General features: G+C 38.3%; 59 protein-coding genes and 2 pseudogenes (1 of these 61 only partly in view). 15 read left to right on the top strand and 46 right to left on the bottom strand.

Annotated features, from left to right (window positions below):
- The 8 genes from ETP43_RS16490 to ETP43_RS16520 form a co-directional block, all read right to left on the bottom strand.
- A protein-coding gene (locus tag ETP43_RS16490) for an Ig-like domain repeat protein (protein WP_129259693.1) crosses the window boundary here: on the bottom strand, positions 1-8351 show its 5' portion. Its footprint begins 1426 nt before the window's first position; the window shows 8351 of its 9777 coding nt (coding positions 1-8351); the start codon lies at positions 8349-8351; the stop codon falls past the left edge of the window.
- A 3-nt stretch (positions 8352-8354) separates the two neighbouring features.
- Positions 8355-8795, bottom strand: coding sequence for a DUF3899 domain-containing protein (locus ETP43_RS16495; protein ID WP_129259694.1), 441 nt, complete (start codon positions 8793-8795; stop codon positions 8355-8357).
- Positions 8796-8797: 2 nt separating this feature from the next.
- Positions 8798-10492 carry a serine/threonine protein kinase gene (locus tag ETP43_RS16500; protein WP_129259695.1) on the bottom strand — a complete coding sequence of 565 codons (1695 nt, stop codon included), beginning with the start codon at positions 10490-10492 and terminating at the stop codon, positions 8798-8800.
- Between the two features lie 31 nt (positions 10493-10523).
- The gene (locus ETP43_RS16505) at positions 10524-11315 is read right to left on the bottom strand and encodes a PP2C family protein-serine/threonine phosphatase (RefSeq protein ID WP_129259696.1); all 792 of its coding nucleotides are present in this window, start codon (positions 11313-11315) and stop codon (positions 10524-10526) included.
- A 9-nt stretch (positions 11316-11324) separates the two neighbouring features.
- Positions 11325-11498 carry a hypothetical protein gene (locus ETP43_RS17220; RefSeq protein WP_164979792.1) on the bottom strand — a complete coding sequence of 58 codons (174 nt, stop codon included), beginning with the start codon at positions 11496-11498 and terminating at the stop codon, positions 11325-11327.
- Positions 11499-11513: 15 nt separating this feature from the next.
- Positions 11514-13226 carry an FHA domain-containing protein gene (locus ETP43_RS16510; protein ID WP_129259697.1) on the bottom strand — a complete coding sequence of 571 codons (1713 nt, stop codon included), beginning with the start codon at positions 13224-13226 and terminating at the stop codon, positions 11514-11516.
- A gap of 112 nt (positions 13227-13338) precedes the next feature.
- On the bottom strand, positions 13339-13797 hold the full coding sequence (locus ETP43_RS16515; RefSeq protein ID WP_129259698.1) for a hypothetical protein: 459 nt from the start codon (positions 13795-13797) through the stop codon (positions 13339-13341).
- Between the two features lie 245 nt (positions 13798-14042).
- Positions 14043-15011, bottom strand: coding sequence for a hypothetical protein (locus ETP43_RS16520; RefSeq protein ID WP_129259699.1), 969 nt, complete (start codon positions 15009-15011; stop codon positions 14043-14045).
- 241 nt (positions 15012-15252) lie between these two features.
- On the opposite strand from ETP43_RS16520, the gene ETP43_RS16525 reads away from it, so the two are divergent.
- A complete protein-coding gene (locus tag ETP43_RS16525) occupies positions 15253-15453 on the top strand; it encodes a hypothetical protein (protein ID WP_129259700.1) in 201 nt (66 codons plus the stop codon).
- Entirely contained in the window at positions 15450-15794 is a 345-nt protein-coding gene (locus tag ETP43_RS16530) for a hypothetical protein (RefSeq protein WP_129259701.1), read from the top strand. Before ETP43_RS16525 ends, ETP43_RS16530 begins: the two co-directional genes overlap by 4 nt.
- A gap of 30 nt (positions 15795-15824) precedes the next feature.
- Here ETP43_RS16530 and ETP43_RS16535 read toward each other — a convergent pair whose 3' ends face one another.
- From ETP43_RS16535 to ETP43_RS16570, 8 genes and pseudogenes are all read right to left on the bottom strand, one after another.
- A complete protein-coding gene (locus tag ETP43_RS16535) occupies positions 15825-16883 on the bottom strand; it encodes a DNA primase (protein ID WP_164979794.1) in 1059 nt (352 codons plus the stop codon).
- Between the two features lie 121 nt (positions 16884-17004).
- Complete coding sequence (locus tag ETP43_RS16540; protein WP_129259703.1) at positions 17005-18093, bottom strand: hypothetical protein; 1089 nt, start codon at positions 18091-18093, stop codon at positions 17005-17007.
- Positions 18090-20024, bottom strand: a complete 1935-nt coding sequence (locus ETP43_RS16545) for a hypothetical protein (protein ID WP_129259704.1) — start codon at positions 20022-20024, stop codon at positions 18090-18092. Before ETP43_RS16545 ends, ETP43_RS16540 begins: the two co-directional genes overlap by 4 nt.
- 239 nt (positions 20025-20263) lie before the next feature.
- Positions 20264-20539 (bottom strand): annotated as a pseudogene (locus tag ETP43_RS16550) (transposase); the annotation flags it as partial.
- 62 nt (positions 20540-20601) lie between these two features.
- A complete protein-coding gene (locus tag ETP43_RS16555) occupies positions 20602-22623 on the bottom strand; it encodes a hypothetical protein (protein ID WP_129259705.1) in 2022 nt (673 codons plus the stop codon).
- 42 nt (positions 22624-22665) lie between these two features.
- On the bottom strand, positions 22666-22866 hold the full coding sequence (locus ETP43_RS16560; RefSeq protein ID WP_129259706.1) for a hypothetical protein: 201 nt from the start codon (positions 22864-22866) through the stop codon (positions 22666-22668).
- Positions 22867-22989: 123 nt separating this feature from the next.
- The gene (locus ETP43_RS16565; RefSeq protein ID WP_129259707.1) at positions 22990-23550 is read right to left on the bottom strand and encodes a hypothetical protein; all 561 of its coding nucleotides are present in this window, start codon (positions 23548-23550) and stop codon (positions 22990-22992) included.
- A gap of 168 nt (positions 23551-23718) precedes the next feature.
- Positions 23719-24132 (bottom strand): hypothetical protein, encoded by a 414-nt coding sequence (locus tag ETP43_RS16570; RefSeq protein WP_129259708.1) that lies wholly within the window; start codon positions 24130-24132, stop codon positions 23719-23721.
- Between the two features lie 79 nt (positions 24133-24211).
- Between ETP43_RS16570 and ETP43_RS16575 the strand changes: the two genes are divergently transcribed.
- A complete protein-coding gene (locus ETP43_RS16575) occupies positions 24212-24466 on the top strand; it encodes a DUF1292 domain-containing protein (RefSeq protein ID WP_129259709.1) in 255 nt (84 codons plus the stop codon).
- Here ETP43_RS16575 and ETP43_RS16580 read toward each other — a convergent pair.
- Genes ETP43_RS16580 through ETP43_RS16585 form a run of 3 tightly spaced genes read right to left on the bottom strand, consistent with a single transcriptional unit; the run spans position 24461 to position 26387 of the window.
- A complete protein-coding gene (locus tag ETP43_RS16580; protein WP_129259710.1) occupies positions 24461-24760 on the bottom strand; it encodes a hypothetical protein in 300 nt (99 codons plus the stop codon). The genes ETP43_RS16575 and ETP43_RS16580 overlap by 6 nt on opposite strands.
- A gap of 14 nt (positions 24761-24774) precedes the next feature.
- Positions 24775-24951 (bottom strand): hypothetical protein, encoded by a 177-nt coding sequence (locus tag ETP43_RS17225; protein ID WP_164979796.1) that lies wholly within the window; start codon positions 24949-24951, stop codon positions 24775-24777.
- The gene (locus ETP43_RS16585) at positions 24948-26387 is read right to left on the bottom strand and encodes a hypothetical protein (RefSeq protein WP_129259711.1); all 1440 of its coding nucleotides are present in this window, start codon (positions 26385-26387) and stop codon (positions 24948-24950) included. Before ETP43_RS16585 ends, ETP43_RS17225 begins: the two co-directional genes overlap by 4 nt.
- Before the next feature lie 173 nt (positions 26388-26560).
- On the opposite strand from ETP43_RS16585, the gene ETP43_RS16590 reads away from it, so the two are divergent.
- Entirely contained in the window at positions 26561-27973 is a 1413-nt protein-coding gene (locus ETP43_RS16590) for a hypothetical protein (RefSeq protein ID WP_129259712.1), read from the top strand.
- A gap of 194 nt (positions 27974-28167) precedes the next feature.
- Here ETP43_RS16590 and ETP43_RS16595 read toward each other — a convergent pair whose 3' ends face one another.
- From ETP43_RS16595 to ETP43_RS16650, 12 genes are all read right to left on the bottom strand, one after another.
- Entirely contained in the window at positions 28168-28485 is a 318-nt protein-coding gene (locus ETP43_RS16595) for a type II toxin-antitoxin system RelE/ParE family toxin (RefSeq protein WP_129259713.1), read from the bottom strand.
- Between the two features lie 3 nt (positions 28486-28488).
- A complete protein-coding gene (locus tag ETP43_RS16600; RefSeq protein ID WP_129259714.1) occupies positions 28489-28755 on the bottom strand; it encodes a type II toxin-antitoxin system Phd/YefM family antitoxin in 267 nt (88 codons plus the stop codon).
- A 74-nt stretch (positions 28756-28829) separates the two neighbouring features.
- Positions 28830-29078, bottom strand: coding sequence for a hypothetical protein (locus ETP43_RS16605; RefSeq protein WP_164979798.1), 249 nt, complete (start codon positions 29076-29078; stop codon positions 28830-28832).
- Positions 29079-29310: 232 nt separating this feature from the next.
- On the bottom strand, positions 29311-30471 hold the full coding sequence (locus ETP43_RS16610; protein WP_129259716.1) for an RNA-guided endonuclease InsQ/TnpB family protein: 1161 nt from the start codon (positions 30469-30471) through the stop codon (positions 29311-29313).
- Complete coding sequence (locus ETP43_RS16615) at positions 30404-31057, bottom strand: IS607 family transposase (RefSeq protein WP_164979807.1); 654 nt, start codon at positions 31055-31057, stop codon at positions 30404-30406. The genes ETP43_RS16610 and ETP43_RS16615 overlap by 68 nt, the downstream gene beginning before the upstream one ends.
- A gap of 318 nt (positions 31058-31375) precedes the next feature.
- A complete protein-coding gene (locus tag ETP43_RS16620; protein WP_129259718.1) occupies positions 31376-31900 on the bottom strand; it encodes a hypothetical protein in 525 nt (174 codons plus the stop codon).
- Between the two features lie 53 nt (positions 31901-31953).
- Positions 31954-32349: a hypothetical protein gene (locus ETP43_RS16625; RefSeq protein WP_129259719.1), complete on the bottom strand. Its 396-nt coding sequence runs from the start codon at positions 32347-32349 to the stop codon at positions 31954-31956.
- A 138-nt stretch (positions 32350-32487) separates the two neighbouring features.
- Positions 32488-32934, bottom strand: a complete 447-nt coding sequence (locus tag ETP43_RS16630; RefSeq protein ID WP_164979799.1) for a hypothetical protein — start codon at positions 32932-32934, stop codon at positions 32488-32490.
- Positions 32915-33385, bottom strand: a complete 471-nt coding sequence (locus ETP43_RS16635) for a JAB domain-containing protein (protein WP_129259721.1) — start codon at positions 33383-33385, stop codon at positions 32915-32917. The genes ETP43_RS16630 and ETP43_RS16635 overlap by 20 nt, the downstream gene beginning before the upstream one ends.
- A gap of 674 nt (positions 33386-34059) precedes the next feature.
- Positions 34060-35058 carry a HipA domain-containing protein gene (locus ETP43_RS16640; RefSeq protein WP_129259722.1) on the bottom strand — a complete coding sequence of 333 codons (999 nt, stop codon included), beginning with the start codon at positions 35056-35058 and terminating at the stop codon, positions 34060-34062.
- 2 nt (positions 35059-35060) lie between these two features.
- A complete protein-coding gene (locus ETP43_RS16645) occupies positions 35061-35264 on the bottom strand; it encodes a hypothetical protein (protein WP_129259723.1) in 204 nt (67 codons plus the stop codon).
- A gap of 46 nt (positions 35265-35310) precedes the next feature.
- Positions 35311-35610, bottom strand: coding sequence for a hypothetical protein (locus ETP43_RS16650; RefSeq protein ID WP_129259724.1), 300 nt, complete (start codon positions 35608-35610; stop codon positions 35311-35313).
- Between the two features lie 857 nt (positions 35611-36467).
- Here ETP43_RS16650 and ETP43_RS16655 point away from each other — a divergent pair.
- From ETP43_RS16655 to ETP43_RS18720, 7 genes and pseudogenes are all read left to right on the top strand, one after another.
- The gene (locus tag ETP43_RS16655) at positions 36468-37973 is read left to right on the top strand and encodes a nuclease-related domain-containing protein (RefSeq protein ID WP_129259725.1); all 1506 of its coding nucleotides are present in this window, start codon (positions 36468-36470) and stop codon (positions 37971-37973) included.
- Positions 37974-38183: 210 nt separating this feature from the next.
- On the top strand, positions 38184-38816 hold the full coding sequence (locus tag ETP43_RS16660) for a hypothetical protein (protein WP_129259726.1): 633 nt from the start codon (positions 38184-38186) through the stop codon (positions 38814-38816).
- A gap of 18 nt (positions 38817-38834) precedes the next feature.
- Complete coding sequence (locus tag ETP43_RS16665) at positions 38835-39947, top strand: plasmid recombination protein (protein WP_129259727.1); 1113 nt, start codon at positions 38835-38837, stop codon at positions 39945-39947.
- 525 nt (positions 39948-40472) lie between these two features.
- A complete protein-coding gene (locus tag ETP43_RS16670; protein ID WP_164979807.1) occupies positions 40473-41126 on the top strand; it encodes an IS607 family transposase in 654 nt (217 codons plus the stop codon).
- Entirely contained in the window at positions 41059-42219 is a 1161-nt protein-coding gene (locus ETP43_RS16675) for an RNA-guided endonuclease InsQ/TnpB family protein (protein ID WP_129259716.1), read from the top strand. The genes ETP43_RS16670 and ETP43_RS16675 overlap by 68 nt, the downstream gene beginning before the upstream one ends.
- Before the next feature lie 180 nt (positions 42220-42399).
- Positions 42400-42831 (top strand): DUF6560 family protein, encoded by a 432-nt coding sequence (locus ETP43_RS18860; RefSeq protein WP_129259728.1) that lies wholly within the window; start codon positions 42400-42402, stop codon positions 42829-42831.
- A gap of 66 nt (positions 42832-42897) precedes the next feature.
- Positions 42898-43140: pseudogene (locus tag ETP43_RS18720) on the top strand (IS110 family transposase); the annotation flags it as partial.
- Positions 43141-43209: 69 nt separating this feature from the next.
- Here the strand turns inward: ETP43_RS18720 and ETP43_RS16690 are convergent.
- The 10 genes from ETP43_RS16690 to ETP43_RS16730 form a co-directional block, all read right to left on the bottom strand.
- Positions 43210-43557 (bottom strand): hypothetical protein, encoded by a 348-nt coding sequence (locus ETP43_RS16690; protein ID WP_129259729.1) that lies wholly within the window; start codon positions 43555-43557, stop codon positions 43210-43212.
- 288 nt (positions 43558-43845) lie between these two features.
- Entirely contained in the window at positions 43846-44436 is a 591-nt protein-coding gene (locus ETP43_RS16695; protein WP_129259730.1) for a 3'-5' exonuclease, read from the bottom strand.
- Complete coding sequence (locus ETP43_RS16700) at positions 44423-45001, bottom strand: hypothetical protein (protein ID WP_129259731.1); 579 nt, start codon at positions 44999-45001, stop codon at positions 44423-44425. The genes ETP43_RS16695 and ETP43_RS16700 overlap by 14 nt, the downstream gene beginning before the upstream one ends.
- 254 nt (positions 45002-45255) lie before the next feature.
- The gene (locus tag ETP43_RS16705) at positions 45256-45669 is read right to left on the bottom strand and encodes a hypothetical protein (protein WP_129259732.1); all 414 of its coding nucleotides are present in this window, start codon (positions 45667-45669) and stop codon (positions 45256-45258) included.
- A gap of 63 nt (positions 45670-45732) precedes the next feature.
- Positions 45733-46698, bottom strand: a complete 966-nt coding sequence (locus ETP43_RS16710) for a hypothetical protein (RefSeq protein ID WP_129259733.1) — start codon at positions 46696-46698, stop codon at positions 45733-45735.
- Positions 46699-46796: 98 nt separating this feature from the next.
- Complete coding sequence (locus tag ETP43_RS17235; RefSeq protein WP_164979801.1) at positions 46797-46955, bottom strand: hypothetical protein; 159 nt, start codon at positions 46953-46955, stop codon at positions 46797-46799.
- Positions 46956-46971: 16 nt separating this feature from the next.
- Positions 46972-47166, bottom strand: a complete 195-nt coding sequence (locus tag ETP43_RS16715; RefSeq protein ID WP_129259734.1) for a hypothetical protein — start codon at positions 47164-47166, stop codon at positions 46972-46974.
- Positions 47167-47272: 106 nt separating this feature from the next.
- Positions 47273-47989 carry a metallophosphoesterase family protein gene (locus ETP43_RS16720; RefSeq protein WP_129259735.1) on the bottom strand — a complete coding sequence of 239 codons (717 nt, stop codon included), beginning with the start codon at positions 47987-47989 and terminating at the stop codon, positions 47273-47275.
- Between the two features lie 51 nt (positions 47990-48040).
- Positions 48041-49864, bottom strand: a complete 1824-nt coding sequence (locus ETP43_RS16725) for an ATPase, T2SS/T4P/T4SS family (protein ID WP_129259736.1) — start codon at positions 49862-49864, stop codon at positions 48041-48043.
- Between the two features lie 24 nt (positions 49865-49888).
- Entirely contained in the window at positions 49889-51034 is a 1146-nt protein-coding gene (locus ETP43_RS16730) for a hypothetical protein (RefSeq protein WP_207668933.1), read from the bottom strand.
- Between the two features lie 397 nt (positions 51035-51431).
- On the opposite strand from ETP43_RS16730, the gene ETP43_RS16735 reads away from it, so the two are divergent.
- The 4 genes from ETP43_RS16735 (at position 51432) to ETP43_RS16750 (ending at position 54445) form a co-directional block, all read left to right on the top strand.
- Positions 51432-51803 (top strand): transposase, encoded by a 372-nt coding sequence (locus ETP43_RS16735; protein ID WP_129259738.1) that lies wholly within the window; start codon positions 51432-51434, stop codon positions 51801-51803.
- A 38-nt stretch (positions 51804-51841) separates the two neighbouring features.
- Positions 51842-52645 carry a ParA family protein gene (locus ETP43_RS16740; RefSeq protein WP_129259739.1) on the top strand — a complete coding sequence of 268 codons (804 nt, stop codon included), beginning with the start codon at positions 51842-51844 and terminating at the stop codon, positions 52643-52645.
- Positions 52638-53567, top strand: coding sequence for a ParB N-terminal domain-containing protein (locus tag ETP43_RS16745; RefSeq protein ID WP_129259740.1), 930 nt, complete (start codon positions 52638-52640; stop codon positions 53565-53567). The genes ETP43_RS16740 and ETP43_RS16745 overlap by 8 nt, the downstream gene beginning before the upstream one ends.
- Before the next feature lie 608 nt (positions 53568-54175).
- Complete coding sequence (locus ETP43_RS16750; protein ID WP_129259741.1) at positions 54176-54445, top strand: hypothetical protein; 270 nt, start codon at positions 54176-54178, stop codon at positions 54443-54445.
- Between the two features lie 142 nt (positions 54446-54587).
- Here ETP43_RS16750 and ETP43_RS16755 read toward each other — a convergent pair whose 3' ends face one another.
- The 5 genes from ETP43_RS16755 to ETP43_RS16775 are packed head-to-tail and all read right to left on the bottom strand — an operon-like array spanning position 54588 to position 57650.
- Positions 54588-54872: a hypothetical protein gene (locus tag ETP43_RS16755; protein ID WP_129259742.1), complete on the bottom strand. Its 285-nt coding sequence runs from the start codon at positions 54870-54872 to the stop codon at positions 54588-54590.
- A gap of 21 nt (positions 54873-54893) precedes the next feature.
- Entirely contained in the window at positions 54894-55637 is a 744-nt protein-coding gene (locus tag ETP43_RS16760) for a hypothetical protein (RefSeq protein WP_129259743.1), read from the bottom strand.
- Between the two features lie 8 nt (positions 55638-55645).
- Complete coding sequence (locus ETP43_RS16765; RefSeq protein ID WP_129259744.1) at positions 55646-56800, bottom strand: ParM/StbA family protein; 1155 nt, start codon at positions 56798-56800, stop codon at positions 55646-55648.
- A gap of 20 nt (positions 56801-56820) precedes the next feature.
- On the bottom strand, positions 56821-57354 hold the full coding sequence (lepB, locus tag ETP43_RS16770; RefSeq protein ID WP_129259745.1) for a signal peptidase I: 534 nt from the start codon (positions 57352-57354) through the stop codon (positions 56821-56823).
- Positions 57351-57650 carry a hypothetical protein gene (locus ETP43_RS16775; protein WP_164979802.1) on the bottom strand — a complete coding sequence of 100 codons (300 nt, stop codon included), beginning with the start codon at positions 57648-57650 and terminating at the stop codon, positions 57351-57353. The genes lepB and ETP43_RS16775 overlap by 4 nt, the downstream gene beginning before the upstream one ends.
- Positions 57651-57671: the final 21 nt, after the last annotated feature.

A 57671-nucleotide genomic window follows, 5' to 3' on the forward strand; every position in this document is an offset into this window, starting at 1 on the left:
CCTGCCAAGTCTTTCATAGAGGCTGTTACCGTATAGGTATCATCCTGCGCAAAGACAACCGTGGCTGTTGATACTGCTTCATCACTCTCTCCCATGTTTGACGCCAGGGACCACCCACGGATAGTGGCGGTATTTCCCAAAGCACTCTTTACATCGAAAGTAAAGTCCGCCGGATCAAAGTTTCGCTCATACACACGGATGGTTGCCGTCCTGTCTCCATTGTAATATGAATTCTCTGTGGTCTTATCGTAAGAGAGCTCTATTTTCGGAGCTGTGATATCGATTTTTAACTGTTTTTCCGCTGATACTATATTTCCTGCCTGATCAACTGCAGTCACACGGATTGTCACATGATTGCTGTTGTTTCTTGCAGCGATCACGGTCTCATTATGACTGGCCGCCTTTACCCTGGAAGCTTTCGAATCAAAACGGTACGTGTTACTCTGCGTTACGATTCCATCTTTTATTACTTCACATGTTACTGTCTGCAGTCCTGCATAGGTGCCTCCAGAAACAGGATCCGTAACAGAGAAAGAAAACGGAACATCACCGGAAAATACAGTGTTTTCATTTCCAGTCTGTAAAGTAATCACGGGTTTTTCCGGAGCAGTTTTGTCAACGATCACTCCGTCCCTGGAATTAATATAGGTAATATTTCCGGCTTTATCTGTAACTTTTAAGTAGATGATACTCTGGCTTTCGTTATCCAGATAAATACTGTCACTCCAATTTCTCCAGGCATCTGTGCCAAAAGAGCCGGCATCAGGAATCTCGAATTCCCCATGTGCATCTTCGGAAGGCGTGTATATATAATATTGTACACTCTGAACACCGGAGGTAACATCTGTCACAGTACGGTCAATAGTTACTCTATGTTTCACAACGTGCTGGAAACTTGCCGTTTTGGAAGTTCCTGTGTAAGTACCACTTGTCTCCTGTGCCTGAATGGAAATGTTTCCAGTTGGTGCTGTCTGGTCAACAGTGAATCTCTTGTTGTTTATGGCTGTAACATTTCCAGCTTTATCTGTCATTTTCAAGGATACCAGATAGTTTGCATCATTTGTAAAGTTTGGAAGATCATATACACCATGAACTTCCTGCTGCTCTAATCGTCTATCACTTAAGATATTTCGTAATGCTGTCTGATCATATGCGGCCACTGTATTTCCATTCGCATCCATCTGCACGACTTCTACTTCTACTCCAGCTGCATCATAATTTCTCTCTCTAATGCTAATTGATGCCATTACCTGCTGATTGAGATATCGTTCCTGATTGGATATGGAAATATCTTCGCCATCTGCAGTCTTAAACATTAACTCAGCCTGAATCGGGATCATGTCAACCGTAAATGTAGCACCTGCCTTTGTGCCTGTCACAAAGCTTACGGGGTCGGAATAGTTTCCGGCTTTATCCTTAAGAGAAACATCCAGTGTGTAATCCTGGTCTTTTGCTGTCTCGTCTCCAAAAGAAAGCCGATAGATGATCCCTTCTTCTGTTTCCTTCTTATCAAAAAGTGTTACACCGGCAACGTTTCCTTTCTGGAGTTCAGAAACAGAATAATCCTTCTCTTTTCCATTAATACCAACTGTAAATGCCAGAAGGTCTTCCTGATAGGAACGTTCTGTGATCTGCACGGTTGCTGTTCTTGCCTTGTTAAAGTATACGGCATTTTTTACATCGTTATTATCATAAGCTATCGAAACTTTCGGATTGTCGATATCGATCTTCAGATTCTTTTCCGCCGTTGATACATGACCTGCGTAATCCACTGCTGTTACACGGATCGTTACCTTGTCACTGTTATTCCTTTTTGCAAGAATCGTTTCACAATAGCTGACTGAACCTACTCTCTCAGCTTTGTCTTCAAACCGGTAGGTTCCGGTCTGTGTGACAATTCCATTGTTTAACACTTCAAAAGTGACGGATTTTAGTCCTGCATACGTTCCATTGGATGCTGGATCCGTTACGGCAAAGGTAAATGGCACATCCTGGTTGAAAATCGTATCCTCTGTGCCAATATCCAGAGTGATTGACGGTTTTTTTGGAGCTGTTTTGTCAATGATGATTCCGTCATTGGCATTAATATAGGTGATGTTTCCGGCTTTATCCGTGATTTTTAAGTAAACGATGTACTGTCCTTCCGGATCCAGGGTAAGCTTTCCTTGCCATTCTTTCCATTTGCTTTTCCTGATTGTTTCTGCATTTGGAATCTCAAATTCTCCATGGGCATCCTCTTTTGGTGTATACAGATAATATTCCACACTTTCGACTCCGGAAGTCACATCTGCCGCTTCCCGGTCAATGCTAACCTCATGGCTGACAATATGCTGGAAGCTCGCTGTCCCACTGTTTCCCATATAGACACCATTGCTCTCTCCTGCCTTGATCATAACGTTTCCGGTTGGAGCTGTCCGGTCAACTGTGAACCGTTTATTCTCTATAGTCGTAACATTTCCGGCTTTATCCGTCATTTTCAGGGACACCAGATAGTTTGCATCGTTTGCAAAGGCTGGAAGTTCAAAGTTTCCATCTACTTTTTCCTGTTCTAACTGTTTGCCTGTAAGCACCTGAAGCAGGGCATTTTTATCGTAGGCAGCTACAGTATTTCCCCTTCCATCTGTCTGCACGACTTCTGCTTTTATACCAGAAGCATCATAGTTTCTCTCGTTGACATATACAGATGCCAGGACTTGCTGATTCAGATATAGATCGTCGTCAGAGACTGACAGCTTCTTTCCATCTGCTGTTTTAAAATCCAGTCCTGCCTGGATCGGAACCATGTCTATGGTAAATGCCTCCCCGGCTTTTGTTCCGGATGCAAATGCTACCGGCTCCGATGGATTCCCAGCTTTATCGGTAAGCGAAACGTCAAAGGTATAATCATGGTCAATGGCCAGTTTTTCGGCAAATGCAATGCGATAAGTTATGGTGTCTTCCCCATCGTTCCGGCCTAAGAATGTCACACCGAAAATCTTTGCTTTTCCCTTTTTCAGATCGGACACTGAATACTCCTGGACTTTTCCATCAACACCGACAGAGAATACCAACAATTCTTCATCATAAGAATGTTCCGTGATCTGTACCGTGGCAGTTCTCTGCTTGTTAAAGTAGCTTCCATTTCTGACTGCATTGTTGTCATAAGAAACCTGAACTTTCGGTGCATCAATATCGATCTTCAGTTTTTTTTCTGCCATCGTGTGATTGCCCGCATAATCAATCGCTGAAACGCGTACTGTTACCTGGTCACCGTTGTTTATTTTTGATAGAACCGTTTCGCTGCGACTGGTTGACTGTACTCTTGCTGTTTTATCCTCGAACCGGTATGTCTCGCTTTGTGTCACTTCATTGTTATTTAAGATTTCACAAGTAACAGACTTTAATCCGGCATAAGTGCCATTAGATACCGGATCCGTCACCGTGAAGGTAAATGGTACATCCTGGTTAAAGATCGTATCATCTGTTCCGGTATCCAGCGTGATCTCTGGTTTATCTGTAGCAGTCTTATCAATGATAATGCCGTCTTTCGCATAAATATAAGTACTGTTTTTTGCCTTGTCTGTGATCTTTAAATAAACGATGCACTGTCCTTCTGGATCCAGGGTAAGCTTTCCTGGCCACTCTTTCCACACATCTGCATCAAAGGATTCTCCCTGCGGAACCTGAAAGTAACCGTGAGCATCTGTTTTGGGCTGGTACAAGTAATATTCCACACTTTCTACTCCGGAAGTCACATCTGCTGCTTCCCGATCGATTACTACATCATGGTTGACAATATGCCAGAAATTCGCCGACGTATTATTCTTTGTATACGTGCCGCTGGTCTCCCCTGCCTGGATAGAAATACTTCCAGTTGGTGCTGTCTGATCCACGGTGAAACGTTTCTTCTCAACGGTTGTCACGTTTCCTGCTTTATCTGTCAACTGGATAGATAAAAGATAATTTGCATCCTGGGTAAAGATAGGCAGGTCATATGTTTTATCTATGTCCTGTGGTTTGTCTGTAAGGATTTTTAACAATGCTGCCTTATCATATGCTGCCACCGGATTGTTGCTTCCATCTGTCTGGATGAGTTCTACTGATGCACGGACACCATCATAATTTCTCTCTTTGATACTTATTGACGCCAATACCTGCTGGTTTACATACAGTTCCTGATCAGATATCGCAAGTTTTTTTCCATCTTCTGTCTGAAATTGTAAAGACGCCTGGACTGGTACCATATCAATCGTGAACGCTGCACCTGCTTTCGTATCATCTGAAAAATCAACTGGTAGGGATACATTTCCAGCCTTGTCCGTAAGAGATACATCGAATGTATAATCATGATCTATAGTATCACCATCCCCAAAAACAATACGGTAAGTGATGGTATCACCATCTGTGTTTTCTTCAAGGAACGTCACATCTGATACTTTTCCATCTTTCAGATCCGATAATGCATACTCCTGTACTTCTCCGTCAATGCCAATAGAGAGTACCAGCAATTTTTCCTCGTAGGAATGCTCGGTAATCTGTACTGTGGCAGTTCTCTTCCTGTTAAAGTAGCTTCCGTTTTTTACATCATTATTGTCATAGGAAACCAGAACTTTTGGTGCATCGGTATCAATCTTCAGATTTTTTTCTACTGAAGAAGTATTTCCGGCGTAGTCAGTAGCTGTCACACGTATGGTAACATGATCGCTGTGATTCAAAGCTGCACTTACTGTCGCACTTTTGCTTGTCGATTTCACCCTTGCTGTTTTATCCTCAAACCGGTATGTCTCGCTTTGTGTTACCTCTTCGTCTTTTACTACTTCATAAGTGACTTCCTTAAGTCCGGCATAGGTGCCATTAGAGACCATATCTGTAACCGTAAAAGTAAATGCTACATCACTGTTAAAAAGTGCATCCGTTTTTTCAGTATCCAGCATGATCTCTGGTTTTTCGGTAGCTGTCTTATCAATGATGATACCGTCATTGGCGTTGATATAGGTACTATTTCCGGCTTTATCCGTAATCTTTAAATAAACAATACTCTGACTTTCGCTATCGATCCATAAACTTCCTGGCCATTTTTTCCATACATCTAAAGCAAAAGTTTCTGCATCCGGGATTTCAAACTCTCCATGTGCATCTATATCCGGAACATACAGATAGTATGCTACGGTATCGATTCCGGAAGTTGTATCTACTGCTGCCTGGTCGACTGTCACCTTATCTTTTCCAATGTACTGAAAACTGGCAGTCGTATTTTTTTTCGTATAGTTGCTGCTTGTCTTACCATTCTGTATCAGAAGACTTCCGGTTGGAGCAGTCTGATCCACCGTAAAACGCTTATCCGCTACGGTCGTCATATTTCCAGCTTTATCTGTCATTTTTATGGATACCAGATAATTTGCGTCTCCGGTAAAAACCGGAAGGTTATAGCTTCCATTTACTTTCTGCTGGTTAAGTCCTTCTTCCGTTAGCACTTTTTGGAGTTCTTTGACATCGTAAGCTTCTACGACATTACCAGCTGCATCTGTCTGGGATACTTCCACTTCTACACCGGCAGTATCATAATTTCTCTCTTCAATGTTTATCGACGCCTGCACCTGCTGGTTTATATACAGTTCCTGATCGGATACTGCAAGTTCTTTTCCATCTGCTGTCTGGAAGGTTAATGAAGCTTTTACTGGAACCTTATCAATTGTAAAAGCTGCACCGGCTCTGGTTTCTTCGGTAAAGTTCACCGGACGGGAAGGATTTCCTGCTGTATCAGTAAGCGATACATCAAAGGTGTAATCATGATCGGTCGTCTTTTTTTCTCCAAATCTTAATACATAAGTGTCCTTCTTCCGGTCTTTCTTTACAAGTGTCACGCCATCTGCCAGATTTTTTTCAATATCGGAAATGGTGTAGTTCTGCACGATCCCATCGATACCGATGCAAAAACTGAGATTCCTTTCTTCGTAAGAACGTTCCGTGATTTGAACGGTCGCGGTTCTTTCTTTATTAAAATAGCTTTCGTTTTTTACATTGTTGTTATCATAGGACACAAGGACTTGGGGTGCATCTGTATCGATATGGATCTGATACTCTTGAAAAGCCTGGTTGCCTATCCGGTCTTGTGCCTGTATCCTTACCTTTACACCGGAAACATTCCAATCTTTTGAAATACGGCATGGCAGGATAACAGACTTTCCAAGTTCCTCCCGGTTTGAAGGATTTACATTGTCTGTCCCTACAAGTGCATTGATCTCTTCTTGCGTTAACTGAAAGGAGTCTGTGTAAACGGTACTTTCCGTTTCTTTTGGATCCTGTGTTTTACCATCTGCAGTTACTGAAACTATGATCTGTGACAGACCACTTACGGCCTTTGAAAGATCGGATACCTCCAGTTCATAGTCAACATCTGTAGCATAAGATTCGCCTTCGCTAAGACCACGGACTGCAATGTTCGGTGCTTGTGTATCCTTGACAAATCCCCAGGCATGATAGGAAGTATTTCCCACTCGGTCTTGTGCCTTTGCCAGTACCACATAATAGCCGTCGTCTTGTACCTTGTCTAAATCGAAAGCTTCCCCACTCTTCCATTCTGTGGTAGCAAGTTCCTCGGCTTTTTCTTTTAATGTTTTTCCGTCTTCTTGTGCATCATATGCAAGAACGGTATAAAAGGACTGGCCCATTCCGCTAACGATATCCTCGTAAGTTCCTGCCATGGACGGATTTTCAGATCCGACCAGCGTTGTAAAGTTAAGATCTTCTCCTGTTTGTTCTCCAAGAGGACTACTCTCCTCTCCATTCATCTTTACTGTCGGTCCATCTGCATCGACTGCCAGTACATCTTTAGGAATAACGTTATCCTGTTCTCCCTCCTCTTTCGGGTCTGCATCCGTTCTTGTTTTCGGATCTTTGCTATTATACAAGTAGAAAGTTCCAGTAAGGGAGCCACTGTTTTCCGTGCCTGTTACGGTATCGGAATACTCTCCATTGATCTTAATGGCTACAGAATCATACGGACCATCCTCTTTTACCTGATAGGTCACATAACCGTCCCTGGAAAGATAGGTTGTGTTTTTATCTGTATAACTTCCACTTTTACTTTTTTCTTTGATCTCAATTTTATCCCAGAGCGCAGCATCGTCGGTTGTCGTTTCCGTGGTGATGCTTAAAGACGGATCCGTGCCTGTCTGAAACTGGAAATTTCCACTTAAATCCGGATTAAAAGAAAGATGAATCATTCCTTCATAAGTTCCTACGGTATAGGAAGTATCTGTGATTTTTTCATCATCCACCTGTATCTTTGCAGCATTCAACATAGATGCAGTGACTTCCTTCTGTGTAGATTCCGGAAGGTTGCTTTCTGCGTGCAGAAGTTCTTTTAATCGCTCCTTACTAAAGAAAGTGTCATAGGAACCTCTTTTTAACTTGTACCAGTCCAAGGAACCATACACAACGGATACCTTATCAAAAGTTACATTTACCGGACACGTCTGGATATCCATTTTTACAGTTGCGCCACTTTCCTCAAAGGAGGCGGTATATTTCTCATTATCTAGCATCTGGATACCTGTTACTGCAGCATCGTAGGAACCAGTATCGGCAGCGGGTGCAGTGGCCAGAGCCGTCACGGAAAGGGTGTCTCCTTTCTCCAAAAGCTTTGAAGTGACACAGCCGTTAACTGTTCTTTGTGTTGTTCCATCATAGGTAAATGCTACCGGTTCAAATACAACGTCCTCTTTTGTCAATGTCCCAAGGTCTTTCTTTTCAACAATTACCTGGATATCCCCTTCTATTCCCACATATGTATCGGTTTCCGGAAGTGTCACATGGACCATGGCTGTTCCAGCTTTTAAAGGAGCGAGCTGATCATCCACCAGAGAGAGTACGGATTCTCCTTCTGATATATAATAGGTAGGAACTCCTTCATAATCTTCCGGAAGTACTAGATATTCCTTCAGACTCATTGCTACATCTCCATAAGTAAGCGTTAATGGTGCTGAATCCAAATCCGGCAGTTTATCTTTTGTAGTCAGCTGCACAGTGAGCGCATGCTCAACACCGTCAAAAGTTCCAGTATATTTTTTGTATCCAGATTCCTGAAGGGTATAGTAATAAGTTGTACCCTCCATTATTCCTGTTTCTGGCGTAAATACCAACGTATTTTCCTTTGCAGTGACCGCTCCGTTCAGGATGCTCTTTCCATCTGGATCTGTACTGATCGTGAGTTCATATGATTCCGGTATTACCTTGTTTCCTCCATCCTCGGTCAGGATAAAGGTAATACCTGTATTCGGCATCGCCCATACAAAGTTTTGTACCGGCACAATGGTAAAAACCATCAGGATACTTAAAAACATGGCGAGCATTCGTTTGATACGTTCCAAACTTTATTCCTCCTTTGTTTTTTCATCATGTGTATACAGAATTATTTCTATAATCGTAAACTGTTTCTGCTTCACGGGATTTTTTAAGGCCGTTGTTTCATCTCCGTCGGTTCCCTTTTCAGTCTGATCATGTTCATCTAAGACGGCTTCCTTTTCTTTCTTTGTTTTTGCCGTTAATGGCTGTGTATGGGATTCCCCAGCTTTTTCTGTACTCTTCTGTCGCTTTTTATGATCAGCTTTTTGCTTTCTTTCGGATCTCTTTTCTCCTGCGTTTCCTTTTACCCCCAGGTTTTGTCGTCTTTTTCTCCATACTTCCCTGACGCCGGAAAACCCGCCGTTTGCACTAATCAATAGCAAGATTGCTACAATGACCAGCAAGATTCCCAGTACGGCCAGCACCAAAGAGATATTCTGTAAAAGCTGAGCTTTCTGCGCATCTGACATATTCATCCCTCCTGTCCTTCGTAGGCAATCTTTATGGATTCTGTTGCACCATCCATATTTGTCTGGATCGCATCGATTATAGACTGATACGTTTCCTGGTCCTGGATTGTAAAATCGTTGGCAAGATGTGTTGTGATCTCATCCATTTTTTCTAACAACTGCTGCTTCTCGATCCCGGCTTTTTTAAAGTCTATCGCATGCATCCGGATCTGATAGCTAAGCTCTTGGTAGGTAACGCAGGCTGTCTTGGCATTATCTATGGCAACGATATCATCTTGGGTTAATGCATCCAGATCATTCCAGTAGTCAGCATAGGATACTACCGTATCCCCGGCCAGATTGGCTTTTCCTAACTGATTATAATATCCGGCGATCTTTGCCAGGCGTTTTGCACGCTCTTTCTGTTCCTTCGAAAGATTTTTGCTTTCTGCCGCTGTTTCCAACCAGGAATGCGACATGGCTTTATTTCCTGTACCTTCATAATAATAGTAATAAGCGATACCTGCTTCATAAGAAAAAATATCATACTCTGGCCTTGTCTGAAGCACCTGTTCATTCATCGTCTTGCCATTTCCGTAAGTGTTCAGGATTTTCGTCAGCGCATCTGCCTCCTCTTTTCCCAGAACATCATCCTTTAAAAAAACTTTTTCTAAAACCTCCTGGTAAGCCTCCAGTCTTTCCGGCTGCAGATTGATCGCCTGCTCATACATCTCGATTTGTTTTTCATCAGATGTTGCCAACTGTGCGTTTCGGATCATCATCTCATAACCGGAATTGCGTTTTCGAACAGCCTCCCGGTTCACGAATAAACTCCCCAGAAGGAAAAACAGCCCGATTGCCAGAAAAATCACACCGGTTGTCATTTTTTTCTTTTTTGCCTGTTTCCGATCTTCATCCAGTTCCCGGTAATGTTCTAATGCATATTTCAGGTCACTTGCGTTCTGGTATCGTTTCTGCGGATTGGCCTGTGTGCAGGTAAGGATGATCTGTTCCAGTCCGGAAGACAAGGATGCATTCCAGTGTCGGATCGGATAAATATCATAGGGCGGCTGTCCGGGGTTGTGCCCGGTAAGTAGATGATACATGGTCACACCCAGGTTATAGATGTCAGTGCGTTCGTCGGTCTGTCCAAGGACACCTTCATACTGTTCCGGAGCTGCATATCCCCTAGAACCAAGAGCTGTGGTATCGTTTTCCTGGTTTGGTTTGTATTCTCTTGCTGATCCGAAGTCGATCAGCGCGATATCTCCATTCGGCTTCAGCATGATATTTGCCGGCTTCGTGTCTCTGTAAATGATCTTTGGTGTCAGGCTATGAAGATAGATAAACACATCACATAGCTGAAGTGCCCACTTTACCACATCTTCCTGGGACTGTGGCCCTTGTGTGAGGATCACTTCTTTCAGTGTCACGCCTTCCACATAATCCATAAGAATGTAGTACATGTCATTTTCTTCCAGGACGTCTACGATACTTGGTATATTTGGATGATGCAGCTTCTTTAGCATCTCAGCATCCGCGATCAATCCGTTTTTATATGCTCCTTGTTTGCCTTCTCCTTTTTTAGGGATTTCCTTTGCAGCCCACTGCTTACCGGCCCGCTCGTTAAGCACTAGGTACACATGACCGCTCCCACCCCTTCCAACGTCATGCAGGACGCGATACCGATCCCCCAGTAAGGAACCTATTTTTAACATTTCTTTCTCCTCTGTTTCCTCAAAAAACTATCTATGAAAACCTGCTTTGTTTTTCCACCTGTATTAAGAGCGAGGAAATATTATCCCGTTCTTTTCGTGTTTTTAAAAGACTGGTTAATCGTATCAGTTCCTTTTCCATCTGCTGCTTGGTCATTGTCTGTTCCCTGCAGCATACTTCCCGTAACTCTGTTATGCTGACCTTATGTCTGAAACCATCACTGCACAATAAGAACCTGTCTCCATCTGTATAGGTTCCATGTCCATATACCGGTATGATATGATCGGTAGCACCCACGCATTGCAGAAGCACACTTCTTTGTGGATGAGTTTCCATTTCCTCCTTCGTGATCTTTCCAGCTTCATACTGCATCTGTACAACGGTCTGATCTTTGGTGAGCTGCAAAAGCTGATTATTTTGAGTTTTATAGATTCTCGAATCGCCTACGTTAGCGGTATAATATGTCCCACCTGCACAAAGAAGTGCGCAGATTGTTGTGCCACTTTCTGCCACGGCTTCCTTTGCAATCTTTTTTCCCGTCTGTCTGATCATGAAATCATACTGTACACGGAAGGTATCAAAAGATATCATGCTCCCACTTTTACAGATGGATGCAGCCAGTGAATTTTCAAACCACTCTCCGATTGCCCGCGTCATTATGGCACTGGCGATTTCTCCCTGGGAAAGTCCTCCCATTCCATCACAAACTGCTGCAAGAAGAATCTGTCCGATATCTGTTTCGGCAATCTCTATAAGAAGGGAATCCTGGTTAATCTTTTTTACAACTCCCACATCCGTGTGGGCTGCGACTGTGTATTTATGCATGTTTCCCTCTTACTCCTCTTTTTTTTCAGTGGCTCCAGAAATACCATTTTTCGTGCGATACTGTCCACTATCTGTCCATCCAGTTTTTCGATCTGAAATCTTCCTTGCTGATATACAGCATGTCAAAACCACCCCTGCTACTAAACCAATAATAAGTGCCATAAGAACGATAAACCAATTCATATATTTTTCTGCCTCCTACTCATTGATATGTATCATGAATTTAACATCTGAAATCTGGATCCAGTCCTGATCTGAAATCCTGGTCGGAACATTTGCTTCCAGTCTTATTCCATTGACCAGGGTTCCGTTTAACGAACCTAGATCCATAACATAGAAATCTGTGCCGTCATATTGAATCTTACAGTGTCTGCGGCTTACGGTTGAATTTCCAGTGATACAGAAGGCAACTTTTTTTCGTTCTTTTCCTATAACAAAATCCGTTCTGCTGATATCAATCCGTTCTCCCTGTTCGTCTTCCAGGTAAGCCTCTGGTAGTTCCTGTTTTAATACAGCCGTTTCATCAGCCCCGGCATTACCTAAAACAGACGTTCCTTCTTCCCCGTCATCGTCTTGTCCTGCTGCACTTTGTCTTGCCAGTTCTCCGCCATACCCTGCAACCGGAATTCCTTCGCTCTCTTTATCTTGTTTGGTTTTTCGTTTTTCCTTCTTTGGTTTCTTTTCCTTCACCTTTCTTTTTTTATCTTCATTCTGTTCTGCCCTACTTTTCTTTCCTGTGGCAAACAGTGCGCTGATACCCACTAGCACTACTACAAAGACAGCAACGCCACCATACTGTATAATCTGCTTTTTCGTAGGCGCACTTCTCTTTATCTGTTCGACTTCTTTTAATCCGTCTTTTGCTTCATTCAATGCATTTCCGGCATTTGTGATATCACCATAAGTTGCGTTAACATCTGAAAGCACTTGCTCTGCATTAACAATTGCATGCTGAAATGTCCCTACACTTTCCTCTGAATATCCTGACGTATCAATGTTTCTAGCTCTCGTTACTGCCAATTCCAGTTTGTCCAGAGCATCTGTCAGTTTTTCGTTATCTTCTTCCTTTTCTGGTCCATACGTTACAAAGTTCTGGATCTGGTTCCCGCTGACTACGGTGGCTTCCATTTCCTCTACCTGCAGTACCATGCCACAGATCTTGCCGGAACTTCCATATATGGTTCCGCCTACATATCCAAGGTCTAACATCTCCGTTCCATGATACACATTATCTGTTATGGCTTCTTTAGATAAATCCTGTTTGATTCCTTCCGCCTTGGTTCCGGATGCCTCCCCGTTTAAAAGACTTAGTTCGGTGCTCTCCAGTTCATCCGAGGAGAACCCAGTGAGTGTCATACTGCTTTCGTATCCATCGGAAAATTCTGCGCTTCCTGCATTCAGGCTTTCCTGCGAATTTAATAGGGTAAGACCGATTGCTTCATCTGTATAGGAATAAGCGCATTCCTTATATGCACCATCCGAAGTGACTGCATACAATACAAAAGATTTTTTTACCGTTTCATAATTATTCAGATCCACACCGACACGGGAATACACGGATTTCTTTCCCTTTGCCAGATTTTCATATGTGGAGTCATCGGTTGCCAATCCCAGGCTTGCCGGAATGATGATTGTTTTATCATCCACGATCAATCCACTTCCAGATTGCCATACATCCAACGAACCATCTGAAAATCGGTACGCCAAAAAAATTCTGACGTTTTGCTGCTCACTTCCTACCTGTTTTTCCTCTTTCTTTTCACTATCTTTTTGCTGCGTTTCTTCTATATTAGTAGTGTCCTCAAGATCAACTGCCTGTTCTTGGTTTTGTGCTTTTATTATTACCGGGGTTCCTGCTTGTATGATACAGGCAGCAGCCACAGCGATAACTAAATATTTTTTGACTTTCATAAGATGTCCTTCCTAAAAAAATTGTAACTGTCCGTCATATAATAGTATGCCAAAGTATATAGCGGTTTTCTGCGTAAAATAACGATATTTCACAATTTTTTGACAGCATTTTTTATCGTCCGAACTCCGCAGCTCCCTTTTCTACTTCTCGTGTTACTCTTCTCATGAAATTTTTTGGAGCATTGATGGTTCCTTGTACTATATTTCGTTTCAAGATTGCTGCAATTCCATTCGGACTTGTCTGCTTTCCATTCATATAATAGTTTGCCAGTTCATCCTTATCATTCTTTGCATTTGCTTCTGCCGTATCAAGCGTTGCAGGTACAATTTTTATCTCCTGCCTCTCTCCATTCTTATCCGTCCACGAAAGAACAGTTGTCTCGTTCTTCTCTACGGCCTCATCACGTAGTTTTTTTACCGCCTCTTCTGTGATTTTTGCCAGTTGCTTATCTGTCATGTGCGCCAGCTCACGTTCTGATTTTCCAGTGGCCTCGGACAGAGTATATTCGTTCACTTTTCTATTTGCTTTTTCCATCAAGTCATCTAATGATGTTCTTTCTTCAACTGCCATTTGTTATTCCTCTTTTCGTTACGAATTACTTTCTTTGATATACTTCGTTTAGTATTTCCAATTCTTCCGATGTAAAAGTGTGTTCGAATCCTTTCATGAAATTATTATCTGTAACTTCGTATATATCTCCAGATACAATCACTACAGGATTTGTATTCTGCTCCAAAACTGTTTTGTCATTCGTGCAACCAAAAAACTGCTCATAGTCAGACAGACAAGACTAGTTGACAATATCATTTGTCCTTTCATAATTGCATTTGCCTCTCTTCACCACCATGCTGTTTTTGATCAGCTTTTTTCTTCGTATTTACTTTTGCATGCGTTGCTATATACACATCCACCTGCTGCTTGATCTGTCCAGGATGCTTGGCAAGATATTCTGCCATTTCTCGGTCTCCCACATACTCACCATTGATTTTCATGATTGTCCTCTCTTTTCCATCTTTTGTCTGGAATTTTGAAAACTCTATCATATCTGCCTTTGTTCCTTGCATGATATAAAAATTCGCATTCACTTTAGGCGCGCTATCAAATAAGCGATCCTGGGCATATCGCATTTCTTGCCGTCCCTGATCCAGTGCCGCCTTCTTTAACATTTCATCCAGGTCTTGTGCCTTATGCTGTTCTTCTTGCGTTGCAGTCCTAGTTACAGATGAACCTACAGTTCCTGTCATGTTAATTTCGGATATGATATGCTCCTTTTCTTCAAGCTTCAGACCCTTTTCCTGGATAATAACTAACTCCGCCATGTTTGGAAAAAGATTATTACATGCGGCAACGAATTCTTTTTTGTGTTCCTCTATAAACTCACAAAATTCCTGCGCCACAACCTGTCTTCCGTTGATATAAACATTGATCCCATCCATATTGTCTTCAACACTATTCGGATCAATTCTTCCATGATAACGTTCCTCATTATCAATCTCTTCACGTATTCCCTCTACCTGGATTCTTTCTTCTCCATCTTTTATATCGAAGATAACAGGTTCCTTGCTATTTTCCACCCCGAGTTTGAAATAATATAACAATTCCTCTTTCGACATTTCTTCTGAAAAAAAGGCTTTTGTCTTATCCTTACTTTTCAGTATTTCTTCCAGATATTCCTCCGATAAGGGCGGTGCATCTCCTTCTCTTTCCGGACCGGCAAAAGCAATTTGGGTACTTGGTGTTGCTGCTTTTTGCATTAATTCATCGAGACTTGGTCTTTCGCTCATCTTAATTTCCTCACTTTCTGATTGCTTTCAAAATATATGTAATTATGGAAGTGTGATTTCTAATTATAAGTATGCCTTTTTTGTAAAAAATACAAAAATAGCAAACACTATCCAGCCGAAAAAATGCAAAATTTTGTTTAGCTTATATAAGAATTCGGTGTTTCTCATTTCAGTGGCATACTTATAATATAAAAACACAACATGTACATTGTTTAATATTTCATAATGAGGAGGGATATGTATGTTTGGTTATTTAGAAGGTTTTTCAGAAAATGAGGAGATACTTTATTGTTCCCATTGTGCAAGTCCTATTTCAATCCGGTACAACGATGGTACCGTTCTTTGTGAAAAATGTGGGCTTCATTTTGGTATGATTGAAATTGCAGCAGCTTCTTTGGTTGAATCTATCATGAGCGATGAGGAAGGAGATGTGTTTGAATGATGAATAATTACAAAATCGAAAATGAGCAAAAAATGTCCGGAATGGAGTGCGTTACAGATTCAAATTGCGCTATTATGGGTGGAGCATCTCTTGTAGATACCGTTTCACCGGATTCTCAACCGAATCTTGCGTCCATGTTCTCGCCCACAATGTTTGAAAATGAACTCTATTCCACTCAGGGCCGTAAAGGGCACAAGCTTAAAAGGATCAATATGGCTTTTAGTGATCCTGTTTATGCATATATTAAATATGAATCCAGAAGAAGGGGGCTGTCAGCAACACATCTCGTGAACAGCATTATTTCTGAATACATGAATTCTCCACAAGGCCATATCGGCTAATCTTTGGATACAAAAAACGCAACAGCAGAATTACTGCCCGTTGCGTTTTTTTTCTACCAGTTTTTTTAATTTTTCCGGCTCATAATTTTTTAGCAGTATATTACTGATCTCATTATAATCCGGGGCTCCATCCTCGTTTACTGCTAACTGGACCATATATTCCAGATCCGTGATAGCAGCTTTTATTTTCTTCCTAATTGCGTCTTTTCCATACGTTTTAAGAAATTCATCCGGGTCTTTGCATGGTGCTGTGTTTGCAATAAATACTTCAACTCCAGTATTCTGAAAAAGTTCAATAGCTTTTTTCGTTGCTTTCTCACCCGCCTGGTCTCCATCATATAAAAGAACGACGCATTTCGTAAAATTACGTATCATTCTTACCTGGACCTCTGTCAGTGCTGTACCCAATGTGGCAACTGCATTTGTGAACCCTGCCTGATGCATAGCTATAACATCCATCTGACCTTCACAGAGTATGATGTATTTTTTTTCGGAATGAATAGCCTGATCAAATCCATACAGATTATTTCTTTTCCGAAAAAATTCGGTTTCCGGTGAATTTTTATATTTTGGTTCACCACCATCCATCACTCTTCCGGAAAAGCCGATCACTCTGCCTTTAACATCACGTATTTCAAACATGACACGGCCAGAAAATCGAAACCATAGGGAACCATCTTCATTTCTCTTAAAGATTCCTGAAGCTATCAGTTCTTCTTCTGAAAAACCCATCTTTTCCAATTCTACTCTTGCATGTTTCCCATTGGATGCATACCCAAGACCAAATCTCCATATTATTTCATCTGTGATTCCTCTTTTTTTCAGATATTCCAACGCTGTGTTCCCATACTTTGTGTATAACGTCTCTGTAAATATCTTTCCTACAGCAGCGTTAAGTTCGTGAATTTTAGAATCTGCAGGTAAATATTTTTGTATATCCGTCTGCCTTTTTGTTGATCCTAGAAATCCACACGCCATACAGGTAAATACCCCCGTATTGACATCTAGCACCATAGTTCTTGCTTCCTCTTTACACCGTGGGCATACACCATACCGGTATTTGCCTCCTTCTACATTATAAAATTTCATATTTCTTCCTCCTTCTATAATCTCCGATTTTTTCATAGCTGTATAAAGTATGCCTTTCCTAAAATATTTTTAAAATAATAGTCAAAGATGGCCAGTTTTAGCTGGCCATCTTTGACTATTATTACTCCTCCGGTTTCTTAAAACGTGAATGTCCAAAGAAATCTATATCAAACTCTTCAAGATCATCATCTTCTTCAAAATCTTCTATAGTCTGTGCCATATCATCCTCTGCTCCCTGCATCGGTTCCGGGACGATTTCCTCTTCTTCATCTGCGTACTCTTCTCTCGCTTCTTCCCATTCAGCTCTGATCTTAGCAATTTCTTCTTCTGGAGTTAATGGTCTTATGATTTCTTCTTTAGAAGTTGTTTCTTTTACTGTTTTATTTTCCCCCTTATCTTTAGAAGAAAAAATCTTTTTAATCAAAACAAATACTGCCGCTACTACCACTAAAAATCCAAACAATACTATCGGATTGGTACCCTTTTTTTCCTTGACATTCGCATTCGCTTCTGCAGTTTCTTCGGTTTGTACCCCTTCTGTCGGCTCAAAGGATTCTGTTTGTTGATCATCAGCGTAATCAGAGGCTTCAAATACTACTCTTGTATCAGTTTCAACTTGCCAGACCCCCTCCGCCGCTGACGTCACATTTAATTGGATGTAATTACTGGTTCTTACAATGTCAATATTACATTCGTCATTTGATAAAATTGATTCGTTAACCCCAACAATATATTTTTCATTACTCGGAGAAATGAAATATATTTCCGGAACATCCATATTGCCATCCCCATCGGCATCTACGATCAGTCTTAATGTCAATGTTAACTGTTTTGTATAGTTGGATATGCGGAAATTGTATTCTGTACCATTTTTTTGTTTTTGTGTGTCTTCGTATGCTCCTCCGGTTTGTTCATCCGCCAGGTATTTTTCCTTTGCATTTTGTAGATCATCATAATTTTCCACCTGGAGTTTTTGTGCAGTCGTCAAGGCCTCATACGCATTCTCTGCCTTTTCAACATCATCTCTGGTTGTATTTTCCCCTTTTAATCCATCAATCATCGTCATGACCTGTTCAACTGTAACGCCTTCTGATTCGGCTGATTCCGTTACAGTAGGTTCTTCACTTACCGTTTCAGCTGCCTTTACCGTATATGGGCCAATCATTGCCAATAATATTGTACTGGCTAATACAATCTTCCTCTTTTTCATTTTATATCACCAACCTTGAAAACTATTTTTCTTTCTACCGTACAACGCCATGCTATGTATTCCGCAGCTGATTCCACGTTCCTTGGCAAGATATTATTGTGAATCCAGTCAGCAAGCTGCTCTTTTGAAGCATTCTTCATGCTTCTTTTTAATGATTCCGGAAGTAGGTGATAAACCTTTTGGTAAACCTCCTGCACATCAGGTTTGTTACCGTAAAGCATGCACTTCGTATACATCTCTTGTATTATAGGAGAGGCGTCCAACAAAGATTCCACATCTGCTTTATCTCCACATAACAAGACAAAACATCCGGTAGCAAATATTTCAAGAATTTCCGGCACCTTTTTCGTTCTTATATCATTTACAATATACAATATATTTTGATCAAATTTTTCTGGAAGCTTGTTCAATTCTACCATTTCCCATCCTGAAACGGCTCCTCGTGTTTTCAGTGCTCTTAAAATATCATTCACTGCACTCAGATCGCTATTGTCTGTATATTGGTAAATTCCGTAAAAAGAACGACATTCCGGATCATTAGCACAGCGATAAGCATACGTCTGTTGAGTACCCTTGTATTCATCTTTTCCTAAGTCAAACCCAACATAACTAAAATTAGTGTGGTTACTTTCTGTTTTTTTCTCCTGTGTTTTCACAGGCTTTACCTTTATTTTTGAATCCTTTATTTCTGAACTCTTGACTTCTTTTATGTTGCTTGATTTTTTATTAAAAAAATCATTCCACATCCCATTTGTTACGAGATATACAGCGTATAGGGCATATATCCACTCCTCATTTACGATATTGCCATTTACGTCCTTAATCTGATCAGGCGGATTGTTGTTTACGTCTTCTATAGATATTTCATTCTCATTGACCTGCGCGGCCGTCTCTAATCTTCCATCAATATAAGATATACGAATGACATTATCCTTTTGTATTATGAAAAATTTTCCAGAATCCACTAAGCTCAATCCGCTTTTCACTTTCTCTTTTTCTGCATTTTTCGAGATCTGTATCTTACATTTAAGACGATTTAGTCCTTTTGCATCAATAGCAAAACGATTTTTTTTGTATTGGTCTCTCTGTCTTTTTAATTCTTCCGGGTGAAAATCCTTTAAAAAACGTATATAAGCTGCGATAAAGTAAGGGCAACAGCCGAAGATACACCCCTTGCTTTGTCCCATCATACAGGTTGTAAGAATTGTTTTTTTCTTTGTAGTGGTTTTGTAATGTCTCTTACGATCATAACCCGTATGAAGCTTTACGAGCAATTCGCTCCACGGGTTACAAATCATTTCCTGGTCTTTTTCCAAACAAAAATCAGGATATTCATATCGTATTACATTAGGTGCATCCATTGGAAGAAACTTAATATATTCTGCTATTTGTTCTGCTATTGTATATAGCATTTCCGGAATATCAGACAGATTCTTTTCCGGATTCCATCGAACTTGATCTATTATATAATTTTTCCGGACAGGGTTTTCATCCTTCATTATATTGGAGAGATCCTTATATAATATTTTGTAATCATTAGAAACTGCACCAATAATTGTATTCATATATTTCGTATATCGTTCCTGGATATCCGACAACGGTACTCCTTCTATCAAACTTTGTCTGATCCCATCCATCAATCCATACACTTGATCATTAAATTCTTCCGAAGCATTCTTTCCTTGCAACATAATTTTTGAGAAATTTGTTTTCTTACAGATACGTGAAGTTTTCATTTGACCATTTTCTATATCCATTGTTATACATACTTGTGGGCATTCTTTTTCAGAATCATCAAACTCGATTGAAAATGCTGCAAGATATATCTTATTATCCTCACTTCTTAAAACCGGATAGGATATATACGCCGGTTTCTGTGATATTTTTGATGCATTTATTATTTGTTCCATGATTTTTCTTGTGGCCTGCATGATTCAATTCCTTTCCATCGTTTTCTTAATAAAGTATGCCAAACGAATACCATTTTTTTAAAAAAAGGGCTGTCAGTTAATACTGCATTTCGGCATCTCCGGTAGCAATTGAAAGGATTCCTGCAAGGACAAGGTTTGTTAGCCTTCTACCTTATGAGGGATCCTTTTTTCTATGAAAGATGAAATTTATTTTTGGCCGCAAAAATCCCTTATCTGGATTTTTACAGCTGCACTTTTGATCAGGCTGTTTTTTCTGTTGTTTTTCCCTCAAATTTCTTTAGTTTTTCATTGAGAAAACGACAGTATTTATTTATATTCCTTCCGATCGCATACAACATGAATTCTTTGTACACCTTATCTGCAGAACGGTAATTAAAACGGCGGAAGTTTTCGTTTTCTTTGATATCACCGAAATGTCCTTCTGTCTGGATTGAACGTGTCTGCCGGTTCAGGATCCCGCGCTCCCTTTGGATGTTTGCATGGGATTTTTCACGCAGTTCTTCCCACTGTTCATTGTCTGATATCCATAGAATCCGCAAAACACGTAAAAACAAAATGAGGAGCCGCATCCCCTCTCTTACGCCTTATATTTGCATTTCTCGCATTTGCTCATCAACCGTTTTCCGTTTCCATAAGAATAATGGTACGCTCCCGGACAGGATCCGTCCTGGTCTTCTCTGAAACATACCGGAGGGATGTCTTTCCAAAATTCGTTCTTTTTTACCCCTGCCTCTTCGCAAAGGACCAGATATTCCTTTTTGGAAAGCAGGATGTTGATCTCAAATCGCATCTTGTTAAAAGGGTCTGAAACATGCCATAACAATGGATCAATGCGTTCCAGGATCGGATTTCCATAATATTCCTCTTCCGTGTGCCAGTGCTGCAACTCTACCGGAAGTTCTTCCTTTTTGCAGTCACAGACACGCAGTAAGGCATCCATAGTACTTGGTATGATCCGGATCACAACTCCCGGTTTCTTTCCGGAAAAGTAGCAACGCATGTCTGCCTTGTTGCTGATGCCATCGTATCCATAGCGAAAATAAACATTGGAGGAAGTATAAGCGTTGTTTAATTCGTGCCAATGGTCGAAAGTATATTGTTGACTGAAATCCTCTTTCCTGTTTTCTGTAACCTTTTCAAAAGGATCCCAAACCGACCATGCTGTGACTAATTTCCCCTGCAAGTGTTCCAGACAAAGATTGCGGAGTTTCCTTGTAACCATCTCCTGCACGTTGTCTGCCACTTTTTGCCGCTTTTTCTGATAATCCTCATTCACCAGCCGCTGGATCTGGACGGAGTAATTATACCGTTCCACGTATTCCTGGTTCTGTTCGATCTCCTGTTTTGTACCACACTGGTTCAGATTAAAGGCCAGAAGTAGATGTTGTTTCTCATGGAAAAAATCCCTTTCTTTCGTATACCTGCCATCTGCCAAGGCGAACCGGTCCGTACCAGCGATCAGATTGAATGCATCCGGATCGATCCGGTCTTTGTACCGGCTGATCAGATAATCTTTGCTCCATGGACGCGCTTCTCCCTCTTCCATATCGTTCTGTATGGGAAGATCCTGCAGTTCCAAGGTCGGAAAATAGTTTCGGATTGCCAGGGTATGATTCTGTTCGATCTGCGGAGTTTCGATCATAGCACCTGCATAACTGATCTCGTAATGCGGCACTGTTTTGTAAAACCGGTCACGAATCATGGAGATCATCAAAACCGTCCAGAATGCTTCCTGCTGATCCATATCACGAAACGTACCGAGCTTTGTGCAATCCTCCAAAAGATCTTTGCCGGAGACTCCATGTCTTCCGGAATCCCAGAGATCGCTGGTGTCTATTTTGGCAACGGTCTGATAGGGAAAATAATTGCAGTCAATACGATTTGCCATGGTACGTCCTGGACAACGGGTCATGTGATTCTGTCCGGGATGCTCATATTTTGGCATATCCGTCAGCAGATACAGGTTTTCGCCATTCTTAATGACAAAGGCAAAACAGCTGTCGGTCGCCTGATTCTCATTAGGCAGATAAACCAAAGATACGCCATCCATCCGGTTGCTGGCTGCTGCATACAGCAGGGCATTCATGTCCCGGAAACAGAAGATATCCTGGCTCATCTGGAACCCTTTCTGGGACGGTTCTCCGGAAGCGAACTGCAAAACCCGCAGTTTTCCGTTCATACACCGATCCGCAGAAGTCCGAAGTTCTGCAATGGTAAACACATCCAGCTGATCACTTGGCAAGTGGTAAAAATCCATGGCTTTCCTGGCATCTTCCATGATCGTTTCTGCTGCATGGCTCTCCTGTAACGCTACATACAATGTACGTAAATCCTGGATATATGAGGAAAGTTCCGGTTTCGTTACCAGATCCAGCAAAGAGGTCTCCCGCTTCTCCAAAAAAGTCTGGAAAAATTTTTGCAGATAGGCTTCTGCGAACATCCCGGTATCATCATAAGTCAGTGCCTCCTTGAGCTGGTTATTCATACGCTTAATATCGTATTCGGATAAAGCCCCGGATATGGAAATGGTTGTTTTGGATTCATCTGGGTTTACTCCGGTCAGTTTAACCCAAAGATTTAATTTTTCTTCGATCGTCATATGCAAAATTGGCAGCAGATGAAAACCTGCTGCCGCTCCTTTCTAGGCTAAAAAATATCCTTTGTCCACTGCTTGGTTCCATTCGGATTCCCGGAAGTAGTGAACTTGTCGTTTCACTCTTCCATAGCAGTTATAAGTAAGGTCTACAGCAAGGATCCGTTCAGACGGTTCCTTCTTTTTAAATTTGTTTGTTACATCTTCCACCGCATGTACGGTGACGATGAAATGTTCCACCAGATTCATCATTTTCCTCCTTATTACAGTCCCACCAGGTCATAATCATCGGCCTGATCTTTTGTCAAGATATAAGAGCGGGGATTCTCGGCCATTCAATGACCGAGAGGAAAGCGACCTGACAGCTTATTCTCACGCCTGCTTTTCCTCCCCGTCTTTTCTGTTATATACTGCCCAGTTATTGCTATGTGCATGGACGTGCAGATCCCTGACCGGGATCAGTTTATAGTTTTTTCCATGGACGGTCAGATACCGGCCATTCCTGTCTCTGACGTAGACACTGCTGCTCCCACTGAACCCACTGACCCAGCCCGTCTGCCCATAGACCTTTACCTTGTCGTTCAGGTAGCTATTCCCGACATGGCTGGTGTTCTTCTTATTCCGTTTTGCGTCACGGTTCGGTTCCCGGATCCCTTTCCGCGGGGTCGCCTCATGGAGGGAACGCTTCTGTTTCCGCAGCTGCCGGTAATATGTGGTATCAGCTGTAGTGGACACCTGCCCCAGTCCATGGGCAGCAATCGCCACAGCATCGTTTGCATGGCTTTTCTCCAGTTTCAGGATCTTCCGGTCCGCCGCGGTGATGTTTCCATATGTAAATACTGCTTCCGGGAACGCTGCTTTAAGACGCTTCCGCAGGATGTTCATCGTTGTCGCGTCACGGTATCCCCTGGAAAACTTTTTTCCGTCAAGCATCCAGCCATACAGGGTACCGCCGGGCTGATGTGATGCCGGGGTATGGCACCGGTCACATACACTTGCCAGCCTTCTGGGATTATCCGATGCCCCCTGGTGATGTAAAGTTCTTTCACTTATATTTTTCTGATTCCTATCAGCAGTTTTTCGGCATTGAATTGCCCCACATTAACACGCAATGCTGACTATTCCCCTTCGATCAAGAACACATATCTCATTTTCGCTAAGCCCTTGTGTTAAGATCTCCCAGGAAACATCACATTTCTCAAATTCTTTGTCTTGAGAGATAATCTCGATTTCTTCTCGAATTCTTTTTAATATAATCCCTCCAGATTGCTTGAATTCCTCCTCTGTATACTCTCCTACTTTTGAATATTTCGAATAATCACTTTCTTCCTCTGGTCCATCCAGGGCTATCAATACAGGCTTCCCATTTTCGAGTGTAAATGCAAACATTAAAAATGACATTACTTCCTGTTGATTATTTTCTTTTGCTCTGGGATCTTGAATGTACATTTCGTATTCTCCCTTGGTTGATTTGTTCAAAAAACCGCAGCGATACATTTCCTTATTTTCTTCCATCTTTTTTTCTCCTTTAGTATTTTTAAGTATCAAATTTCCATATCTCTCTGGCATACTTTTTATAAGGAGGTATGCAAATATGATAACTGTAGATTTAACTCTTCCATCTGGTGATGTCACCCGTAACGCTCTTCTCATGTTATTTTCAGTTAATGATAATTCCTATGCCGCTACCATACGAATAGATGAGAATAATGTGCCGTATCCCGTAGACGTCGCTCTCTATATCGCAGATATCCACAGCGACGGGACTTTCGATTTATATGATATCCTTGATCAAAAAGAATATCTTTCTGCTTCTAATGCTTTCTCAAAACTGCTTGATTATCTATGATAACTGCGCACCGACCAATGGTAACATTGGAATTTTTTTATCATGGCAGTAAATATAGCGAAGAGCCTGCAGTTCATCTTCGAATACTGTCGTATGTTTGTGATAAGTACCACGCCGTGCAGTTCCGGCAATTCGATAATTTTCGTGCTGCAGTCTCCAGCCTTGCCTGCATTGATTGATTACCCAGTGTCCGCCAAATAAGGTTTTTACAAAAATGCTTCCACCTGCTTTTACTTCTGCAGTTAGTCCCATTTTTTTTGCTTCTTCTTCAATATAATCTTCTTCTATACGCATTTTTTATCCTCCCTCTATTTCTCCAGTTGAGCCCGAATCCTTGCTGTTAGTACCTGTAAAAGCTGTCTTTCCTCATAATCTCCAGTTTTACTATATACAGATTCAACCGTTTCCAGCCAGACACTCTCTGGCAAAAGTTTTGTTCCATCGCATAATTGTATTCTTTTTCCGTGCATTATTATTTGTATCATCTTTTTTCTCCTTCACCTTTTTTCTTGAAAAGCCGATTTTTCGTTTCTTCTGGATACTTTTCCATGATTTCAAACCAGTCCAGCTTGAGTTCATTACAAAGTTTTTGCATGCATTCTCTGCATAACATATCTACTGCCTCATTATTCTCGCTTTGTCCATCCTTATTGGCGTCCCTGTAACGCTCCTGGTATTCTTCTATAATGTTTATCAATGCTTTACAATATTCAGGTGTAAATAAATGTTCCGTCCCTGGTGCTTTAAACATTGCTTTTATGCTGTCCTCGCTCTCCGTCCAGTTTCGCAAAGATTGAATAAGTGAGTACTCGCTATCATATCTATTATTAAATATGTCACAATCATTCGTTATCAGGCATAACAGGCTCTCTATTGAGTTTTCCGCAATATAATACGAATCGGCAACTTCCCTTAATGTACTTATCCTTTTTTTCTCTCTTTCACTCTCAGTTTTTTTGTACTTCCAAATGCGTTCAAATCCATCATCTCTGGATCTCATTGCCTCATCCACAAAATTCCAGATAAAATCCAGATACATAATCGTATCTTCCTCTATGATTCTCAAATCCTGCAATCGGTCAAGCTTCCCCTCCGCTTCCATGATCTTGCTATTCATGCTCATTTCTGAAACTTTGACCGAATAGAATACTTCTTTACAGTAATAATTCATATTACCGTATTTTTTATCTGAAATGTCCCATATGCTTTTTGATAATTTTTCATATTCCTCCTTATTACCAAACCCCGGCTGTTGCCACATAGCCTTTGTAAAATAATCCGGAGAGAGTATTTTCAAAGATTCAATATCTATTTCATATAAGCGATACAGTTCAAGTTCGATTTCGCTTGCTATGGCGCCCTTTTTCTTATTGTATTCCTTTTCACTGATTTCTCTGTTTAAATACGCATCATAAGCTTCACGGTGTCTGGGAACATAGTCAATTATCAATTCCGCTATCATTTTAAACTGATTTAATGTATCCAATGACATAGGACAAGTGAATTTACATATTTTCCATATTTCTTTATATGTATAAAAAAATCTATAAAACTTGACGAGTCTTTCACACGTATAAGTAAATATATCTTCCGTTACACCGTAGGTTTCCCTAAGTGCATCCATTCCATACGTTGCATGATCTAAATAAAGTAAGATAAAAATATCTGTCATATTAAGGGTCATTCCCAGTGTGAACGTAAGGTCTACTTTCGCAATTTTCTCATAATCATGGTCGACGAATATTTCTGGCATTTCCAATTGAATTGTCTGTAACCTTGTCATCTCCTTACATATAGCATCCAGATGAGTTAATCCAAGTAGGGTCACTTCTATATCTGCTTGAATTTTGCTGCTCTTTCCCTTTTTTATAAGTTCAAATTTTTCGCAGCGTGATTTTCTTCTTTTTTTTATTCCAAACATATCTTCACCCCTCTCTTTTCTGTTCTTTCTGTATAAAGTATGCCAAATAAAAACCGGACTTATTATTCATATATAAGCAAAACGATTTTTTATTTTTATTTTTCTTTTGGCAGGTATACTTATAATGTAATATTAAATTCATGATTCTTATAGTAACGGGAAGGAGCACTCATATGGCATTTAAAGAACTCGAAGCAGAAACTGTTTATCGTGACCCGGAAGGGGAAAATATCGAAAACAATTTATTCGATGATTTATCTATTGGTCTTATCCATGATGTGACAGAAAACGCTGAAATTTCTATGGATAATCCGCAGTACTTTACAACCATACTGCCTGAACAGTCAAGTTCGCAACAATCAACACAAACCCCAAAAGATTTAGACACATTATTAGAAGAAAGTTCTTTTAATATCCCCCAAATAATTACTTCACAAAACTGTAAAGAAGTGTATCAGACATTAAACGCTAATCTTAACCCAACATTCAGTTTGACCCCAGACTTAGCGAAAGATGCATTATCAAGCGAAATCGCATTAACAAGGGAAGCAGCGGCAGAAACTTCGAAAGAAATCATATTAAGCATGAAAAATATTCTTACTCTTAAACAGGACATTAAACCAAAAATGAATTCTTTAGAAAAACCTGTAGAAGAAGTAAAAAAGTATGTAGAGGAATATCATAATTTAACAAATCAACAAAACAAGCTGAATAATCTGAATGAATATCTGAAAACCCTGCACGAGCAAAAAGAGGAAATAGTTAAAAATTGTCAGGATCAGTCACAGAAAGAATTCGATAAAAATTCTGTAAAGTTGGGCATGACCTTACTTGCAGGTGCAAAGGCCATAATGCAGAATCTCAGAAAAGGCATTACAGAAATCGGTGATTTTCTCCACGAACGCAATCAAAAGTTCAAGGATGGTGTTAAGGATGTATACCATGATGTCGGAGATAAAGCTGAATTATTATATGAGAAGTTACTCTTACAGCAGCGTATCATTGGACGATGGTTCCAGGACAAAATAGCAACAGTCGAAAAGCAGCAGGATAAAATGACATTAAATATTAAAAATCAAGCTGATAAAGTTGTTTCAAAAGCACAGCTTGGCACAGACCATGTTAAAAATGCCATTACTAGAGAATCCCTAAATACACTTCTTACAAAAGCCAAACTGGGAACCGGAGTAATGACACGAACGGAAGGCGAAGGAAAAGGAATTGTCGAGAACCTCTTGTATAATTTAGCTTTGGATAACTGTCGACGTGATCTAAATAATATATCTAACCTTTTAGACTCCAGGATCAATGAAATGGAAATCAAACAATTAGAAGGTAAAACTATAGATAAAAATGAATTAACTTATTTTAAGGGATTAAAAGATATCGCTGATGGTAAACCAATGTCAGCTGAGAAAGCCATCGAATTTTCCGGTTCCATGAAAAAATGTTCGAAATTTCAAGCCGTAGATCGAGAAGCCTTAGCAAATGCATTGGATAAATTTCAGACTTATATCGAAGGAAAAAACGGTCAGTTATTCAGCAAAAACCCGCAAGCAAAGGATGATCTTTTTGATCGTACTTAAAACTGTACAGTGTTTTTCTGTTCTTGCCAAATAAAATGCTGTGTGTGCCGTGTCAGCCAACCGAACGAAATCATAAAATGGTGGATAACGCTATAAATTATAAAAGAAAAAACAGAGCTCTGTATTTTTTTACATTGCTCTGTTTTTTATAAAAATTTCATATTTTTCGTTGTGCTTTGTGTAGCGAAAATATTTTAACGCTCTAACAGCCAACTATAATCCTTGCGGCAATCAAGAATATAATCTACATATACCATATTGTCTTTGATCTGGAAAAGAATTAGATACCATTTTTCAACAAACATCTTATGATATTTATTTGAAAGTATAAAGGGTTCTTCAAAAAATGGATAACGCTGTGGCATATATTCCAAGGATTTAAGTGCCCTTATGATTTCTTTCTTTTTTGCAGATGCTGCATTTTTATTGACCTGAGCCATGAACTGGATGTGTGTCCCCAACATTCTCTTTGCTCTGTCTGAAACAATTACTTCGTATTTTTTATCAGACATACATCACACCTCTGCAATTACAGTATCAAGGTAATCATCGAGTTCGTCTAGCATACATCCATTTCTTCCAGCCAGCCTCTCCTCCTCAACAGCAAGGAGCTCTTCCCTTAATTTCAGCATCTTTTCCCGACGATTATATGTTTCTATATCCATGACAACTAAATCGCCTTCACCATTTTTAGTTAAGAAAATCGGTTCCTCTGTTTTGCGACACATTTCAGCAATTTCATTATAATTTTGACGAATTGCTGCTGAAGGACGAATTATCATTTTGCTACCTCCTTTACCATCATAATAGTAATATTATGATTATATTGTACTTGTTTTCTGCAATATTTTCAATACTACGAAACAGAACTTATATCTATTTTTGCGCTTAGATTATCTGCCTCTTCTTTTGCCTTTTGGAGAAGTTTTTCTGCTTTCTTCTTCTCATCTCTTTCTTTTCTCATTTTTTCGACATCTTCAGGTGAAAAGTGCTGTCCTACACACTCATATGCTGCTTCAAGAAACTGATTGTATGTGTATTCACCTCTTTTGCCGTGACTCACAAATTGACCTGTGATGATTAACTCATCTCGGGCTCTTGTCATTGACACAAATAACAATCGTTTCCGCTCTTCCACCATCATCCGTGACTGCCACTCAAAATGTGTTGAAATATACTCAAACACATCGAGAAATTGAAGCCCTTGCGGATACTTCTTACTGCTTCGATGTGTATGCTTTGGCGATTGTAAACAATACGCTACTCACAAGTTCGTGTACACTCCACAGTCGTAAATTCCTGCGATAGCCCGCAGTACATACTTACGTTTGCGTTCATTATGCAACTTCGTAAGTTAAAGCATCTCTTAGATTAAGAGCAGCATTGAAATCCCTATCCTCGACATAGCCACAATTACAACGGTATATTCTATCTGAAAGCTTCAAATCTTTCTTGATAGCACCACAGCAATGACATATTTTGGATGATGGATACCATCTGTCTACGACTCTTAATTCAATACCATTTTCATCACACTTAGCTTTGAGCTTAGTTCTAAATTCATAGAACTTTTGTGACGCAACGGCTTTTGATAGATGTCTGTTCTTCATCATTCCTGATACATTCAAATCTTCAATAGTTATATAAGATGGCTTGGTTTTCACTATCTCTGCTATTGATTTATTGATATAATCCGTACGGATATTATCTATTTTATGATGAAGTCTTTGTACTTTGAGCTTTTGCTTTTGTATATTCTTTTGAGTGGACTCTCCTTTCTTTAAATTTTCATACTTGCGTGAGAGACATCTTTGTTCTCTACGCAGTTTCTTTTCCAATTTTTTAATTCTTGCTGACTTATTGATATTTTTATAAGTTTTACCATTGGAAACAATCGCCAAGTCTTTCAAACCCAGGTCAATTCCTATACCACCATTGCTATTATTAGCAATTTTAGCGTCAGGAATTTCTACAAGAACTGACACATAGTATCTGCCTGCTTTGATGGATACTGTACCGCTTTTGATTTTCCATCCCTCTTTAGTTGTTGGTATATAACCTTTTTCTTTAATGCGTACCCAACCTAAAGTGGGTATGTTCAACCTATGTCTCTCGCATCTACAATCTTTAGGATTATTCTTTACGAAATACATTTTTACATCAGACTTACCTTTCCTTTTGAAATTAGGAAAAGCACTTTGATGTTTAAAAAATCTTGTAAATGCAATACATCCATCTTCAATGGACTTTTTTACAGCTTTTGAATACACTTCTTTCATCCATACTTTATCAGGATTATTAGGAATGTACTCATTATTGAGCCATACGCTGAAACTCTTGCCAGTCATAAACTTTTCACCGTTATCGTATAAAGCTTTGTTGTGACTGAGATAAAAGTTGTAAACGTACCTACAAGTGCCGATAGTCTTGTTAATCTTGATTTTTTGCTCGACTGTCGGATTTATTTCCGTTTTGAAGCTCTTTAGCAATTTCCTCATCCCTTTCTATTTGTTTTTTATACTTACGAAGTCCATACAACCTGCAAGAGAACACATGGAGTATAGAAACAATATCCTGTACGAGTTCTTCCTGTGGTGATAGTTCTTCATTATTCACTACCACTATGTTTGTATTAAACTTCATACAGAATTTTTCAAACCAATCATAGCCAAATCTGACAAATCTATCTTTATGTGTAACTATAATAGTTTTGATTTTTTGTTCCATTACTTCATCTAATAATTGATTCCACTTTTTACGATTGTAGTTAAGCCCACTTCCATAATCTTCAATACATTGATCTACAATGATACCTTTAGCATTGCAAAACTGACGTAAAAAAGTTACTTGGTTTTGTAAATCATCTTTTTGGTTTTTTGTAGATACTCTGGCATAAATAACAATCTGACGATTATCGTTTTCAGTATTTATACCCTTAAACTGAAGATATTGGTCATAAGTATAATAACGCCTATCAGTCGGAGTCCGATTTGCTTTCAGAATCCCCTCTCTATCCCAACGTTGTAACGTTTTGACTGAGACACCCAATAATTCAGCAAAATCTTTTGGTTTGTAATTAGTGATATTAGATGTGTTCATAATAATGCCCTCCATGAGTATATTTTAACACATTTAATCACTATTGACAATGAATTTGATTACTTAAAGTTTCCTCCTTAAAAAATATCTTTTCTTGGATTGTTGCAATAAATTTCAGTTGTTGATTATCATTATTGATTCCTCCTTTTTTCATTCTCCATGTTTTCGATTAACATCTAAAGTATGTCTTACACTCAACTTCTTGAAAAAAACCGTTAAAAAAAGCCTGAAAATTTCAGGCTTTTTTTTTAAGAATCCACTTCACTATCCAACCATTTGTACTTACACTCTGTACACATTTCCCTAACTCGTTATATAATCAAATATATTCATTTGCTCTGGCTCCTTGGCTTTAATCACCAGTGGCTCGCCTGTTATGAATTTGAACGATTTTAGTATTGCTTTTTCTCTTTTTTCTTCTGTATCCCAACTTGTTGGAAAAATAATATCTCCATTTGGAATATATGCTCCTGTCGTGTCGCATTGTACTTTTATATGCGCTAAATAGTTGCTTGTCATTATGAAGTCTATATATGTATTTCCATTGATAAAATATACTCCGCATGCATACCCACGACCTTTCAGTGGAAAACCTTTATCTTTTACAAAACCATCCTTTAAGAGAAAATCAGGTATTTCAATTTGATTTTCTGATTCACACTGGAATGTAGTGTAAAAATCTGTTGAATTCCAGTAATCATTCGTTGTAAAAAAATATGTATACTCCACTCCTCTTGACCATTCAAACCAACTCACCCCTTTAAATGGCAATTCTCTACCATTGCAGTAAGCTTTTTCTCCAAAATTACAAGGAATTGGTATTTTCATTCTTATTCACCTCACTGGTTTAAATCCTAATTTATTCCGTTAAAATATCCGTTTTATCGTAATGAATTTCCATTACAATAATAGTTGTCTTTGCTACAATAATCTTCAATAGCTTTTCTATTTTCCGGTGTATCAATCCATCCAATATAACTTCTGTCAAAATTCTCAGGCAATTCATATGTTGGAATAACTTTAATTCCATCAGCTATTGCTTCTTCTGCTGCTCTATCATCACTTCCACCAAAAGCATCTGTTGCTCCGATTTCTTCAATCTCTAACAATCCTGTTCCATCAAAATCAAAAATATCATAACCTTTGTTTACCTTTTCAATTCCCCATTCTTTAATAGCATCATCAATCATTTCTTCATCATTATTAAACGACTTCATCATCTGAAAATATCTTGATTCTTCCAAACCCATTTTCATATATTCACTGTATTTACTCATAATATTAATCTCCTTTTTACATAAAATTCGTGTTCTATGCTATGTTAAATTTCAGTTTTCCTTATACATGGATTACAGGAAATTTTTTTAAAAAAGTTACCACTTTAAAAGTGATAACTTTTTTCTTTCATCAAGGCCCTAATGTTCCTGCACACATCTACCGTTCTTTACAACTATATGGTCGTAATCTTCATCCGGATAAATGTACATTTCAGATTTGTTCTCTAGGAAGGGTGCAAGGACTTCAAACATTTCCATCATCACACTTTCCCAACCATAGCTTGCGTCAAATCCATTATAATAATGCAACCATTTCCGACCATGTTTAATAACTGGATTCCAGTAATCCGTACCGCAAAGGAAAATTTTCAAAAGACCCTCCAGTGTATCTGGCGTGGTTCCTTCCGAAGCGAACTTGTCTAGGTTAAATATTATTCCATGCCCATCGTGTTTTTCGATATAACTTCGCAATGTGGAGACTGCATTATTTTCTTTCCCTTTCTTAATTGCTATTTTTACTCTTACATCATAGCAAGCTCCCATTTTTGATTCCTCCTTTTTCTTATTATTGATTTTGAAATTCACAATTTTCCCGATAAGAATAATAGCTATCGCCTATTATTATATGATCGAGCATTGTAATACCGAGAATATCACCAGCTCTTTTTATCCTTTCGGTTGCCTGATCATCCTCTTTCGATGGTTTAATCGAACCCGAAGGATGATTATGGGCTATTATGTACGAATTGGCTCCGATAATAAGAAGCCTTCTGAATATTTCCGCTGGGGTGAAACAAGTCTGGCTCATCGTTCCCATTGAGAATTTAAACACTCCTATCATCGCAGATGTTCGAAATGCTATGACATAGAACTCCTCTTCCGTGCGGTTTCTCGCATGAAACATTTTATTCAACACCTCTACGGCGTAGATTGGCTTGTCTATAGTGAGTATTTCCGGCGCATCGATTGTAGCCTCCTTTAATAGTGTTGGAAGCTTCTCCTCATTGAAGATTAAATTGTAGTTGTTGATTATCATTTTTGATTCCTCCTTTGTTTGTTCTCCAAATTTTCATTTAACATATTAAGTATGTCAGTTGCTTGCGTTCTGAAGATTTTTCAGACTTGCATTTTATAGGTTATTGGATTTTTTCATTAATTTTTTTCGATTAGGAAAGCAGATCAATAGAATTTCGATGCGTATATGTATAAAAGGGATAGTATATGAAAGAAATATGAAATATTAGATTTTTAACCTGGATAATCGAGTGAAGTTGCTTTTTCACAATGAAACTGAAACCTGAGCCGGTCAGTAATTGAGATATGTGCGACAGCAATCCTGCCTTACAGCGTAATTGTAAATTAACTACTATGAATGAAGTTGAAAATGCAAGAAAAAATTTGGGAAGTAATGCATGAGTTGAAATTTTCTTTTAGAACTTGTATATGATACTATTGAAATGCATCGGTATTTCCAATATTGTTAGTATATCAGGATTTATTTGTATCGTCAACCAGTTCACGATTGACAGAACATTAGAATCCTTCCAGCGTTTTTGTTGCATTATATTGTAATCATAGTCGTTTCCTCCTTTTTCTAACTCCATTTTTTCTATGTTTCATTTATAATATGTCAGATAATCTATACCGTAGAAAAAGGCCTGCCAGACGGCAGACCTTCCTCTTTTAACTGTTTTCTGTTTTGTTTACTTTTTATCTGTCAGGCTTTTCAATAGTATGGATTTTATCTTTATCTTCTTTCCAAAGAGACACCGTTTTTCCGCTTAAAATAAGACTTTGGAGTTCCTTACCTGTGATATACGAGCCATCCTTTAACCGGATATTTTTATCTAAATGCTGTTCCATAGCTTTGTCGATAATATGCTCTTTACGCGCTGTTATCATTGTGTGATAGAAATTTCTTTTTATATCAGACATTGGTGTTTCATTTAATATTTTATCCACTTTTTTCTGGTCGTAATGTCTCTGGACATAACGAAGAGCTTCGATACAATTTGGATCTTTTGTATTACTCAAAAAGTCTAAGTAATTTATTTTTTTGTCGTTTAATTTTAATGCGGAATTTGGAAAAACATATAATCGGCGGTCTAGTTCGTTTCTGTCGTTTAAAATGTTTTCCATTTGCTTATCCGTTAATTGCGGATATAGACAGGAACCATTATCATAAACCGGGGCAATTCGCACATGATTATTAATTTCATTAACTACTATTCCCCAGTTACCATTATGCCTATCAAAGTTACCAAGTAAAGCATCTGCTGCAAACATCTTCCAAAAATGGTCTTTCATCTTGAGTGGGTCATAAACCTGCTGCATATCAATCGCATCTAAAACAGATTGAAGTTCGGTGCCAAATCCAGATTTATCACTATCTATGCAACGGTTTTTTATCATACCAAAATTCAAAATTCGCTCCCCTGGCTCACAAAAATCTTTACATGCAACTACACTTTTATTTCGATAAACTCCAAGCTTTGTCTCTTGTGTTTCGATACCTAATGATGAAAAAATCGAACTTGCAATATGTTCATTTAAACAACCATTACTGTAATGCATATCCTTGTTATCTTTTGCAAGAGCTGGAAATTTAATCATATATCTTTCATCATTATAAAATACACATATCTTTGAGCCGTTAGCGCCATCATACGCCCTTAAATTGTCTAATGTACAGTTTGTAAAATCAATCATTTTTACACCCTTTCCATATTCAGATATTTTTCTCTTAGATACCAGGCATGGTCTTCCGTAATATCACCATCTATATAAGCACAGTTGATGGAACCATACAGTTCTCCCCACAGGCAGTCGTATGGCTCATCACCTTTTTTCATAGCATCCAAATCGTGCTGAAGATATTCAGGTAGATTTATTTCATAATATTCATGGGTTCCCATATATACGACACCTCTTTTTATTTTATAAGTATATTATAAGATGTTATTACTTCAATATCAAATATATTTTTGTCGTTGCAATTCTTTCGTTAACAGAATATTTTCGCCATCTCCAGCCCGCATAAAAGATAATATACAAAACCGTTGGCTTCTCCACGGTATTTCCTAACGGTATCTTCATAAGTTTTGCAGGGACGGAAAACGACCTGCTTAGATCCGCTTTTACTTCTGTTCTTATTCCGTGCCTGATCATAAAATTTTTCCCATCTGGTTTCGAATATAGTCGTAAGGCAGCAGTTGATCTTGTTTGTGTCAATAACGTGATGCAAACCCATGCTTTATTCATCGTTCGTGTCAATAACGTGACACTTATCCTTACCACCGTCTTCCGTGCTTGTGTCAGTAACGTGACATAAACCACCATACTTTTAACCACCCACGTGGCAGTAGGATGCTCGGTTATATGTTTTGTGTCAGTAACGTGACACTGGAATAAATGAAGAATTCATGGATATGTGTCAGTAACATGACACTAAAGAGCCGTCCGTGCTTTACATTTGTGTCAGTAACATGACACGTTCATGCCACATGGACGGCACTTTGAATAGTGACATTCAATGCAATTACAGATTCAAACGGTTAGATACTCTAATTTGTAAATACTGGTATAAAAATATCTTCTATTTTCACTTAAATCGGCAGCAGAAATTAGAAAAAAAACGCGAAATACATGGGTTTTCGGAACATTCGTGCCGTTTATAGCAGATATTTCTCTACCAGTACATGTTTCGTGCATGGATCTTTTCAGTTCCGTGCCTGCTTCTCTCTCCTTTCAAAGTAAAAGATCTTGCATGCTGCAGATGTTAAACTGGATTCAACTTTTTCGTATGGAGTAGTCCATGAAACCTTTAATTTTAAACACAAATACGAGACTTTTTCAGCTAAAAATGAAGTGAGCATAAGGACGGAAAAAGGTAAAGTATATACAGACTATACTTTATGAGAATTTATCCCGACATTGCCCATTCTATTCTTGTCACGTTACTGACATATTTTTTTGAAATACAATTGACGGTACATGTCTTTTCTATTACCATGTTTTAAGGTAAGATATGAATCGTATTACCCAATTGTTTTTGGCATACTTTTGATAACAAACAAATAAAAAATTATCCGCCGGATAATTTTATTTAGGAGGTCCTTATGAAAAAAGAATTAAATTCATTAAATACGCTTCTATCCATTTTCGGATTTCTCATTCTGACTATCGCTATCCTGTTTCCAACTAATAGACCGGCAGGAACCGAGCTTTACATTTACCTCGGCGGTTTAGTGGCAACAGGCCTATCGATTACTTTTGCTTCTACTAAGAAAGTGAAACCTTATGTTGTAATGACCACTCTTTCATTTGTCCTTTACCTGGTATATATGTACAGAGCTCCAGGTCAATGTAATATCGAATATGACAGTACAACCTGGGAAGGTTTCTGTCTGTATTTTCTTTTACTCTCCCTGCTCGATGTTTTCATCAGCTTCACTACAATCTTCAAAAGAGTTATGCGCACCTGGAAAATTATAGTTTCTTTTCTCGTGCCTGCCGGAGCAATAACATTTATCATTCTACTTTTTAAAGATCGGAACTGGACTCATTTATCTGACAGTTATGGCTACTCCATTCCAACTCTTACCGGCGTGATCCTCGCAAGTATCTTTGGTTTTCTTTCTATAACATCAATGTTTTTTTCCATTAAGTTCGGGCTGACTATTATGAACTATCCGTCTTATGTTAAAAAGATAATGCGTGGTTATTATTTCACACCATTCGCTTGGCAGACAAAATTGCCAAAAAACGAAGTTATGGATGTTCCAAATGCTTCTTCTGAAGTATGTGGTAATTTTGGCGAATACTCTGCTTACAAAATGCTCAAAAAAATTTTACCTGGCAAAAAGAAATTTTTGTTTGGTGTTGTTATTCCAGAATCAGATGGTGGATTTCAGGAAATAGACATGCTCTGTTTCTGGAGAGATCGAATCATCATCGGAGAGGCAAAAAACTACAAGGGAAATCTCTACCGAAATCAGTATGCTCCCGTATGGAAACTTCAGCAGGATCACGGAACAAAAGAAGTCGGAAATGCCTTTTTTCAAAACTGGCAGCACCGATTAGCTCTCAGCTGGTTTCTTTCCAGTAAGACAAACACCGTAAAGAAAGAACTTCTGGATAATATGCTCTTATGCACATCCTTCCTCACTCCAAAGGGAACGAGAGTTAATGCAGATGGTAAGCATAATGTCTGCTTTGGAAATATCCATGCCTATTTCGTTACGCAAGCAAACCTGCAGGAAAGTGCTGCTACTTATAAAAAATGGACCAAAGGTGTTCGTGGAATCACTCCAGAGGTTATGGCTGCATATTCTGCCCTGGCTTCTTTGCCACGGTACTCAAAAAAACAACTCGCTGATCTTGTACAGCAAAGAGCTCATACGTCTTATTACAGGTTACAGTTTCGCCAGGCAAGATACTACTTCGACGAGAGGCGGCATCTCTTGTATCGACAAAACGGATTGTATTCCGAATATTTAGGACTGAAATCCGGTAACATCCGGCAATGGACCTACTGTGGACCAGCAAATGCCCTTCCGGAAGGATTACTTGAAATCACAGATCCAGAATACTACTACGGTAAGATATTAATGTCTGGAATATAGAACTTAAACTTTGCTTTAGAAATTTAAAATTTTTTTATATATAACGCACACAGATTTTTTGATTTTCGATTTTCTATGGCATACTTATCATGTAAGGTTTTCTGCTAAAAATACCTGTAAGAAAGCTGGGTAAGGATATCTGCTGTCCAATAAAGGATTATCTTAACAGCTTTTTATTTCAAACTTTTAAATATAAGGAGAGATTATAACATGATTCGTATCCAACAAACAAAAAGAGATCTTTACGCTGCGGACTTTGAGATTCTTCAAGATCATTTCCAGATAGGAACCATCCATGTCCAGGGAAAACTTGGAAGCATGGACGCATCTGCCCATATTAGTGTCTTTGATAAGACATTTGATATTCATTGTAGTGAGCGAATCGCCAAAGAACGTTTCCCTAAGAAAAAATACCAACTTTTCCGTGAATACACTTTTCAGCAAAATGATGTGTTCGCTGGTAGAATCTTTCAGGTGGATTGGAAGCGCACATGGCTTTCTATTACTTCTTACCTCGAAATGCATTATGAAAATGGTTACTACTTCGCATATTCCATAGCTGATAAAAATGTTGTAAATACATGCGTCTATTCTGACGATCAGCAAATTGCTCAGATTAAAAAATCAACGACAATTAAAAACGATCTTCATCATTTCGATATATATGCAAGAGTTCCACATACAGCAATCTGTGCTATACTTTTCTGCGTCTACGGATATATCATCTCCTGTTTTAGGCCCGGAATATCAGTTTCGACTTCATATCAAAAAGTCTTCCGGGTAACAAAGGATCCGTTTTTATTATCTAAGTATCATCCGGAATTCTTATCGGATTTTTCTTAAAAAGGTGAAGTTCTTATTATGGGATATGCAATTATGAGAATGGCTAAGCTAAAATCAGAACATGAATTGGGAAATCGTTATAATCATGACATGAGGATTTACAATGTTCGAAATGCTGATCCGCTAAAAGCATCTCAAAACGAGGAGCTTGTTGATCAATTAATAGGACGTACCTATGCTGACATCTCCGATGAGACCATCCGGAATCTGCAGCAGTCTGGTGCTATCACTAAAAAAATACGCAAGGACGCAGTTAGGGGACTGGATATTTTTCTTGGATTTTCTCACGAAGACACCCCCGGTATTGATATTAACGCCTGGAGTAAAAGATGTGTCGAATGGCTCCAGCAAACTTTCAATCCGCCAGGAGGCATGATCAGCTACACAGATAAAGACGGAATGGAAGTCACACAGAAGATTAATAACGTGAAAAGTGTTGTTCTACACATGGATGAATCTACACCACACATTCATGCTTTTATCGTACCCATAGATGAATATGGTCATCTAAACGCAAAGGCTTATTCAAACGGCAGAACCGCACTAGGGCAGCTTCAGGATTCTTATGCACAAGCCATGGAACCCTTTGGGCTTTCGAGAGGGGAACGCCATTCCACGATTTCTCATCAACAACGTAGTGCTTATTACAATAAATTACTTCAGGCTTCCGAATCCACACTTCCAGATCCTGCACCAAATGAATCTCTTGAAGATTACCATAGACGAGCTGAAGCAGCTCATCAGATTTCCATGGTACATCAAAGAGATTCTATTGTAAAAGAGGAACGGAAACTAGCCCGCAGACAATCTATACTCTACGACCAGACTGCTGAACTGGCAAAGAGGAAATCTGAATTTGAGTCTATGAAAACTGCTTACGAACAAAAGAACAGATATACCGAGCAGTTTCTTTCCTCTTTAGCTGGGCAGGCAGGCGAACCGGATATTTCTGAGCGGTCACTTGAACGGATATCTAAAGCTATAAAAAGGCAGCAACAATTCGATGATGCCGTAAAGAATTACCCGGACAAAGACAAAGCAAAAATGGTACAACAATCTTTTCACGAACTGATCAACTGGCAGCGGGAACGAGAGAAAAAAGAAACAAGCTACAGGAACGTTGATCATTAGCCGCGTAACTCGTGACTTTAGTCGTGCGAGGCTTCACTTGTATCACCATTAAAGGAGAATAAAATTGGTTAAGGGAATAAAATACTTTCTAGGCTGGCTACACATGCACCAGATTTTATACTGGTTATATCTTATATTAATCGGATTACTTCTGCTCATTTGTCTTATAACTCTTCTTGAGATCGTACTATCAGTCTTGATCCATATGGAAGAAACGAAAGATTCATTTATGGATTCCTTACACTATGCTGTAATGGAAGAAATAAACAATATTATCAAATCGATCAAGAATTTATTTTACAATTGATAAAAGCAGACAAAAAGGAGAAAAAACATGGGACATGGAATAGTAAAATGTATCGTTTATGCAGTAACAATGGGTATTTTATATATTGTGATGGAATCAATGAATAACAGGAATTCCGGTGGGAAAGGAGGAAACTTTAAGTAATCAAATTCATTGTCAATAGTGATTAAATGTGTTAAAATATACTCATGGAGGGCATTATTATGAACACATCTAATATCACTAATTACAAACCAAAAGATTTTGCTGAATTATTGGGTGTCTCAGTCAAAACGTTACAACGTTGGGATAGAGAGGGGATTCTGAAAGCAAATCGGACTCCGACTGATAGGCGTTATTATACTTATGACCAATATCTTCAGTTTAAGGGTATAAATACTGAAAACGATAATCGTCAGATTGTTATTTATGCCAGAGTATCTACAAAAAACCAAAAAGATGATTTACAAAACCAAGTAACTTTTTTACGTCAGTTTTGCAATGCTAAAGGTATCATTGTAGATCAATGTATTGAAGATTATGGAAGTGGGCTTAACTACAATCGTAAAAAGTGGAATCAATTATTAGATGAAGTAATGGAACAAAAAATCAAAACTATTATAGTTACACATAAAGATAGATTTGTCAGATTTGGCTATGATTGGTTTGAAAAATTCTGTATGAAGTTTAATACAAACATAGTGGTAGTGAATAATGAAGAACTATCACCACAGGAAGAACTCGTACAGGATATTGTTTCTATACTCCATGTGTTCTCTTGCAGGTTGTATGGACTTCGTAAGTATAAAAAACAAATAGAAAGGGATGAGGAAATTGCTAAAGAGCTTCAAAACGGAAATAAATCCGACAGTCGAGCAAAAAATCAAGATTAACAAGACTATCGGCACTTGTAGGTACGTTTACAACTTTTATCTCAGTCACAACAAAGCTTTATACGATAACGGTGAAAAGTTTATGACTGGCAAGAGTTTCAGCGTATGGCTCAATAATGAGTACATTCCTAATAATCCTGATAAAGTATGGATGAAAGAAGTGTATTCAAAAGCTGTAAAAAAGTCCATTGAAGATGGATGTATTGCATTTACAAGATTTTTTAAACATCAAAGTGCTTTTCCTAATTTCAAAAGGAAAGGTAAGTCTGATGTAAAAATGTATTTCGTAAAGAATAATCCTAAAGATTGTAGATGCGAGAGACATAGGTTGAACATACCCACTTTAGGTTGGGTACGCATTAAAGAAAAAGGTTATATACCAACAACTAAAGAGGGATGGAAAATCAAAAGCGGTACAGTATCCATCAAAGCAGGCAGATACTATGTGTCAGTTCTTGTAGAAATTCCTGACGCTAAAATTGCTAATAATAGCAATGGTGGTATAGGAATTGACCTGGGTTTGAAAGACTTGGCGATTGTTTCCAATGGTAAAACTTATAAAAATATCAATAAGTCAGCAAGAATTAAAAAATTGGAAAAGAAACTGCGTAGAGAACAAAGATGTCTCTCACGCAAGTATGAAAATTTAAAGAAAGGAGAGTCCACTCAAAAGAATATACAAAAGCAAAAGCTCAAAGTACAAAGACTTCATCATAAAATAGATAATATCCGTACGGATTATATCAATAAATCAATAGCAGAGATAGTGAAAACCAAGCCATCTTATATAACTATTGAAGATTTGAATGTATCAGGAATGATGAAGAACAGACATCTATCAAAAGCCGTTGCGTCACAAAAGTTCTATGAATTTAGAACTAAGCTCAAAGCTAAGTGTGATGAAAATGGTATTGAATTAAGAGTCGTAGACAGATGGTATCCATCATCCAAAATATGTCATTGCTGTGGTGCTATCAAGAAAGATTTGAAGCTTTCAGATAGAATATACCGTTGTAATTGTGGCTATGTCGAGGATAGGGATTTCAATGCTGCTCTTAATCTAAGAGATGCTTTAACTTACGAAGTTGCATAATGAACGCAAACGTAAGTATGTACTGCGGGCTATCGCAGGAATTTACGACTGTGGAGTGTACACGAACTTGTGAGTAGCGTATTGTTTACAATCGCCAAAGCATACACATCGAAGCAGTAAGAAGTATCCGCAAGGGCTTCAATTTCTCGATGTGTTTGAGTATATTTCAACACATTTTGAGTGGCAGCTTCCCATAACGATTCACATTATATTGTACGCGTTCCCTCAGCACTAAAATATGTCTATATGATTATGTTTTTTATGGGAATCTTGTTGTTCTTCGTATTTCTTCTGTTTAAAATCAAAGGAAATGTAACAGTTACAATGGGACATCTCTGGTTTGCTTTGATTTTCGCAGGAATAGGATTGTTGATTATGATATGGGCAACCAGATGGAGCATTCAGGTGAATGAATCAGAAATAGAAGTGTATAGAATGTTTCATAAAAAAACAGAATTGTCCATATCGAATATCGGGAATGTAGAAATCGGAAAAAAAGAAGAAATTGTCATATTTGATGAAAAAGGGAAAAAAATAATTACCGTAGATGGTCTGTCGGAAAATTATGATTATTTTATAAAAAGTCTGAGGGCATATGGAAAGCTGAAATAAGTGACAAGATGAGGAGGGATGCACTGTGGGGAGAATTTCTGTAAACACAGATAAGTTAGAAAGTATGGCAGATCTGCGGAAATCAGGAGCTTATCAAATCTTCGTTTCCAGACACAGGAAGAGCTTACAAGAATCAAGAATCGAATCGCCAGAAGGTTTGCCATATATTTTCCTGAATATAAAGACGTTTATGGGGACTTAATGGCAGTCAGCGGACGGATGATACTTAAGGAGGCTCCATTGCCGGAGGATATCATACAGAGAAACGTCCATCCTCTTGACTCATTCATCTGGGATATGGAACTAAAAAATCCTTGAAAAATAAGAAAAAAAGACTTGACTATATAGGGAGGAGTTGATACGAACTCCTCCTTAAATCTATCTACATCTCCTGTTTCTGCTATCCATTTTCATCTCAAGCATATCAAAAAAAAGATCCGCAATATATTCTGTTGTTTTTCTGAACTCTGGTTCCGCACACTCATAAACTTCGAGATAGTATACTAAATATGGAAAATATAACTCAAACTTTTCTCTTACATCATGTGATTCCAGATCCTTAATGGTTGGAAAAATATCTGAATTTGAGAATTTCTTTTTCTTCGAATCGTATAAAAAAGCATTATTTGTATTTTTATATATCACTTTGCAAACAGAAACGACCCTTTCATACTCGCTTTCAGTTATCTCATATTTTCCACTGGCGTTTTTACTTAATTTTATCATTGTACCCCTCCACATTTTTTTATCAAAAATACTCCTACCAGAAGCGTCGATGAATTTTAAATGATTATTTTAAGTATGCCACATACATACATCTTTTGCAAGAAAGTATTTCACCCCCCTGTATGCCCCTATTTTACCTCTATTTCTGTTCTTTTTTTGTTTTGCGTAGATTTCCATATCGAATGTTCGAAACTGATTTTTGCGTTGTTTTTCGCCCTCACAGGTAGTATATTACATTCCACCAGTACAAAAAAGAACGCAATCTCATGATTGCGTTCTCTTCTCTAATCAATTATACATTTCCATAAGGATCTCCATTGAACGATATGTTGCAATCACATCATCCATGGAATTGTGAAATTTTAAACCGGAATCTTTACATAAATGCTCACAAACATGTGCTAGCTTGTGAGAAGGTAACTCCAATTTTTCTTCGGCCATCCTCCATACATCCAAATGCATCGACGGAACAAATTGTTCTCTAAATGAACGCTGGTACATCGCCTCGATGAACTTGAGGTCAAACCAAATAGAGTTATACCCGCAAATGAAAGGATTTTCCCCCAAGAATGAACGGATAATTCTCGAAGCTTCTTTCTCTCTTGGACAACCTTTAATCCGTTTATTGTCTATGTGATTAATTGCTGTCGCTGCATCCGGTATTTTAAATCCCGGATCTATAAATATATCAAGCCTGTCTTCCTCTTTTAACAATCCATTCTGTTTTCTCATCTTGATGGATGAGAACGATAAAATCCGATCCGTTTCACTAGAAAGTCCTGTAGTTTCCAGATCAAAGACATACATGGGAGTTCCATTCTCTAAGAGTTTCTTTGCCATTTCTACATTCTCTATTTCCTTAAATTCATGTTTGCTCATGACTCATCCTTTCCGCTGCATACTTTAACAGCAAATTTAACTGCTCATTTCTCGCCTCATCTGAAAATGAAAGATTTCTTGTTTCGCATAGTTGCTCTAAAAAATGAGCAAACTGAGGAGTATCTTTTACATCCTTAAAAGTTCTTCCTCGCATGTTGCCAAATAGCAACACCATATCATCACTGATAGCAATACCTGTCTCACCCGGCAGCGTCTCTTTTCTCCTATTCTTCAACGATGGTTTTTCGTCATACCTTTCCACAGATACCTTTAAAAAAGACATTGCTGCGCCCCAAAAGGCTTTTTCGTATGTTTCCTGAATATAATGCACTTTTGGGTCCGTGCATATGACTTCTGCTGGATATGTTAGCTCCCTGTCAGTAAGCTGGTCTCTAATCGTACACGTAACTGCACATCTTTCATTCAAAACAACCGGATTGCTATATTTAACTATCAAACGTTCATCAAACACATTTTCCACGATATCTTTCAATTCTGCGACATCAAATTCTTCAAATGTATTTTCATACTCAAATCCAGTTTTTTGTGTTTTTACACGATACATTTTTGATTCCTCCTTTCTCTTCTCCCTTTTTCATATACACATTAATAGTTTACCCTACACGTAAATTATTAGAAAAAAATGTCGCATGAACTGGTATGCTCATACGACATTCTTCTTTCTATCATTTCCCGTAAAATTATCCGACGGATAATTTTTATTTTTTAGCTTATAGTAAATTTATCCGGCGGATAATTTGGGGTATCCGCAATAAGTGGTTAAAAATCCGCTCTTACCGGATTCTGTAAGACTACAGATCAGGTTGAAACCTCCTTAACGTAGTAACCGTACACACTCTTATAGCCACTATCCCAAGTATCCCAGAAAGAGCCATCCGATACCGCTACAATATGATGCGATACCCTAAGGATATATGTACCCTCTTTGTGATCCTTTGCAAAGCTCTGTACTGTAGGACGTTTACTGCCTTTCTCAGCCTTAATACCTACCCACTTAAATCCGTTATCCTTCAGGTACTTAGAGTAAACCTGTGGAGCATTAGGGTTCGCCTGTACCTCTCTCACATAAGGAGTAAGTTCATCAAACACCTCCAGCCACTCTTTACCTGTTACCTTACAGAGAGCCCGAATCACACAATCTCCGTACTCATCCTTAAGATCCTTTTTGTTAGGCTGGTAGTACTTCCAGCGTGTACTCTTTTTCTCTGCCATTTCATTGTCTCCTTTCAACCACTAATTGCGATTAGCCATAATTTTCCGCACATGTGCTGTTATTTATCCTGGAAAAGGAAAATTATCCGGAGGATAATTTACCGCTTGTCTGTTTCTTCTTTCTGCATCCGCTGCATCATTAATGCAATCTCTTGCGTGTAAGACTTCAAACTGAAACATCGCAGTGCGCAGTGCTCTTAGTGCGTTATTCCATTCAGCTGCTGTGAGACATATTTCCCCGCATATTCGGTCTACCGCCTGTGAAGCATGCACATTGAAGAGCCCTTCCTTTGTTACTGATACCGGTGCATAATAATTAATAATCGAAATCGTGACCGGATATTCTTGCCCAATATTCCAGCGTATATCAATGTGATATACTGGGCATTTCCCGTCGCTCTCTCTCGCCTTACGTACTAAAGGCCGGTATTCTGCAGAATAGATTCTAATCCGCTTTCCCTTCATTGTTTGTATATCACTCGATTGTATCTTAAAATCACCAGATTCATAAAGTTTTAATGCTGATTCAATAGCATTAATTTGTTTTAAATTTCCTGGATACTGCTCAAGATTTCTTTTTAACCATTCTTTTTGCGTGGTTAAAGCCTTAGAACCACTTTCCGGATCCTCACACAACACCTCAATCGGTGTTTTTCCCTTGTGTATACCATTCATAATTCTTGTACCATTTGCATTATCATATTCTGACTTCCACGCCTGGTCTTTTTCTCCATAGCAGTCCGCTTCATTCGTATTTATTGGGATAAACAAACCAGCCTGAACATCCATTGATTGCGCAATATTTGAAAGCCTTTTAATATTTTCAAATTCTTCGATTTTAACATTTGCAGTTACTGCTTTTTTTTCATTAATGATTGTAAATGTAAATCGTGAAAAACTATTATATACTTTCAAAGGTGCAAAACCCTCTGTGGCCGTTGCCAGATACAACTCCGGTGTTATCGCAAGTGTCTTATCTCTTACTACTGTAAAACATTCTTTCGGATACTTCGTTCCTTTATATTCCATTTTCGATTCCTCCTAATCCTTGACAAAACCATATGCCTCAATACTTATGACTTTATCTTTAGCTGACTCCATCTCTTCGGCTAAGGTTCCCCATAACTCTACCAGCTCGGACTCAAGGTCCTCACTGTAGAGGTCCAACTCTGTTTCATCTTCAATATTGGCATTATAAAAACAACCGCTACACTGGTCGGCTTATTTGAAACAATACTCCAATTACCATCTTTCTTTGCAGTTTCAATCGCCATCTTGATTTCCATACTTGATTCCTCCATTTTACCAATAATTGTACTCCGGGTAAACATCCCCAATATTAATTCCTTCCTCAAACCAACAATGATTTGATATTTCAGCGATATCGACGATGATGTGATCGCAATAAACCTCATTGACAACCCCCTCATAAAGCCTGTCGTCAATTCTACAATTTACTCGTTGCCAGATATCAAATATCCGTGATAAATCTGCCATTTTCGATTCCTCCTTTCTTTTGCTCCCGTTTTTCAATTAACAATTAAAGTATGCCATTTGTTGAAATTCAAAAAAAAAGACCGTGCTTTTAAAGCAACGATCTTTTTCATACATTAAGATAGAATTCTTTGAAATCTTCCAGTCTAAGGCAACCTAATTTTTGTTTTTTCGCACATCCACAATCAAGATTTATAATATTACGGTTCCTGGAAATACACGGACCGCCTTCCTTATCAGTCTTTCCAAACGCGCATCTGTCCGATATTGTGTGACCAAACAATACTATTGAATTCTCATAGTATTCATATACTTGCGCAGACAGTATATCTTGTGGATATTCTCCCATCGCAAGTTTTCTGTCCCATACTATGTTAAAAATCTGTTCATTTTCTACTTCACTAAGATACAATGGTTCTGTTATGATCTGATCAATCATACCAGCATGTGTTAAATAATATGATTTTTCCTCAACTTGAACATTGGGTATGAGCAATGGTAATTTTTCTATTAATTGTAGGATTTTCTCAATGGATGTCTCTGACAGATTTTGTAATTGATGTAATGTAGTCCGGCAGCCATTTCTAGCCCAAAGATTCATTTCCTTGTGTCTAGCTGCACGTATCATCATATATTCATGATTCCCCATTAGCAATTTTATATTTTGATGTTCACAGATATACAATAGTAATTCTATCGGTTTCGGACCACGGTCAATCACATCCCCTAGAATATACATTTCATCTTCTTCTGTAAATTCGATAAGTTGTAACATCCTTAAAAATGTATCATATTGTCCATGAATATCACTGCAGGCATAATGCATATTTTCGTTGTCACATAAACATATTTAAAATATGTTATTTCCTTTCCTAGATTACTGTTCTTCCTCTAAACTGTTAGCTCTATATATTGAACGATAGATCATATCCTTCCTCTTATCATCATATCCAATAATCTCGGATATTTCACACACTTTAAAATCTTGAAGATATACTATTGTTTGAAAAGATTTCATCATCCGCTTCACTTGATCATAGGTAGCAGACGAGCCCTTCATTGCCAGATCAACCATTTTATCTATCGTCTCCGTTGATGAAGTACTATGTATCGTCAATGCGGTACGGCAACCAGAGTTGGATAATGTAATCGCAGAACATATTTCCGCTCCTTTGGTTTCACCAATAACAAAAACATTTGCTCCAGCAACCAGTGCCATTTGTCCTAAAGCCTCTAATGAACAAGCTTTTTCTCCTTTTTGTGGATAGGATACCACGTGTTCAAACATAACACCTTTTCTATAAGCAAATAGTTCATCGTTTTCCTGGATAACAAGAATTTCTGCTGAAGCCTCATATGCTTCTTCTAAAAACCAATTAAGTATTACTGTTTTTCCACTCCCTGGCGGGCCTGCAAAGACAACACCGCGACTGTTTTTTCCACAATCCAGCAGATAGTTTTTGATTTTTTCATCCATCATTCCTGCCTCTATGAGATCCTTTGCCAGTAATTTTTTTCTGGATACCTTTCGGATATGTATGATCGGTAGTCCGCTTCCCGTTATATATGGAGCCGTTAATGAAAATCTTAGAATATATTTTTCATCATGTTCATCTGTAAAAGTCTGTGTTGGAATTCTTAAGTCAATATTATTTTTTACAGCTATTCCTGTAATAAACCGAATATAGTCCTCCTTATCAATAAAGGTTACGTTGGATAAATACGCCCGCCCCTTTACCCTTACCCGGATAGAATCCGGAGCTGTGATTTTTACATCCGTGATCTCTGGATCATCGATCAGGTCCTGCACAATATACAGTTCAAACAATGCTCTGTTGATTTTTTCCATCAAAGAAGGCATATCCTCAATCTTCATACCTTTTGTATCTATATAGTGTTTTTCTATATAAGCTTCTATGACATTGATAAATTCCTCTTTTGAAGCTTTTTCCCGGATCACATCATAATAAAAATCTCTTTCCACCGACGTAATATAACGCATACATTCTCTGAAAATTTTTATGAAATCTACATACGGAAGAACCGTCGATATCTGCATATCTTTTGTTTGTAGATCATAGATCAGCTCCTTGTTTACGTCAATTTCGTCCAAACCAAGCGGAGTATATACATCCAAGCTATTCAAAAATGGCCTCTCATCACTACATTCCATTAATACTTTATTTTGAACATCTATTTTCTTTTTATGTGCCATCCGTTCTTGTTCTGTATATGATTTCCTAGCTTCATCCGGAACGATCAGCTTTGGTCTTGTATGCTGTTCTTGGAGAAACTCATCCAGGTAATTATAAATATTTTTCACATTCGGTTCTGTTTTATATGTTCTAACAAGAAGAAGCAGTACAATTGAGTCGCCATTCATTCCTGCTGATACCGACAATATATCCATTGGGGTTTGTTTACTGCATTTTTCAAGATATTTTTTTGCTTCCCTGCAGAGTACGAGAGCACCCAGTTGCGAACGATGGCGACATACATAGAGAATAATAGGATGCTTCCAATCACCATCCCGATCCGGTACAACTCTTTCTGTTAACTCGATAAAACCTGTACCACGCGCTAATGGCATAATTTCAGCTTCTTCAAAAAGTCTATATTTTTGTTCTATCGCTGCAAGTTTTTTCTTGTCATGAATTATTGCACGCATTACCTTGCCAATAGGTACATCGATTAATTCCATTCAAAATTCACCTCTTTCCACTGTTTATCCGTTGTCAGCTTCTGCTTCAAAAGAAGCTTTTTCCTCAATGCTATAAGTGTATTCACGCTCTTTAAGACCTGTTATTTCAAGAGTATAGTCGCCTTTCTTGAGCTCCATTTCCTTTGACAAGGATTCTTTCGATGTATCCTCGTTTAACTGATATGCTTTTTCATCATTATAGACAACTGCAGATGGAACTCCATCACCAGATTCATTATTTACATATGACACCTTGATCAAATATGCCCCGTCTTTTTTTATTGACACCGTTTCCTTTTTAACATCATCTTTTGTTTGTTCATCGTTGCTAACAAGGTTTTCATTCTCTGTATCCATACTTTCTACGTCTTCTGAAGCCTCTACATTAGGAACATTAAAATCTGTGTTTTCATCATAAGATGTCCCGTTTACATAACGTACCAGACCATAATTATTGATCATATAATAACCAGAATTAAAGTACTCTGGAATATTTACTGTAATGATCTCGGACTGCATAAAATCATAATCGACAGACTTATAAACTTCCATAGATGTTAATGCTATATAATCTGCTTTCAACTTGTACTCATGCATGATTGTACCGGCATATACTTCAGCAAGGTAGGTTTTACCTTTTGACAAGCCAAGAATGCAGCCACCACTGGATACATTTCCTGCTCGAAGATATGCACCTCCGATTTGATCAATGATTGCTGTTTCTGTGCTAAGTTCACTTAATGGGGCTGCATCAGAGTTCATGTTGATGTTCATACTGTCAGAACTGGTTTCAAATGCGAAACGTCCTGATTCTGTTTCTTTTAAGTTGGAAATGCCGATCGTATAACCCACATATTCAAATCTCTCCATGGAGAATGTTTCATCTAATGTATTGGTGGTTTTATATATCAATTGATCACCTTTATATAGAGTTGGAACCTTTTTCCAATCATCTTTATACCATAGCGTGTGCTGTACATTAGGTGAAGTGGGAGAGGAGTCTGATAATTCATAATTTGTATCTTGCACATACAATTTTTCGTATTCATCTCCCCGTAAAACATAAAATCCACCATCCTCAAGTTTTTCCATATCCAAGACAGTTTCGAGGTCTGTACCTCCTTCTTTCGCGTTTTCTCTTTTAAATCCATTACATCCTGTTGTTGCCAAGACCGATATGATTATAAGGAATACTATTATTTTTTTCTTCATATTGTTCCTACTTTCTACTTTATACTATCTGCTCCTTATTTAAGTATGCCAAAGCATTAAGCAAAACCAGATGAATTCTTTTGTCTGGCTGGTGTTTCTTCTATTTGCGTAAAATTATCCGCCGGATAAATTTCTATACAAGTCGGTTCTTTATCCCTGGCAGTGCAGATTTATCCGCAGGATAAATACACACATTCTCATAAATCTGAAGGCCATTTCCCGTTAATTCTCGTGCCTAATTAGTGGTAATAAATATTTTTCAAAAACATATGTGCGGAATCCGCAAGTGTATGTTGCAATGCTGCAATGTGTATGTTATGATTATTAAAAATATAAAAAGGAGGCTCTGAAACCCATGGATGAGCACATCGTCACAATTGCACTGGCAACAAGATTAAAACGTCGTGTGTTTGCATCTGATATCATAAAAGAGGAAGCAGAAAAATTGATTCGCGAAAATATTGATACAATTAATAGCACCCTAATTTCTATCAGTTTTGAAGATTATGGATTGATACTTACTTTAAACAATAAAGATAATCTACCTACTTCAGATATAGCTTATTTTCTGAGAACAGCAACGTCGGCACCATTGCGAAACAAATATTCAAATCTTAACAAAATGCCCAGTTTATGGACTAGAAATTATTTTTGTGAGAACGGATACATGACAAATGATACTATGGCAGCCGTTCAAGAATACTTTCAACAGATAAAAAGTCGATAATTTATCCGGCGGATAAATTATCCAAATAGGAGGAAAATATGAGATCTATTGTTATAGCCGTGACCAACCAAAAAGGTGGTGTCGGCAAAACCACAACTGCAGTAAACCTTGCAGTATTTTTGAATGAATTACATCATCGTACCTTACTCATCGACGTGGATCCCCAGGTAAATTCATCAGATACATATCGTGCAAAAATATTCGGTGAGCCAACATTATACGATTTGTTACTGGAAGATGGACCTATTACCGAAGAACTTGTTAAGGAAACTATTCAGCATACTGATTTCGGTGATATCATTCCCGGCGATCCGAACCTTACTGAGGCAGATGATGCGCTATACAATGTTTCTGATCGATATTTTACATTGAAAAATCTACTAGAGAAGATAGATGGCTTTACTAACTACGATTATATAATTTTAGATACCAATCCCAGTCTTAACACACTTTTAAAGTGTGCACTATGTTCAGCTAACTGGGCTATACTCCCGTGTAAGCCAACTCGATATGCAGTGCAAGGCATGGCAACATTATCCTCAACGCTCGTAGGTGCACAACAGGAATATAATCCAGAGTTGAAAGTGGCAGGAATTCTTCCAGTAGATTTTGATGGTCGGGCAAACGTGTATCGTGACACACTAGGAAATTTAGAAGATGTTGCAAAAAAAATGGGAACAAGCGTCTTTTCAGTTGCTATTCGCAGATCCTCAATTGTTGATGCGGCGCAGGATCAACGAATGCCTTTATTGAAATATGCACCAAAATCAAAACCTGCTCTTGATTATCGTGAATTCGGAAAAGAACTATTGACTATTTTAGGAGGCGAAAATAATGGCTAGAAAAGATACATATGGTAAAGCTGATGATTTGCATTTTTTTAAAGTAAACGGGACCGAATCCAGTAGCAATTCTGAATATCAACATATTCCAGCCAGTAAAATCAAAATGAGTCCCTTTAACGAAGGCATGCCGATGGACGAGAAAATGATCTCTGAGTATGCTGATTCCATGCGCAAAACCGGACTCCTGCAGCCGATATCTGTATATGATCTTAACGATGGAACTTTTGAAATTATATCCGGTCATCAACGCTTTGTTGCCTGGTGCACAATATTGAATCATCCTACGATCCCGGCAGTTGTTCGTCCAAATGAGCCTGATGTGCGAAAGCGTTTTGCTGCGCATACAGATGCTAACACAAAAAACAGGAAACTGGATGGACGTTTCTGGTGTTCTCGAATTACACAGGCCAAAAAAGTTCTCTCTAAAACCGGCTCCATAGGTTCTCGTGCTGATGAAATAAAGCAATTAACAGAAATGCTTGGAATTGGACAAGCACAAATATACCGGTTAGAATCGTTTGCAAATCTTTCACCTGCCTTGCAAGAGTGTGAAGCAAAGGGGTTGCTGTCTGTCAAAAAATCACTGCTTGCAAAAGGATTGGAACTCAATCAGCAAGAAATGGTTGCTGAAGAAGTAAAAAATTTCGCGGTTCATAAAGCCGCGACAGAAGAAGAAGATGTATCGGAACTTACCGAACAAGAATTTATTTCTATCTTGAATAACGTAAAGAAAGGTACTGCCAAACCCACAAAATCCCGTTTATCATACGCTGATAAAACTGCTCAAGCAGGTAAGTCTTTTTTGAAAATGCTTTCTAAATCAAAAACAACACAGGAAAAGCAGGCAGCATTAGAAGCCATTAATGAATTGCGGAAGAAATTGGATGAGGCTGAAAACAAGATTCGTTCAACAACTTAATTATCATAAAAAGGGAAAGGTTGGCATTTAATGATATGACAACCTTTCCCTTTATTTACTCCATTTCATTTACCTGTTCCCTACAGCTCTACGCTTTTATCAAACCACTATCAAACGATACCGATTGATTTGCTATTTTAAAATTCTTACAGTATTACACATTTCTCAAACTCCACTTGCCCTCTGATCGCGCTTGTACGGTTTGAAAGCCCTACAGTTTTACACATTTCTCAAACCTCAAAAAGTGTCTGTATAAACAGTACATAGTGCTTATTTTGAAGTCGATTTCTCGGCAACACTATAGTGTTCTATCTAAAGTATGCCAGAGTGTTTAAGAAATTTTCTAAAATTTTTCTAAAAAGATGTATTTTTTCTTTTTTCAAAGGCTAAATGGCATACTTAAGTAAAGAGTAGTAAGGAAGGCAGTACAAATAATGTCAAATAATCCAGAAAAAGCATCCGCATCTATTAAACGCAAAATCCAAACGCCATCTACTGAGACACCTCTTTTTTTAAAAAGTCAAATGATGCACAAATGAAAGGAGATCACTATGTGATATGTGAACTGGAAAAGGATAAAATATAGAACGATAGGAGTTATTTTTATTATGGACTATTCTTGTATTTTTTATGTCATAATCGCCACAATCATCGTTACCGTTAAATTAGTTCTTGAACAGCAACGAGATTCTGATAGAAAAAACGGCATTGAACAAATTGCATCTTCTTATACCATAAAGGGAATGATACATTTGATTCGGAATGAACGTAAGCGAAAAAAAAACATTCGCAAATTGCATCTTCAGCAGAAGAATGCTGAAACTGATACCTTAATTGAGAACAAAACCAAATTATCAGTTAAACAGTTTAATAAATAGAAAATAGCCAGAAAAAACATTCGGAAATCCACATTGTTTTTTCTAGCTATTTTTTTTCGGGGTGAAAAGGTTATTTACTTATATATCACAGGACTGTGCTTACTCTGATATTGCTTAAGTTTTCAGTCTGGGATGATTTACATTAGATACTGTCCGGATCAATCATCATGATTTCTAAATTAGATTTTTTCGGAATCACATCAAAGTCCAGACCCACAAGTAAATGTTTTTTTAATTGATCGTTGCTCAATTTCACACCTGTCGTAGATGTTAAAACTGCTTCCCTAATATATTCCGATTCTTTTCCAGAATCAGCAACACATGCTGAAAAGTAAAATGGAATTTGAAACATTGTACAAAGAGAACGTAAATTTTCAAGATGAACTCGACACTCTTTTTCAAATAATTCTCTTTTATCAAAACTCATAAAACATAATCCTCCTAAATATTAATTAATCATCGAACTGAAAATACTAAACAAGTCAGAAGTGTTTTTGTTTTCAGAATTTTCTTTCATAGTATTCATCTTATTTTCCGTGGCATCAAAAGACAGTATTTCATCCGGATTTTTTTTCGAATCATTTTCCTTAATCTCAGAAATTTTCTCATTATTTTCTGCAAATAGTACATTGTCAAATGGCGTTTTATTATCTAGTCTCTTCGTTTTCTCATCCATGGCTTCCTGTTTACTCTTTTCATCGGAGATTACTTTTATAAACCTTCTATCTTTTCGATCCTTGTTCATTTTTCTACTTTCATTCTTTTTTTTCTGTTGCCCTTTGAAAGAAGCAGTAGTAGCAGTAACTATATTTTCCGTGTCTGTATCCATGTTTTGAACTCTTGCACATTCTTTCTGAATGATTTCTTGATCCAAAAAGAATGCACTAAGATTTTGATGTAACAAAGCTTCGCGAAGCAATATTTTGCAAAACGTATTCCGATAACCTTCCCTTACTTTACTCAATAATTGAATACTTTTTTCATCAGTAATTGTAACCCTGTTATGTATCTGTTTTTGCTCGTTTAAATCGACTGTTTTACAAAAGGATGACGGCACATAAAAATGATACGTTTCCCCATGTGCGTATGCCTTGATGATAGCAGGGAGCTGAGATGTTAAGTCTACGCCATTCTGTATCAATGCGATTAAATCCAGATCGAATCTTTTGTAATATCTTATCTCTAAATACACACCAATCACTACTCCTTTCGAGAAGCGAGGTCACTATAGCGAAACATATAATATCCTCTGACATTAGAGAATATATCTGGCAGTGAATCGTTTTGTGCACCGCTAATAATGCTCAAGGTTTCCATATTTTTCAGTTTTTCTCCGATCTGTTCAAACCACGCTGCACCCGTGCCTCCCGTTACAAGCAGATAATCATATTCGTAAACATGATACACTTGGAAAGTTTTTTCGATTGCTTCATCACATATGTTCTTGCTGCTTTCTTCAAGAATTTTATCCAACGGTTCCTCACGGGTTGTAAAAGACTTCGCTTCAAACCAACGGAACCGCCCAGATTCTAAATATTTCTGCATTGCTGGCACGGAAATATCCTTTTTAAACCGTTCCCGGATTACATCTGCTGTTTCCTCGATAACTCTTTTCATTCCCAGGTGATCATATGTTTCACTCTGCTGAATTACATGGGATTTTATCGGATATAAATCCAGTGTTCCAAATCCGCCATCGAAAATCAATACATTTTTATTCAATAAATCTGCGGCAATCGGAAGCATCTCATGTTCATTGTTAACAGCTGCTGAAAATAATGTTCCCATTGGTTGTGGCATGATATGAACCGCATCAGAACTAATAATCATCTCAAACTCAACCGGTTTTTCCTGCCCTAACTGCAATGAAAATTTATGTTTACCTGCAATGATTTCGGTCAGATCCTCGCAGTCAGAAGCACCTTTTGTCATATAGCGTGGTGGAAGACCCGTTTCGACATATATTTTCTTTTTTTTGTAGGTTTCGCTTTTGTCTTTGATACATGCAAGTCCAAGTCCGGTTTCTGTTATAACGCGAAACATAGGATCCTGGAACCGATCTCTTCGACACAACGAGTGTGTTGATACGCTTGTATCATCGTCAGACAGGACAGAAGCAGCTATTTTCCCGACAAGCCAGCATTCATTGGTCACAAGATTTCTATAACGGATAAATTCACTACCCAAATCTCCAAATGTACCCATTTTATTATCTGGGATAGCAAAAGATGGGAACACCGCTGCCGTATTTTCAGATATGCATTTTACAGCCGAGTATCCAATATCAATTCCGATTAAATAAACATCCTCCCTCGGCGACACATCCTTTCTGTCGATATACTCTGTTTTTGTCATAAATTCCTTTGTGTTGATCACTATTTTTCCCTCTCTTTTTCATTTTTTAAAAGGATTCGATTAACAATAAAATCTATTTTTCCGTAGGATATCTCACCAAACTCTCTGCTGTCTGTTGAATTGTTCCGGTTGTCACCCAGACAGAACACTTTATTTTTTTCTATTTTTAGTGGTTTTGAAGCAATGCCTGCATCCTTTATTTTGGCGAAGTCATCTCTGACAGCGATACCGTTTCGATATAAAACACCTCCCACAATCTGAATAGTATCGCCTTCCACACCAACAACACGTTTTATTAATTTTTTTCCATACACTTCATCATCAAAAATGATTACATCGTCAACAGCTACAGTATCAGTTTTCGAATGAAAAACTGATGTCGATACGATGTCTCCATCCTTGTAAGTCGGTTCCATGGAGTTTCCAACTATTGTTGCCGGATGAAAGATCTGACCGATTGCCAAAAGTGTAATGCAGAGAATTCCAATCGCTATATAAAACAAGATATATACGTTGTTTTCTTCCGAAAGAACCCTGATTGTTTTCTTTCTCATTTAGAACTTCTCCTGTTCCAAACACCGATCCGGATGTCTGATTGTGAGTATTTTAAAATTCGTACATCAATTCCACTCACTTTGAATTTAAGCCCTTTATAATCGGTTCCAACTGCATTAAATCCATCAGCATCAATGATTTTCATGAATTTATCAACGATTTTTGTGGCTTGCGTGAAACTCAACCGGTTTACGCACATCTTTTCTTGCTGTTCTCGACCATATGGATGTTTTTCATCCTTAATCATATAATGAGGACATGCAAAAAAGGCCGTATCTCCTTCCATGATTGTCATAGGAATAGGTTCCTCGTGATT

It is taken from the genome of Blautia faecicola (assembly GCF_004123145.1).
Lineage (GTDB): Bacteria > Bacillota > Clostridia > Lachnospirales > Lachnospiraceae > Oliverpabstia > Oliverpabstia faecicola.

Excerpts from the sequence above, each read along its gene's own strand:
- ETP43_RS16540 (WP_129259703.1), bottom strand. The coding sequence starts at position 18,093 with ATGAAAAAGAGGAAGATTGTATTAGCCAGTACAATATTATTGGCAATG.
- lepB (WP_129259745.1), bottom strand. The coding sequence starts at position 57,354 with ATGAGAAAGAAAACAATCAGGGTTCTTTCGGAAGAAAACAACGTATAT.
- ETP43_RS16650 (WP_129259724.1), bottom strand. The coding sequence starts at position 35,610 with ATGAATAAAGCATGGGTTTGCATCACGTTATTGACACAAACAAGATCA.
- ETP43_RS16765 (WP_129259744.1), bottom strand. The coding sequence starts at position 56,800 with ATGACAAAAACAGAGTATATCGACAGAAAGGATGTGTCGCCGAGGGAG.
- ETP43_RS16520 (WP_129259699.1), bottom strand. The coding sequence starts at position 15,011 with ATGAGCGAAAGACCAAGTCTCGATGAATTAATGCAAAAAGCAGCAACA.
- ETP43_RS16735 (WP_129259738.1), top strand. The coding sequence starts at position 51,432 with ATGGATGAGCACATCGTCACAATTGCACTGGCAACAAGATTAAAACGT.
- ETP43_RS16645 (WP_129259723.1), bottom strand. The coding sequence starts at position 35,264 with ATGGGAACCCATGAATATTATGAAATAAATCTACCTGAATATCTTCAG.
- ETP43_RS16620 (WP_129259718.1), bottom strand. The coding sequence starts at position 31,900 with ATGAAAATACCAATTCCTTGTAATTTTGGAGAAAAAGCTTACTGCAAT.
- ETP43_RS16560 (WP_129259706.1), bottom strand. The coding sequence starts at position 22,866 with ATGAATCTGGTGGAACATTTCATCGTCACCGTACATGCGGTGGAAGAT.
- ETP43_RS16750 (WP_129259741.1), top strand. The coding sequence starts at position 54,176 with ATGGACTATTCTTGTATTTTTTATGTCATAATCGCCACAATCATCGTT.
- ETP43_RS16535 (WP_164979794.1), bottom strand. The coding sequence starts at position 16,883 with ATGAAATTTTATAATGTAGAAGGAGGCAAATACCGGTATGGTGTATGC.
- ETP43_RS16695 (WP_129259730.1), bottom strand. The coding sequence starts at position 44,436 with ATGAGCAAACATGAATTTAAGGAAATAGAGAATGTAGAAATGGCAAAG.
- ETP43_RS16625 (WP_129259719.1), bottom strand. The coding sequence starts at position 32,349 with ATGAGTAAATACAGTGAATATATGAAAATGGGTTTGGAAGAATCAAGA.
- ETP43_RS16585 (WP_129259711.1), bottom strand. The coding sequence starts at position 26,387 with ATGTTTGGAATAAAAAAAAGAAGAAAATCACGCTGCGAAAAATTTGAA.
- ETP43_RS16755 (WP_129259742.1), bottom strand. The coding sequence starts at position 54,872 with ATGAGTTTTGATAAAAGAGAATTATTTGAAAAAGAGTGTCGAGTTCAT.
- ETP43_RS16610 (WP_129259716.1), bottom strand. The coding sequence starts at position 30,471 with ATGAGGAAATTGCTAAAGAGCTTCAAAACGGAAATAAATCCGACAGTC.
- ETP43_RS16565 (WP_129259707.1), bottom strand. The coding sequence starts at position 23,550 with ATGCTTGACGGAAAAAAGTTTTCCAGGGGATACCGTGACGCGACAACG.
- ETP43_RS17220 (WP_164979792.1), bottom strand. The coding sequence starts at position 11,498 with ATGAATTGGTTTATCGTTCTTATGGCACTTATTATTGGTTTAGTAGCA.
- ETP43_RS16555 (WP_129259705.1), bottom strand. The coding sequence starts at position 22,623 with ATGACGATCGAAGAAAAATTAAATCTTTGGGTTAAACTGACCGGAGTA.
- ETP43_RS16575 (WP_129259709.1), top strand. The coding sequence starts at position 24,212 with ATGATAACTGTAGATTTAACTCTTCCATCTGGTGATGTCACCCGTAAC.
- ETP43_RS16655 (WP_129259725.1), top strand. The coding sequence starts at position 36,468 with ATGAAAAAAGAATTAAATTCATTAAATACGCTTCTATCCATTTTCGGA.
- ETP43_RS16715 (WP_129259734.1), bottom strand. The coding sequence starts at position 47,166 with ATGGCAGATTTATCACGGATATTTGATATCTGGCAACGAGTAAATTGT.
- ETP43_RS16530 (WP_129259701.1), top strand. The coding sequence starts at position 15,450 with ATGATGAATAATTACAAAATCGAAAATGAGCAAAAAATGTCCGGAATG.
- ETP43_RS16705 (WP_129259732.1), bottom strand. The coding sequence starts at position 45,669 with ATGGCAGAGAAAAAGAGTACACGCTGGAAGTACTACCAGCCTAACAAA.
- ETP43_RS16700 (WP_129259731.1), bottom strand. The coding sequence starts at position 45,001 with ATGTATCGTGTAAAAACACAAAAAACTGGATTTGAGTATGAAAATACA.
- ETP43_RS17225 (WP_164979796.1), bottom strand. The coding sequence starts at position 24,951 with ATGATACAAATAATAATGCACGGAAAAAGAATACAATTATGCGATGGA.
- ETP43_RS16595 (WP_129259713.1), bottom strand. The coding sequence starts at position 28,485 with ATGTCTGATAAAAAATACGAAGTAATTGTTTCAGACAGAGCAAAGAGA.
- ETP43_RS16640 (WP_129259722.1), bottom strand. The coding sequence starts at position 35,058 with ATGATTGATTTTACAAACTGTACATTAGACAATTTAAGGGCGTATGAT.
- ETP43_RS16515 (WP_129259698.1), bottom strand. The coding sequence starts at position 13,797 with ATGGCAGTTGAAGAAAGAACATCATTAGATGACTTGATGGAAAAAGCA.
- ETP43_RS16725 (WP_129259736.1), bottom strand. The coding sequence starts at position 49,864 with ATGGAATTAATCGATGTACCTATTGGCAAGGTAATGCGTGCAATAATT.
- ETP43_RS16495 (WP_129259694.1), bottom strand. The coding sequence starts at position 8,795 with ATGTCAGATGCGCAGAAAGCTCAGCTTTTACAGAATATCTCTTTGGTG.
- ETP43_RS16675 (WP_129259716.1), top strand. The coding sequence starts at position 41,059 with ATGAGGAAATTGCTAAAGAGCTTCAAAACGGAAATAAATCCGACAGTC.
- ETP43_RS16690 (WP_129259729.1), bottom strand. The coding sequence starts at position 43,557 with ATGATAAAATTAAGTAAAAACGCCAGTGGAAAATATGAGATAACTGAA.
- ETP43_RS16580 (WP_129259710.1), bottom strand. The coding sequence starts at position 24,760 with ATGCGTATAGAAGAAGATTATATTGAAGAAGAAGCAAAAAAAATGGGA.
- ETP43_RS16740 (WP_129259739.1), top strand. The coding sequence starts at position 51,842 with ATGAGATCTATTGTTATAGCCGTGACCAACCAAAAAGGTGGTGTCGGC.
- ETP43_RS16510 (WP_129259697.1), bottom strand. The coding sequence starts at position 13,226 with ATGAAAGTCAAAAAATATTTAGTTATCGCTGTGGCTGCTGCCTGTATC.
- ETP43_RS16590 (WP_129259712.1), top strand. The coding sequence starts at position 26,561 with ATGGCATTTAAAGAACTCGAAGCAGAAACTGTTTATCGTGACCCGGAA.
- ETP43_RS16525 (WP_129259700.1), top strand. The coding sequence starts at position 15,253 with ATGTTTGGTTATTTAGAAGGTTTTTCAGAAAATGAGGAGATACTTTAT.
- ETP43_RS16710 (WP_129259733.1), bottom strand. The coding sequence starts at position 46,698 with ATGGAATATAAAGGAACGAAGTATCCGAAAGAATGTTTTACAGTAGTA.
- ETP43_RS16775 (WP_164979802.1), bottom strand. The coding sequence starts at position 57,650 with ATGACAATCATGGAAGGAGATACGGCCTTTTTTGCATGTCCTCATTAT.
- ETP43_RS16635 (WP_129259721.1), bottom strand. The coding sequence starts at position 33,385 with ATGATAATCAACAACTACAATTTAATCTTCAATGAGGAGAAGCTTCCA.
- ETP43_RS16665 (WP_129259727.1), top strand. The coding sequence starts at position 38,835 with ATGGGATATGCAATTATGAGAATGGCTAAGCTAAAATCAGAACATGAA.
- ETP43_RS16600 (WP_129259714.1), bottom strand. The coding sequence starts at position 28,755 with ATGATAATTCGTCCTTCAGCAGCAATTCGTCAAAATTATAATGAAATT.
- ETP43_RS16720 (WP_129259735.1), bottom strand. The coding sequence starts at position 47,989 with ATGCATTATGCCTGCAGTGATATTCATGGACAATATGATACATTTTTA.
- ETP43_RS16500 (WP_129259695.1), bottom strand. The coding sequence starts at position 10,492 with ATGTTAAAAATAGGTTCCTTACTGGGGGATCGGTATCGCGTCCTGCAT.
- ETP43_RS16505 (WP_129259696.1), bottom strand. The coding sequence starts at position 11,315 with ATGCATAAATACACAGTCGCAGCCCACACGGATGTGGGAGTTGTAAAA.
- ETP43_RS16660 (WP_129259726.1), top strand. The coding sequence starts at position 38,184 with ATGATTCGTATCCAACAAACAAAAAGAGATCTTTACGCTGCGGACTTT.
- ETP43_RS16605 (WP_164979798.1), bottom strand. The coding sequence starts at position 29,078 with ATGACAAGAGCCCGAGATGAGTTAATCATCACAGGTCAATTTGTGAGT.
- ETP43_RS16745 (WP_129259740.1), top strand. The coding sequence starts at position 52,638 with ATGGCTAGAAAAGATACATATGGTAAAGCTGATGATTTGCATTTTTTT.
- ETP43_RS16545 (WP_129259704.1), bottom strand. The coding sequence starts at position 20,024 with ATGCAGGCCACAAGAAAAATCATGGAACAAATAATAAATGCATCAAAA.
- ETP43_RS17235 (WP_164979801.1), bottom strand. The coding sequence starts at position 46,955 with ATGGAAATCAAGATGGCGATTGAAACTGCAAAGAAAGATGGTAATTGG.
- ETP43_RS16570 (WP_129259708.1), bottom strand. The coding sequence starts at position 24,132 with ATGGAAGAAAATAAGGAAATGTATCGCTGCGGTTTTTTGAACAAATCA.